The organism is Methanococcoides sp. NM1 (assembly GCF_900774285.1).
Classification (GTDB): Archaea; Halobacteriota; Methanosarcinia; order Methanosarcinales; family Methanosarcinaceae; genus Methanococcoides; species Methanococcoides vulcani.
This window is the reverse complement of the sequence record NZ_CAAGTW010000001.1, coordinates 115,120-172,790: the sequence shown is the minus strand read 5'-3', so window position 1 is coordinate 172,790 and position 57,671 is coordinate 115,120. Positions and strand designations below refer to the sequence as shown.

General features: G+C 45.5%; 59 protein-coding genes and 1 tRNA gene (2 of these 60 only partly in view). 29 read left to right on the top strand and 31 right to left on the bottom strand.

From position 1 onward, the window contains the following. Positions 1-939, top strand: the final stretch of a protein-coding gene (locus E7X56_RS00900; protein ID WP_135603936.1) for a hypothetical protein. 978 nt of this gene lie to the left of the window's left edge; 939 of the gene's 1,917 nt are visible here — the last part of the coding sequence; its start codon lies off the left edge, out of view; it ends in the stop codon at positions 937-939. A 60-nt stretch (positions 940-999) separates the two neighbouring features. On the opposite strand, the gene E7X56_RS00895 is transcribed toward E7X56_RS00900, so the two are convergent. Both E7X56_RS00895 and E7X56_RS00890 read right to left on the bottom strand, forming a co-directional pair. Next, complete coding sequence (locus E7X56_RS00895) at positions 1,000-2,175, bottom strand: glycosyltransferase (protein ID WP_135603933.1); 1,176 nt, start codon at positions 2,173-2,175, stop codon at positions 1,000-1,002. A gap of 247 nt (positions 2,176-2,422) precedes the next feature. Further along, positions 2,423-3,466: a DUF354 domain-containing protein gene (locus tag E7X56_RS00890; protein ID WP_135603931.1), complete on the bottom strand. Its 1,044-nt coding sequence runs from the start codon at positions 3,464-3,466 to the stop codon at positions 2,423-2,425. A 110-nt stretch (positions 3,467-3,576) separates the two neighbouring features. Between E7X56_RS00890 and E7X56_RS00885 the strand changes: the two genes are divergently transcribed. Continuing rightward, the gene (locus tag E7X56_RS00885; RefSeq protein ID WP_135603929.1) at positions 3,577-4,092 is read left to right on the top strand and encodes a metal-dependent hydrolase; all 516 of its coding nucleotides are present in this window, start codon (positions 3,577-3,579) and stop codon (positions 4,090-4,092) included. Positions 4,093-4,094: 2 nt separating this feature from the next. On the opposite strand, the gene E7X56_RS00880 is transcribed toward E7X56_RS00885, so the two are convergent. Next, positions 4,095-5,645: a glycosyltransferase family 2 protein gene (locus E7X56_RS00880; RefSeq protein WP_135603928.1), complete on the bottom strand. Its 1,551-nt coding sequence runs from the start codon at positions 5,643-5,645 to the stop codon at positions 4,095-4,097. Positions 5,646-5,987: 342 nt separating this feature from the next. On the opposite strand from E7X56_RS00880, the gene E7X56_RS00875 reads away from it, so the two are divergent. Next, positions 5,988-6,320 (top strand): hypothetical protein, encoded by a 333-nt coding sequence (locus E7X56_RS00875; RefSeq protein WP_135603926.1) that lies wholly within the window; start codon positions 5,988-5,990, stop codon positions 6,318-6,320. Then, a complete protein-coding gene (locus E7X56_RS00870; RefSeq protein ID WP_135603924.1) occupies positions 6,317-7,144 on the top strand; it encodes a TIM barrel protein in 828 nt (275 codons plus the stop codon). Before E7X56_RS00875 ends, E7X56_RS00870 begins: the two co-directional genes overlap by 4 nt. Positions 7,145-7,235: 91 nt before the next feature. Here E7X56_RS00870 and E7X56_RS11660 read toward each other — a convergent pair whose 3' ends face one another. Beyond that, positions 7,236-7,403, bottom strand: coding sequence for a hypothetical protein (locus E7X56_RS11660; RefSeq protein WP_167879406.1), 168 nt, complete (start codon positions 7,401-7,403; stop codon positions 7,236-7,238). Between the two features lie 167 nt (positions 7,404-7,570). Further along, a complete protein-coding gene (locus tag E7X56_RS00865) occupies positions 7,571-8,140 on the bottom strand; it encodes a GMP synthase subunit A (protein ID WP_135603922.1) in 570 nt (189 codons plus the stop codon). Between the two features lie 166 nt (positions 8,141-8,306). Between E7X56_RS00865 and E7X56_RS00860 the strand changes: the two genes are divergently transcribed. The 7 genes from E7X56_RS00860 to E7X56_RS00830 all read left to right on the top strand — a co-directional run bounded on the left by E7X56_RS00860 (position 8,307) and on the right by E7X56_RS00830 (position 15,017). Then, positions 8,307-9,125, top strand: a complete 819-nt coding sequence (locus tag E7X56_RS00860; RefSeq protein ID WP_135603919.1) for a 2-amino-3,7-dideoxy-D-threo-hept-6-ulosonate synthase — start codon at positions 8,307-8,309, stop codon at positions 9,123-9,125. Between the two features lie 174 nt (positions 9,126-9,299). After that, a complete protein-coding gene (gene iscB / locus E7X56_RS00855) occupies positions 9,300-10,628 on the top strand; it encodes an RNA-guided endonuclease IscB (protein WP_244603347.1) in 1,329 nt (442 codons plus the stop codon). Positions 10,629-10,665: 37 nt separating this feature from the next. Next, positions 10,666-11,808, top strand: coding sequence for a 3-dehydroquinate synthase II (locus tag E7X56_RS00850; protein WP_135603917.1), 1,143 nt, complete (start codon positions 10,666-10,668; stop codon positions 11,806-11,808). Positions 11,809-11,811: 3 nt separating this feature from the next. Further along, the gene (gene aroD / locus E7X56_RS00845; protein ID WP_135603915.1) at positions 11,812-12,513 is read left to right on the top strand and encodes a type I 3-dehydroquinate dehydratase; all 702 of its coding nucleotides are present in this window, start codon (positions 11,812-11,814) and stop codon (positions 12,511-12,513) included. Beyond that, the gene (locus E7X56_RS00840) at positions 12,510-13,316 is read left to right on the top strand and encodes a shikimate dehydrogenase (RefSeq protein WP_135603913.1); all 807 of its coding nucleotides are present in this window, start codon (positions 12,510-12,512) and stop codon (positions 13,314-13,316) included. Before aroD ends, E7X56_RS00840 begins: the two co-directional genes overlap by 4 nt. Before the next feature lie 2 nt (positions 13,317-13,318). Further along, complete coding sequence (locus E7X56_RS00835) at positions 13,319-14,644, top strand: prephenate dehydrogenase (RefSeq protein WP_135603911.1); 1,326 nt, start codon at positions 13,319-13,321, stop codon at positions 14,642-14,644. A 58-nt stretch (positions 14,645-14,702) separates the two neighbouring features. Further along, positions 14,703-15,017 carry a hypothetical protein gene (locus E7X56_RS00830; protein WP_244603346.1) on the top strand — a complete coding sequence of 105 codons (315 nt, stop codon included), beginning with the start codon at positions 14,703-14,705 and terminating at the stop codon, positions 15,015-15,017. Positions 15,018-15,088: 71 nt separating this feature from the next. Here the strand turns inward: E7X56_RS00830 and tpiA are convergent, their stop codons facing one another. Next, the gene (gene tpiA / locus E7X56_RS00825) at positions 15,089-15,754 is read right to left on the bottom strand and encodes a triose-phosphate isomerase (RefSeq protein ID WP_135603909.1); all 666 of its coding nucleotides are present in this window, start codon (positions 15,752-15,754) and stop codon (positions 15,089-15,091) included. 43 nt (positions 15,755-15,797) lie between these two features. Further along, entirely contained in the window at positions 15,798-16,988 is a 1,191-nt protein-coding gene (locus tag E7X56_RS00820) for a bifunctional 5,6,7,8-tetrahydromethanopterin hydro-lyase/3-hexulose-6-phosphate synthase (protein WP_091689372.1), read from the bottom strand. 125 nt (positions 16,989-17,113) lie between these two features. On the opposite strand from E7X56_RS00820, the gene E7X56_RS00815 reads away from it, so the two are divergent. Continuing rightward, positions 17,114-17,917: a hypothetical protein gene (locus E7X56_RS00815; RefSeq protein WP_135603907.1), complete on the top strand. Its 804-nt coding sequence runs from the start codon at positions 17,114-17,116 to the stop codon at positions 17,915-17,917. A gap of 1 nt (position 17,918) precedes the next feature. Here the strand turns inward: E7X56_RS00815 and E7X56_RS00810 are convergent, their stop codons facing one another. The 6 genes from E7X56_RS00810 to E7X56_RS00785 all read right to left on the bottom strand — a co-directional run bounded on the left by E7X56_RS00810 (position 17,919) and on the right by E7X56_RS00785 (position 24,670). Beyond that, positions 17,919-18,677 (bottom strand): ParA family protein, encoded by a 759-nt coding sequence (locus E7X56_RS00810; RefSeq protein WP_135603905.1) that lies wholly within the window; start codon positions 18,675-18,677, stop codon positions 17,919-17,921. 195 nt (positions 18,678-18,872) lie between these two features. Continuing rightward, positions 18,873-19,220, bottom strand: a complete 348-nt coding sequence (locus tag E7X56_RS00805) for a transcriptional regulator (RefSeq protein ID WP_135603903.1) — start codon at positions 19,218-19,220, stop codon at positions 18,873-18,875. 144 nt (positions 19,221-19,364) lie between these two features. Continuing rightward, positions 19,365-21,011: a tRNA uridine(34) 5-carboxymethylaminomethyl modification radical SAM/GNAT enzyme Elp3 gene (locus tag E7X56_RS00800; RefSeq protein ID WP_135603900.1), complete on the bottom strand. Its 1,647-nt coding sequence runs from the start codon at positions 21,009-21,011 to the stop codon at positions 19,365-19,367. 15 nt (positions 21,012-21,026) lie between these two features. Next, positions 21,027-22,055 carry an AAA family ATPase gene (locus tag E7X56_RS00795; RefSeq protein ID WP_371413329.1) on the bottom strand — a complete coding sequence of 343 codons (1,029 nt, stop codon included), beginning with the start codon at positions 22,053-22,055 and terminating at the stop codon, positions 21,027-21,029. A gap of 21 nt (positions 22,056-22,076) precedes the next feature. After that, the gene (locus tag E7X56_RS00790) at positions 22,077-23,771 is read right to left on the bottom strand and encodes a preprotein translocase subunit SecD (protein ID WP_135603898.1); all 1,695 of its coding nucleotides are present in this window, start codon (positions 23,769-23,771) and stop codon (positions 22,077-22,079) included. Continuing rightward, positions 23,768-24,670 (bottom strand): protein translocase subunit SecF, encoded by a 903-nt coding sequence (locus E7X56_RS00785; protein WP_135603896.1) that lies wholly within the window; start codon positions 24,668-24,670, stop codon positions 23,768-23,770. Before E7X56_RS00785 ends, E7X56_RS00790 begins: the two co-directional genes overlap by 4 nt. A gap of 106 nt (positions 24,671-24,776) precedes the next feature. Here E7X56_RS00785 and E7X56_RS00780 point away from each other — a divergent pair, with 106 nt between their 5' ends. Further along, positions 24,777-25,232 carry a cytidine/deoxycytidylate deaminase family protein gene (locus E7X56_RS00780; RefSeq protein WP_135603894.1) on the top strand — a complete coding sequence of 152 codons (456 nt, stop codon included), beginning with the start codon at positions 24,777-24,779 and terminating at the stop codon, positions 25,230-25,232. Here the strand turns inward: E7X56_RS00780 and E7X56_RS00775 are convergent. The 3 genes from E7X56_RS00775 to E7X56_RS00765 form a co-directional block, all read right to left on the bottom strand. Beyond that, positions 25,217-25,984 (bottom strand): coenzyme F420-0:L-glutamate ligase, encoded by a 768-nt coding sequence (locus E7X56_RS00775; RefSeq protein WP_371413328.1) that lies wholly within the window; start codon positions 25,982-25,984, stop codon positions 25,217-25,219. The two genes, E7X56_RS00780 and E7X56_RS00775, sit on opposite strands and share 16 nt — an antisense overlap. Before the next feature lie 167 nt (positions 25,985-26,151). Beyond that, positions 26,152-26,613, bottom strand: a complete 462-nt coding sequence (locus E7X56_RS00770) for an Hsp20/alpha crystallin family protein (RefSeq protein ID WP_135603890.1) — start codon at positions 26,611-26,613, stop codon at positions 26,152-26,154. An 89-nt stretch (positions 26,614-26,702) separates the two neighbouring features. Next, positions 26,703-27,908 (bottom strand): cofactor-independent phosphoglycerate mutase, encoded by a 1,206-nt coding sequence (locus E7X56_RS00765; RefSeq protein WP_135603888.1) that lies wholly within the window; start codon positions 27,906-27,908, stop codon positions 26,703-26,705. 120 nt (positions 27,909-28,028) lie between these two features. On the opposite strand from E7X56_RS00765, the gene E7X56_RS00760 reads away from it, so the two are divergent. The 4 genes from E7X56_RS00760 (at position 28,029) to E7X56_RS00745 (ending at position 32,075) form a co-directional block, all read left to right on the top strand. Then, the gene (locus E7X56_RS00760; protein WP_135603886.1) at positions 28,029-29,234 is read left to right on the top strand and encodes an S-layer protein domain-containing protein; all 1,206 of its coding nucleotides are present in this window, start codon (positions 28,029-28,031) and stop codon (positions 29,232-29,234) included. Between the two features lie 131 nt (positions 29,235-29,365). Then, on the top strand, positions 29,366-30,778 hold the full coding sequence (locus E7X56_RS00755; protein ID WP_135603884.1) for an aspartate kinase: 1,413 nt from the start codon (positions 29,366-29,368) through the stop codon (positions 30,776-30,778). Between the two features lie 15 nt (positions 30,779-30,793). After that, entirely contained in the window at positions 30,794-31,795 is a 1,002-nt protein-coding gene (gene purM / locus E7X56_RS00750) for a phosphoribosylformylglycinamidine cyclo-ligase (RefSeq protein WP_135603882.1), read from the top strand. Position 31,796: 1 nt separating this feature from the next. Then, positions 31,797-32,075, top strand: a complete 279-nt coding sequence (locus E7X56_RS00745) for a DUF1894 domain-containing protein (RefSeq protein WP_135603880.1) — start codon at positions 31,797-31,799, stop codon at positions 32,073-32,075. Here E7X56_RS00745 and E7X56_RS00740 read toward each other — a convergent pair whose 3' ends face one another. From E7X56_RS00740 to E7X56_RS00725, 4 genes are all read right to left on the bottom strand, one after another. Further along, positions 32,076-32,642: a hypothetical protein gene (locus tag E7X56_RS00740; protein ID WP_135603878.1), complete on the bottom strand. Its 567-nt coding sequence runs from the start codon at positions 32,640-32,642 to the stop codon at positions 32,076-32,078. A 215-nt stretch (positions 32,643-32,857) separates the two neighbouring features. Continuing rightward, positions 32,858-34,186, bottom strand: a complete 1,329-nt coding sequence (gene glnA, locus E7X56_RS00735; RefSeq protein ID WP_135603876.1) for a type I glutamate--ammonia ligase — start codon at positions 34,184-34,186, stop codon at positions 32,858-32,860. Between the two features lie 352 nt (positions 34,187-34,538). Next, positions 34,539-35,267, bottom strand: coding sequence for an NADPH-dependent F420 reductase (gene npdG, locus E7X56_RS00730; protein WP_135603874.1), 729 nt, complete (start codon positions 35,265-35,267; stop codon positions 34,539-34,541). Between the two features lie 134 nt (positions 35,268-35,401). Next, positions 35,402-36,649 carry a Glu/Leu/Phe/Val dehydrogenase gene (locus tag E7X56_RS00725; RefSeq protein WP_135603872.1) on the bottom strand — a complete coding sequence of 416 codons (1,248 nt, stop codon included), beginning with the start codon at positions 36,647-36,649 and terminating at the stop codon, positions 35,402-35,404. 718 nt (positions 36,650-37,367) lie between these two features. Here E7X56_RS00725 and E7X56_RS00720 point away from each other — a divergent pair. Genes E7X56_RS00720 through E7X56_RS00700 form a run of 5 tightly spaced genes read left to right on the top strand, consistent with a single transcriptional unit; the run spans position 37,368 to position 41,497 of the window. Then, on the top strand, positions 37,368-37,691 hold the full coding sequence (locus tag E7X56_RS00720) for a DUF167 domain-containing protein (RefSeq protein WP_135603869.1): 324 nt from the start codon (positions 37,368-37,370) through the stop codon (positions 37,689-37,691). Between the two features lie 59 nt (positions 37,692-37,750). Further along, entirely contained in the window at positions 37,751-38,374 is a 624-nt protein-coding gene (locus tag E7X56_RS00715) for a YIP1 family protein (protein ID WP_135603867.1), read from the top strand. A gap of 1 nt (position 38,375) precedes the next feature. After that, positions 38,376-39,650, top strand: coding sequence for a COG1361 S-layer family protein (locus E7X56_RS00710; protein WP_244603345.1), 1,275 nt, complete (start codon positions 38,376-38,378; stop codon positions 39,648-39,650). Further along, positions 39,634-40,347, top strand: coding sequence for an ABC transporter ATP-binding protein (locus E7X56_RS00705; protein WP_305791740.1), 714 nt, complete (start codon positions 39,634-39,636; stop codon positions 40,345-40,347). The genes E7X56_RS00710 and E7X56_RS00705 overlap by 17 nt, the downstream gene beginning before the upstream one ends. Beyond that, positions 40,334-41,497: an ABC transporter permease gene (locus E7X56_RS00700; protein ID WP_167879405.1), complete on the top strand. Its 1,164-nt coding sequence runs from the start codon at positions 40,334-40,336 to the stop codon at positions 41,495-41,497. Before E7X56_RS00705 ends, E7X56_RS00700 begins: the two co-directional genes overlap by 14 nt. Positions 41,498-41,585: 88 nt before the next feature. On the opposite strand, the gene E7X56_RS00695 is transcribed toward E7X56_RS00700, so the two are convergent. Then, on the bottom strand, positions 41,586-42,725 hold the full coding sequence (locus tag E7X56_RS00695) for a class II fructose-bisphosphate aldolase (protein ID WP_135603865.1): 1,140 nt from the start codon (positions 42,723-42,725) through the stop codon (positions 41,586-41,588). Positions 42,726-42,892: 167 nt separating this feature from the next. Here E7X56_RS00695 and E7X56_RS00690 point away from each other — a divergent pair, with 167 nt between their 5' ends. Then, positions 42,893-43,075 carry a hypothetical protein gene (locus E7X56_RS00690; RefSeq protein WP_091689327.1) on the top strand — a complete coding sequence of 61 codons (183 nt, stop codon included), beginning with the start codon at positions 42,893-42,895 and terminating at the stop codon, positions 43,073-43,075. A gap of 381 nt (positions 43,076-43,456) precedes the next feature. On the opposite strand, the gene E7X56_RS00685 is transcribed toward E7X56_RS00690, so the two are convergent. Then, positions 43,457-45,385 (bottom strand): hydantoinase/oxoprolinase family protein, encoded by a 1,929-nt coding sequence (locus E7X56_RS00685; protein WP_135603863.1) that lies wholly within the window; start codon positions 45,383-45,385, stop codon positions 43,457-43,459. Positions 45,386-45,920: 535 nt separating this feature from the next. Here E7X56_RS00685 and E7X56_RS00680 point away from each other — a divergent pair. Next, complete coding sequence (locus E7X56_RS00680; protein WP_135603861.1) at positions 45,921-46,154, top strand: hypothetical protein; 234 nt, start codon at positions 45,921-45,923, stop codon at positions 46,152-46,154. Positions 46,155-46,175: 21 nt separating this feature from the next. Here E7X56_RS00680 and E7X56_RS00675 read toward each other — a convergent pair whose 3' ends face one another. The 8 genes from E7X56_RS00675 to E7X56_RS00640 form a co-directional block, all read right to left on the bottom strand. Then, a complete protein-coding gene (locus E7X56_RS00675) occupies positions 46,176-47,294 on the bottom strand; it encodes an SO_0444 family Cu/Zn efflux transporter (RefSeq protein ID WP_135603858.1) in 1,119 nt (372 codons plus the stop codon). Continuing rightward, positions 47,291-47,647 (bottom strand): metalloregulator ArsR/SmtB family transcription factor, encoded by a 357-nt coding sequence (locus E7X56_RS00670; RefSeq protein WP_167879404.1) that lies wholly within the window; start codon positions 47,645-47,647, stop codon positions 47,291-47,293. The genes E7X56_RS00675 and E7X56_RS00670 overlap by 4 nt, the downstream gene beginning before the upstream one ends. Positions 47,648-47,665: 18 nt before the next feature. Next, a complete protein-coding gene (locus tag E7X56_RS00665; RefSeq protein WP_135603854.1) occupies positions 47,666-48,436 on the bottom strand; it encodes an energy-coupling factor transporter transmembrane protein EcfT in 771 nt (256 codons plus the stop codon). Then, complete coding sequence (locus E7X56_RS00660) at positions 48,436-49,260, bottom strand: ATP-binding cassette domain-containing protein (protein ID WP_167879403.1); 825 nt, start codon at positions 49,258-49,260, stop codon at positions 48,436-48,438. Before E7X56_RS00660 ends, E7X56_RS00665 begins: the two co-directional genes overlap by 1 nt. Further along, positions 49,245-50,054 carry an ATP-binding cassette domain-containing protein gene (locus E7X56_RS00655; RefSeq protein WP_135603853.1) on the bottom strand — a complete coding sequence of 270 codons (810 nt, stop codon included), beginning with the start codon at positions 50,052-50,054 and terminating at the stop codon, positions 49,245-49,247. The genes E7X56_RS00660 and E7X56_RS00655 overlap by 16 nt, the downstream gene beginning before the upstream one ends. 28 nt (positions 50,055-50,082) lie before the next feature. Beyond that, positions 50,083-50,640 carry a biotin transporter BioY gene (locus E7X56_RS00650; RefSeq protein WP_135603851.1) on the bottom strand — a complete coding sequence of 186 codons (558 nt, stop codon included), beginning with the start codon at positions 50,638-50,640 and terminating at the stop codon, positions 50,083-50,085. 179 nt (positions 50,641-50,819) lie between these two features. Further along, complete coding sequence (gene thsA / locus E7X56_RS00645; protein WP_371413327.1) at positions 50,820-52,469, bottom strand: thermosome subunit alpha; 1,650 nt, start codon at positions 52,467-52,469, stop codon at positions 50,820-50,822. A gap of 340 nt (positions 52,470-52,809) precedes the next feature. After that, positions 52,810-52,881, bottom strand: a tRNA-Arg gene (locus tag E7X56_RS00640). 136 nt (positions 52,882-53,017) lie between these two features. Between E7X56_RS00640 and E7X56_RS00635 the strand changes: the two genes are divergently transcribed. Both E7X56_RS00635 and E7X56_RS00630 read left to right on the top strand, forming a co-directional pair. Further along, positions 53,018-54,205 (top strand): redox-regulated ATPase YchF, encoded by a 1,188-nt coding sequence (locus E7X56_RS00635; RefSeq protein WP_135603849.1) that lies wholly within the window; start codon positions 53,018-53,020, stop codon positions 54,203-54,205. Between the two features lie 110 nt (positions 54,206-54,315). Beyond that, the gene (locus tag E7X56_RS00630; RefSeq protein ID WP_244603344.1) at positions 54,316-54,936 is read left to right on the top strand and encodes an undecaprenyl diphosphate synthase family protein; all 621 of its coding nucleotides are present in this window, start codon (positions 54,316-54,318) and stop codon (positions 54,934-54,936) included. On the opposite strand, the gene rimI is transcribed toward E7X56_RS00630, so the two are convergent. Further along, positions 54,937-55,362 (bottom strand): ribosomal protein S18-alanine N-acetyltransferase, encoded by a 426-nt coding sequence (rimI, locus tag E7X56_RS00625; RefSeq protein ID WP_135603843.1) that lies wholly within the window; start codon positions 55,360-55,362, stop codon positions 54,937-54,939. An 87-nt stretch (positions 55,363-55,449) separates the two neighbouring features. Between rimI and E7X56_RS00620 the strand changes: the two genes are divergently transcribed. The 3 genes from E7X56_RS00620 to E7X56_RS00610 form a co-directional block, all read left to right on the top strand. After that, positions 55,450-56,022, top strand: a complete 573-nt coding sequence (locus E7X56_RS00620; RefSeq protein ID WP_135603841.1) for a DUF5817 domain-containing protein — start codon at positions 55,450-55,452, stop codon at positions 56,020-56,022. Positions 56,023-56,171: 149 nt separating this feature from the next. Next, a complete protein-coding gene (locus E7X56_RS00615) occupies positions 56,172-57,464 on the top strand; it encodes an ATP-binding protein (protein ID WP_135603839.1) in 1,293 nt (430 codons plus the stop codon). 6 nt (positions 57,465-57,470) lie between these two features. Then, positions 57,471-57,671 carry the 5' portion of an MBL fold metallo-hydrolase gene (locus tag E7X56_RS00610; protein ID WP_135603837.1) on the top strand. 546 nt of this gene lie beyond the right edge of the window, so 201 of the gene's 747 nt are visible here — the first part of the coding sequence; the start codon lies at positions 57,471-57,473; the stop codon falls past the right edge of the window.

Sequence of the window (57,671 nt, the reverse complement as noted above, 5' to 3'; positions counted from 1 at the left end):
GAGCGAATTGCAGGTAATAAAAAATATTTAAGCACCAATTTTTTGTTATTGGTCAATGTCACATTTATTGGATACTGGTTTTATGGTGCCTATTTATTTACTCGAAGTTTGTTGCAATCGCATATAAGGCCAGAGCATTTCGAAACCCCGGTGGTGAAAGCTAGTGTTCAATCTGGTAACGAATGGTCATTCTTAGTTAACCACATTGACTCTTCGATCTTTTTATTTTTTGCTCTGATCGGTATCGGATATGTACTATGGAATGAAAATAGGAAATATGCTCGTGTATTTAGTTTATTTGCTTTATCCACACTCGTTCTATACACGCCAAACCCTATCCAATTGTTATGGCAATCTATGGTTTTGTTCAGGTTTGATAGATTTATGCTGATGCTTGCTCCCTTTATGTCGTTCGTGATGAGCGCGGGAATTTTTGCTTTTTTATATTATTTAATGTCTAAAAGTATCAAAATACGTTCTGCTTTTATGATAGTATTGGTTTTATTTAGCATATTTTCATTTTATTCCATAATATCAAATGCAAATGATTCTAATTATTTTGGATCGACCACAAATCGCAAGTATTTCATTGAGGAAGAATTGATAGGATATAACCATGTTTCCGGTCATGTTCCGTTTGGATCTACCCTACATTCAGATTATGAGACATCTAGATATTTTACACAACGAGAATTTAGAGAGTCAGATGCGCTGGAGCTTCCTTATTATAGGAGTTATATGATAAGCGCCTCCGAGGGTATCCCGGATTATGAAGGCTACATACTGATAAGAGAAAAGCAATTTTTAGATACAAAGCTGGTATTTGAAGGAGAGGATTATTTACCAACATCTGAAAATCAAATTCAACTGTACACTTACCTGCACAGGAACAACAAGATCTACTCAAATACTGCTGTGGATCTATACCATAATTCCTAAACTTGTGCCAAAGCTATTCGAATTTCCCCCATTGATGTGCTTTGGAAAAGAATTGGTTACTTAGCATAACACTTTTTTATACACTTCCAGGTTTTTCTTCATAATATTTTCCCATGTAAATTTCCTGGAATACAGCTTTATCTTGTCGTAGTCCCATACAATGCTTATTCCTGACAGGATCATTTCTGCCAGATCGTCGGGCTTTTCAGGCTCTATTAACAAACCATAATCTTCAGACATTATTATATCTGGAATTCCCCCCACTGTTGTTCCTATAAATGGTTTTCCACATCCCAAGCATTCGAACATGACTGTAGGATTTCCTTCATTCAAACTTGGTAACACAAAAACATCACAGGCATTCATCCAGAGCGGGATCTCATCATGTGGCTTTCCTCCAGCAAGTTTAACGTATTCCTCCAATCCCAGATCCCTGATCTGTTTGTCAAGTTTAGTTTCCAACTCTCCGGTACCAACTATAATGCAAAGAACGTCTTCCCTATGCTTTACAACCTGTACCATGGCATCAATTAGATCAATGTGACTTTTCACTTCCACCAGGTTCCCTACACTCAGAATGATCTTTTTATCAATGGGTAAATTCAGGATCTTTCTACATTCTTCAGGATCTCTGGGGTAGAATAGATCATTTCTAAATCCGTTTGGAATAATCTTGACTGGAGTACTCACATCTAGTTTTTTTATACACTCCAGATTGCTGTTACTTACGGTTACGATATAGTCTGCCGAATTGAGAACGTATTCGATATTATTTTTCCATTGATCGTCCTTAAAAGGAAGTTTGTAAATGTCATATCCATGCGCAGTAACTACAAACGGTACACCGTATTTTTCTTTTAATTTCGCACCTACATATCCAGCCGACCAGGTGAAATGCGAATGGACCAGATCAAATTTGATGCCGTTCCTCATTATTGCCTTATCCACAACTCTAAAATGTTTTTCTCCCAGTTTTTTGTACTGTGAATCCAATGGTGCATAAATGATTGGCGTGGGAAGTACATTAACATTTGATGGCTTATTCGAGAGGTTGATCTTATAATCTAACTTAAATCGATTTAATGCAGGAATTGGAATATATTTAGAGATCTCTGCAATTGGATTGGATCTGACAAATACATTTATGCTTCTAAAGTATTTTGAAAGTTGATCAGTGGAATCCTTTTGGAAACTGCTGTAAGAATGACATACGACCAACAATTTTTTTTGTTGCATTTGCAATTATACCACTCGTCCATTGCATGATCTTCATCATTAATATCAGATTCAAAACATAACTCTTTTTACAATATATTTCGAATAAGAACCTGGGAGATTAACTATTTTTGTAATGCCAAATAAGATTGTTCAATAGTAAACCATTTGTATTCATTCAGCTATTTTCGTGAATGTTCTTTATTTTAGTGACAAAATCAAATTTCTGAAGAGATTCAGCATTTCTCATAAATCCCATACAAATATGTCAACCTCTGAACTCCATATTATCGGAATAATTCTCTATATACCTGACCATAAATTTAGTTACATCAATTTTGTCGCGCAATAATTTTTCACGCTTCTTATTCCACTCCTCTTTGATGCTTGGATCCTGGATCAATTCAACTGCTTTATTCAGGGCTTTGTTAGAATCATTATAATTGAAAAGCAATCCATATTTCTCTTCAAGCTCAGTAAAATTACCCATCGTTCCAGCAAGGGATGAAACATAAATAGAAGGAATCCCCAGTATTGCACTTTCAACAGCAGTGGTTCCTCCATCTCCTACATACAAACTTGCATAATATAAGAGATCATGCAGTTTTTCTGGAGAAACTTTAATACGATTTTTTTTTAGTGCATCATCCAGCTCGCCTTCAGAAGTGATCAACACCCGACCATATTTTTCAAGTTTCTTCACAAATTCCATCTTATTTTGTATCCCATGATGACCGACATCATGACTTGCACCCCATGAGACAAAGCGTAAAATTATGAACGGATCACCCTTATTAAGTCCAAATTCATTTAGAACATCAGGGTCTGGTGTGAAATAATTAGGATGTAAGTATGCAAGCTCATGGTAGCCATTGTAACGTATTTGTTTTTTACCAATGTCTCTTTTAAAACATGAAGGAGTACAAACCACATCTGTAAAAGGATATGTAATTTTCTGAGCTAGTGCAGCATGTTCAGTATCGTTAAAAATAATAGAACTTTTTCTAAGCAAACGTGCAACATGAGCAACAGTCGGATTAAGAATCCCCATCAAAATATCGGGATTGAAATTCTTTGCAATTCGAAACAGTTTGTAGTCCCTAATGATAAATTCTTTGAACAGGTCGCCTTTACTATGGCCCATGGAACTTAGAACAATATGTTCAATACCATAAGCCTTTAAAAGAGCAAGTGTCACCTCTTTATCCCGTGCAGTAACCAATATATGATGCCCTTTTTGCTCAAGACACCTTATAGTATTTTTAAAAAAATGAACGTGAGCTGGATGTCCCATATCTATTAGAATTTTCATTTATTAACCTTTTAGCTTACATATTGATTATAATTTTATAATTGTATATTGATAGATGGAATGCCACAAAACAAAACCCCTTTAAAGCCACAATACGTGTACATTCTACAATGTTCATTCTCGGTCATCTCGGAGTCACACTCGGTATTTTCTTCATACTTGAGCACATTCTCCCACCACTCAAAGGCCGTCTTGACTACCGCTACATAGCCTTCGGAGCTCTTCTGCCAGACATTCTCGATAAGCTGATCGGCAGGGTGATCTTTGCCGAGACCATTGGAAATGGTCGTATTATTGGTCATACACTTGCGTTCTGTCTTGTTATCACTTTGCTGAGTTATTATCGCTACAGGTTGAGCAAAGATACGCATATATTCCAGATAACCGGTGCTTGTTTTTTTCATCTGCTTGAAGACCGCATGTGGACCGCACCTGAAACTCTTTTCTGGCCTGCACTTGGATGGGACTTCCCGGTGTGCCCCTATCCCGATAGCGTAATTGATTATTTCCTTAATATGATTATGAATTCCTATGTTCCATCTCTCTCCCTTGAGTTCATCGCCGAATCTATTGGAGGGTGTATCATAGTAGTGCTTGTAGTTGCAAAATACCTCAGGCATAGGTAAACTCATTTGGTCTCACCCTCTGCAAACCGTGAACCTGCGCCCCGCATGTCCTTGTCAGACTCCTGCATGTCGAACAGCATGGCGAACAGCAGGAACTGGGTACCTGATACAAGTATCAAAGCGTCCAGTAGTGGCAAGTTCGTAGATACTGACCACTGCATCAGCATGGCTATGAGTATTGCCATACCGAACAGCACACCTGCAGGAAGGAGGACCATGGAGAGGATGTAGAACAAGACGAGCGGATGGAAGCTGAGTATCATGTACTTCATCTTCAGCCTCCAGAGGAACTTCTTGAACAGCATGATCGACACCTTGCTCATGTACGGACCGTACTTGATCGTTGACTTCTCCTGTCCGTATCTGGCAGGCATGACCACGTCAAGGGTTCTGAAACCAAAGGTGTTCAACCTCACAAGCATGTGGTTGCAGTAACCGTAGTACGTGTAGATCTCATCCAGACCTATCTCTGCCAGTGCTTCCTTTGAGATAGCGGTATAGCCGTTCTGGGGATCCATGATATTCCAGTACCCGCTTCCAATCTTCGTGATGAACGTGAGCATCGAGTTACCTAACAGGCGCAATCCGCTCATGTCTTCACGGAACTCCGTACTGAACAGGCGGTTGCCTTTGGTATAATCTGCCCTGCCCTCGATTATGGGCATCAACAGCTTTGGCAGCTGGGCAGGGTTCATCTGATTATCCCCTGCCATGACCGCAACGACATCCATCTCTTCTTTCAGTGCCTGCTTGTAGCCATTGACAATTGTAGCACCCACACCTTTATTGGTCTCGTGCGTTATCACGAACACCCTCGGATCGTTCAGTGTCTCAATGACCTTTGCAGTATTATCAGTGCTCGCATCATTTATCACATAGATCCGGTCAACGTACTGGGGAATGCCCTCAACGGTAGTTTTTACAAGCTTCTCTTCATTATACGCAGGCACTACCACACCTATGCGTTTGCTTGCCAACAACTCTCTCTTGACCGGATCGATTATCTTAATAGGTACCTCATGCACCTTAAATCCGGATTTGATAGCATCATCGATCAACTCTGCTTCAATAGCATCGTCGGCCTTTGTGAACTTGAAAACATCGAGCGTCTTGGAAGAATACGCACGGAACCCACTGTACTTCATAAGATGATACTCGCTTGCAGCCCCCACATCCTCAAACGTAGAATCAAGGTCAATGTCCGATGAAGTAACATATGCACCGTTCACAACATCCGCATCCTCAGAAAGCACAGGATTCAATATTGCAGGGATATCATCAGGATTGTGAAAACCGTTCGCATAGATGGTCACAAGTACAGATGGGTTTAGTTTTTTCACTTCTTCAAAAGCTGTTGCCAATGCAGCAGCCTTGCCCAGATTATCCCCGTGCCTGATCACCTGTGCACCCATATTCTTAGCAATACAGGCTGTCGCATCGCTACTCCCATCATCAACAAGAACGACATGATCTACATAGAGCTTCGTTCTTTTAATGATATTCTTGATATAAACCTCGGCATTATATGCAGGAATGGCTGCCACCACAGTCATTGGCACACCTCATACTCAATTTAATAGTTACACATATGCACATCACCCACAACCTCCCAAAGTAAATATTGATAAATCATATTATATAAATGTGCATGATAACAGAATAAACTTTTTGGCAGAACTACAAAAAAAGGCAGCCTCAAGCCATCAATTATGAAATACAAGATACTCTAATTAGAAGTACACACATATACCAAACCAAGCGGAAGCAAACCTCATAATAAATAAGTTCGTATACACAACAATTAATTTAAGATTTTTTATAAAAACATACAAGCTATATTCATACATCCCCAAAAAAAGACATGATTTTATACCACCCCCACATAATCAAATCCCATGGGACGAGAATTTTCAGACAAGGACAAGGAGATCTTCAATAAGCTTGCACCGGAGAACGGCGGGACACATATGTCCGAGATGGGACATCCATATCCGTTCATACTGAGGCCGATATCCCATAAGATCGCAGAGGATTCAGATGACTTCAGGGAGAGACTCGAGAGGCTTGACGGGGAGGAACTGGACTACCTCGCAGGACTTGCAATGGAAGGCAAGGAAGACATCAGGTCCCTTGACCCTGAGGACGTCGATTCGTTCTTTGAACTGGTAACCGAGAAGGTATCGGAAGAGCGAGCTAAAGAACTCAGGATCCACTTGGGGATATTATGAAAGAACTGCTCTTCGGAACAGCAGGGACCCCCATCAGTGCAAAGAAGAGGGGCAGCGTCGAAGGGATACAACGTATCCGTGAGCTTGGCCTAGGGTGCATGGAGCTGGAATTCGTGCGCGGAGTGCGCATGAAGGAAGGCATGGCAGAGAAAGTCAGGGAAACAGCGGAAGCAGAGGATGTGGCACTCAGCGTGCACGCACCGTATTACATCAATCTCAACTCCGCAGAGGATGAGAAGATCGAGGCCAGTATCGAGCGCATCTACCAGTCAGCACGCATCGGTGCACTCTGCGGTGCATCATCCATTGTGTTCCATCCTGCTTACTACCTCAAGCAGAGCAGTGAGGAAGTGCTTGAAAGGGTTAGCGGGCTGCTTAGCAGGCTTGCATCACGGCTTGAGGACGAGGGCATCAACGCTGTGCTTCGCCCGGAGACCATCGGCAAACCGACGCAGTTCGGCAGCCTAGAGGAGACACTGATGATGGCGTCAGCCATCGAGGGAGTCATGCCCTGTATCGATTTTTCACATCTGCACGCACGAAGCAGCGGTGAGTATAACACACTGGAAGAGTTCCGGGACGTGCTCGTGAAGGTGGAGGAATACCTCGGGCGGGAAGGGGTTGAGGATATGCACTGCCACATTTCCGGCATTGCGTATGGGGATAAGGGGGAAAAGAACCACCTGGTGCTCCGGGAGTCGGATTATAATTATGCTGACCTGATGGCAGCGTTTCGGGAATTCGATGTGAAAGGGCTTGTGATATGCGAAAGTCCGAATCTCGAAGAGGATGCTTTGCTGCTGCAGGATACGTACAGAGGATGAATGACAGTATAGGGGCTGTGCATTGGCTGGATGGTAGCTCGAACGTGATGTCAAAGATCAAAGATCAAAAAAGAAAGAACTGAAGAAAGGATCATTCCTCTCTTCCCCTGGTCACCAGCAGTACCAATCCGATCACAACTGCAACAGGCAGTGCGATCGTTGGGAACTCAGGAGCCAGTTCCGGGAATTCACCGGAATCCGGAAATTCATCAGCAGCCTGATCTAAAGCTGCAGCCCCCACCACCATGGAAAGAACCATCAAGATACTCAAGAGTAGGACGGAGGACTTATTTACAGATCGCTTCATCATACCTCACCACCAACTATCTGATTCAGGATAGTCAATAGAATATATGTGAGGATAAGATAAGTACCTTACTCGATTTTTTATATCGTCGAAATATACTAATGCTACTTTTTAAAAAATTAATAGTTCTCACAAACTTCAAAGAAGTTCATGAAAAGTTCTTCACCCTTATCTGTGTGAGCAACCTCAGGATGCCACTGCACTCCGTAGATAGGCCTTTCGGGGTGGCGCATTGCCTCGATCTCACACACGTCCGAGCGTGCAAGGTGCAGGAACCCTTCCGGAAGGACAGTGACCTCATCAGCATGGGAAGCCCACACGGATGTCCTCGGGCCAAGCCCTTTCAGGATGTCGTCCTCTTCCAGTACCTCCACATCGATCTCTGCATAGCCGCCGTACTCGCCTGAACCAGTCTGGCCACCAAAGGTCTTAGCTATAAGCTGATGTCCCAGACAGATGCCCAGGATAGGCTTGTCGATGCTCTCGACATATTCCTGACATAGGCCAACACGGTCCATTGAAGGACCACCACTTAAGATGATACCGTCCGGCTCCTGCTCAAGGATGTCTTCCACAGAGGTCGTGTTCGCTACGATCTCCGTCTCCATATCGAGATCGCGTACGGTTCTGTGAATAAGGTGACAGAACTGGCCGTAATTATTGATAACAAGGATCTTTAACTCTCTCATGATGAAAATCACACCGGGTTGAGTCGATATTGCCAGTAATGATGAATCTATATATAAGACTATTCCAGATTTCAAAAAAGGAAATAACAAGATTTAAATAGTTGATTGTGCTACTATGTCACATACTAACACGATTTGGCAAAACCGCAATAATGAGAGTGATAAAATGGCTGAAATAGGTAAAAGGATTCGAATTGAAAGGATAATGCACAGGGAAAGCAGGAACATGCTCATCATTCCAATGGACCACGGAATTTCTGACGGGCCCATCAGGGGAGTAATAGACATTGCAGACTCCATCAACAAGGTCGCCGAAGGCGGTGCAGATGCAGTTCTCATGCAGAAAGGAATGATCTACCACGGCCACCGCGGATACGGTCATGACGTCGGGCTTATCGTCCACATGAGCGCCTCCACATCCCTTGGACCCGACCCCAACGACAAGGTTCTTGTCTGCAAGGTAGAGGAAGCCATGAAAATGGGTGCCGATGCCGTATCCATCCACGTGAACATAGGTTCTGATACCGAATCCGACCAGCTCAGGAAGCTCGGATATGTCGCAGAACAGTGTGACGAATGGGGAATTCCCCTCCTTTCCATGATGTACCCAAGAGGCAGGAAGATCACAGACCCGCACGATCCGGAAATGGTCGCACACGCAGCTAGGGTCGGTGCAGAACTTGGGGCAGACATCATCAAGACCGTCTACACCGGAGATGTTGACAGCTTCAGGGACGTTGTAAAGGGATGTCCCGTACCTCTTGTGATCGCAGGCGGACCTAAGACCGAGACCGACGAGCAGTTCCTTGAGATGATCAGCGGCGCCATGAAATCCGGAGCAAGGGGAGTTGCCATCGGCAGGAACGTGTTCCAGCATCCTGACCCCATAAAGATGACACAGGCCATCACACAGATCGTCCACAAAGGCCGCAATGTCGAGGAAGCACTACAAACACTTAAGTCAACTACCCCACCCTCCCGCTAACGCGGTTGAGGATGGAGCTTACCTGAAAAGATAAGTTCTGGTTGACCAGACCACTAACAGAGGAGAATTAAAGAATGTTAGTAAACGATAGGAAAGAAATAGGTACCATGGGACGCCACCTCAATTCCATGCACTACGAATGCCGGTTAAACAATCTAATAGGGTTATCAGATCGTGCTTGCATTGTTAAACCTTTCCATATCCGGTCGAGAGGAGGACGGATTCAGATGTTGGCTCCTGCAATATCTGATACGCATTACCCTGAAAACAGGAGGATATAACATTTTAAATGTTTACGTATTGAACAAGGACAAAAAACCTTTGATGCCGACCAGTCCAGTAATAGCAAGACTGTTGCTAAAAAATAAGAAGGCAAAGGTTGTCAGAAAAACACCATTCACAATCAAACTTCTGTACGAAACAACAGAGCACAAACAGCCTGTTATAGCAGGAATGGATACTGGTTCCAGAACAATCGGGTGTGCGGCAATTGCAAATGATGAAGTAATATATCAATCTGAAGTTCAACTTCGAACGGATATTTCTAAAAAGATGACACAGAGAGCATCATATCGCAGAACAAGAAGAAATCGGATAACACGATATAGACCTGCACGATTTGATAATCGTGGAAAGAAAGGTAAGATTGCACCATCTATCAAAAGTAAAGTGGATAGCCACCTGCGAGAAAAGAGATTTGTTGAAGCAATCGTACCAGTAACAAAATGGAAAGTCGAACTTGCATCATTTGATATTCATAAGATAGTTAATCCTGAAATTAAAGGTAAACAATACCAGGAAGGTAACCAGAAAGGGTTCTATAACGTTAAAGCCTATGTGTTAGACAGAGATAACTATACATGTCAGCATTGTAAAGGCAAGTCGAAAGATAAACATTTGGAATGTCATCATATAATTTTTCAATCAAATGGTGGTTCCGATGCTCTGGAAAACATGATTGTTCTATGCAACACATGCCACAAAGAACTACATGATGGAAAATTCAGTATTAATGAACAGGTATCCAGAACAAAGTATGCAACTGAGATTGGAATTATCAAGTCTCAACTTGGAAGATTTGATTGGCAATTTGAATCTACTTTCGGTTATGAAACCAAATACAAACGCGAAAAAGTTATGGAATTGCCAAAAACACATTATAACGATGCGATTGCAATCTGTTGTAAAGAGGATCAAAACATCAATCTTGCTGACACTGTTTATTTCAAAAAACATGTCAGTAAAGGTGATTATCAACAGACAAAAGGTAAGAGGTCTGAAAAGAAGATACCAACCGGTAAATTGTTCGGACTTAGAAAATTCGATCTGATCAAAACAATGAAAGGTATTGGTTTTGTCAAAGGAAAAAGATCATCAGGATATTTTGCGATTTGTGATATTTTCAACAAAACAATTCACAATAGCGTAGGAGTGAAAACCAAATGCACAAGAATACAGGCAAGAACAACTACATTGGTTCAACCACAGATGCTAACGATATGATGCATCTCCCCCTTAGCTTTCACAGGAGACATCTGTGATGAAAGGCAAGACAATTTGGATCAAGGCTGACAAAGGCGACTGGGAAGATCACAAGGACAGGATAACCACCGGACTGGAATCCGGTGTTAACTATGTGCTGGTAAACGCTGACGAAGTGGAAAAAGTGAGAGAACTTGGCGACATTAAGGTCGCAGCCTTTGCCAATGATGACAGGTCAGGCGCTGACGTCGTTGTCGTCGGAAAAGGCGGGGAAGGCGACGGTACAAAGCCATTGTCCCCTGACCCCGTCGGATCCCTTGACATTAGCACGGCCATCCGCTTAAAGGAAAAAGGCCTCACCGTAGGTGCATATGTAGTAATACAGAACAAGGCCTACGAAGAATTTGCAGCACAGATAGGAAAGGAATGTGATTTCCTGATCATCGTCGGTACCGACTGGAAGGTCATCCCTCTTGAGAACCTCATCGCAGGTCTCCAGGACAGCAATGTGAAGATCATTGCAGGTGTCCGCGATGCCGGAGAAGCAAAGCTCGCCCTTGAGACCATGGAGCACGGCTCTGACGGTGTCCTGCTTGACACTGAGGACCCCAACGCTATCAAGTCCACCGTTGCAGTAGGCGAGAGCTCAGGTGTGGAAGCACTGGAACTCGTACCTGCAAAGGTCACAAAGGTCGAACCCCTGGGAATGGGAGACCGCGTCTGTGTCGATACCTGTAACATGATGACACGCGGTGAAGGAATGCTCGTAGGTTCCCAGGCAAGCGGTATGTTCCTTGTTCACTCCGAATCCGAGGAAAGCCCGTACGTGGCGTCCAGGCCGTTCAGGGTCAACGCAGGAGCAGTCCATGCCTACGTGAAGGTCGGCGACAAGACCAGGTACCTCTCCGAACTGAAATCCGGTGATGACGTCACCATTGTTGATGCACAGGGCAACCAGCGTGCAGGCATCGTCGGCAGGGTCAAGATAGAAAGACGTCCACTAATGCTTGTTGAAGCAGAGGTAGAGGGCAACATCATTAAGAACATACTCCAGAATGCCGAGACCATCAAACTCGTAGACACCAAAGGGGAACCCATATCCATTGCCGAGCTTAAGCCCGGAGATGAGATACTGGTCAACTACGAGGGAGGCGCACGCCACTTCGGCATGAAGGTAGAAGAAACCATCATCGAGAAATGAGACATGGTCAGCATAGGTAATTTCGATCTGGATAAGAGGGCAGCCCTTGTTGCAGCTATCAACGAGGACCCTCTTATACAGGCAAAGGCCGCTGCATACCTGGGAGCAGACATCCTTGAGATCAGGCTTGACCTGCTCGGGATAAATACCCCTGGAGAAGTAACAGATATCCTCAAAAAACTTCGATCTGATACAGGACTTCCATGTATTGCAACCAATAGGTTACAAACTGAAGGAGGAAACTGGGAAGGCTCAGAAGATGACAGAATAAATTTACTTGAAGAGATCCTGCCCCTCACAGACGCAATCGATGTAGAGCTCAGTGCAGACCCGCAGCTTCGTGACAGGCTTGTAAAAAAGGCAAAGGAAGCGGGCAAAGCTGTCATCATATCATCCCATGATTTTGAGAGCACGCCTGACAAAGCCACCATAAGGGATATCCTTGAACGTTCAAAACAGGCAGGAGCTGATATTGCAAAGCTTGCAGTGATGCCAAACAGCATGCAGGACATCTTGAATCTGCTAGAGGTCACATTAAATGAGGATAACGTCTGCACCATCGCAATGGGCCAGCTTGGAAAGCACAGCCGGATCGTCGGGCCATGCTACGGTTCAAAACTGACCTACGCCAGCATATCAAGCGCCATAGCCCCCGGACAGTTGAAGGTACACGAACTTAAAAAAGCACTGGAGATGCTTCAATGAAACAGGTATTCGGAGTTCTGGGAGACCCGATCGCCCATTCACTCTCACCCATCATGCAGAATGCAGCCTTCGAAGCACTTGGAATGAACTGCACATTCCATGCATTCAGAGTAAAGCAGCAGGACCTTGGCGATGCGTTAAAAGGTGCAAAGGCCATGGGATTTGGAGGACTGAACCTCACGGTCCCGCTAAAAGAGACTGCCATCGGACTTATCGAGACCGACCCACTGGCTGCAAGGATAGGAGCAGTCAATACCATCGACTTCAGGGACGGTATCAAAGGATACAACACCGACGGTATCGGCGCACAGAAGACACTGGAAGATGCCGGGGTCGATATTCAGGACAAGAATGTACTGATACTCGGTGCCGGAGGCGCTGCCAGGGCAATAGCATTCACATTCACAGAAGCCGGTGCAAAGGTTAACATTGCCAACAGGACCCCTGAAAGGGCCATGACCCTTGCAGCAGAGGTCGGCAAAGTTAACGGCTTCGGGCTGGACGTACTGGACAAATACCTGGAGGACACAGATATACTAATCAACACTACAACAGTGGGAATGGAACCCTGCATAGGCGATACCATCGTCACCGCCGACCAGATGCATTCCGATCTCACCGTTTTTGACGTCGTTTACAATCCATTGAAGACAAGATTGCTTCAGGAAGCCGAAGCTGCCGGAGCAAAACCGGTCACAGGCATTATGATGCTGGTCTACCAGGGTGCAGAAGCATTCCGCATCTGGACCGGCGTGGAACCTCCTGTGGAAGTAATGAAAAAGGCCGTAATGGAGGCCCTGTAATTATGAAGATGCTCATAATCGGCGGTACCGGAGGAATGGGACAGTGGTTCACAAGGTTCTTCCTCAGGCACGGTTATGAGGTGATCGTATGGGGAAGCAGCGGCAAGACCGAGGTCGCAGACCAGATGGGAGTGGAATTCGCCACCGACCTTGACAGGGAGATCCGGGAAGCCGATGTAGTGATCATTACAGTCCCCATAGACATCACTGCAAGGGTAATCAAGGAGACCGCTCCGAAAATGAAGCAGGGAAGCCTGATAATGGACCTTACATCCATCAAGGTGGAACCCGTCAATGCAATGAGAGAATACGCACCTGAAGGCGTGGAGATCCTGGGAACACACCCCATGTTCGGTCCCTCGATCCCAACATTACAGGGACAGATAGTCATAATAAGCCCCACAAAAGGACGTTGTGACAAATGGTTCCCGATCATGCACGACCTCTTCGAAGAAAGCGGTGCACATATTGAGATCATCGACCCGCAGGAGCACGATCAATTCGTCTCCGTTGTCCAGGGTCTGACACATTTTGCATACATCACCATCGGGACCACGTTCAAAAGCCTTGATTTCGACGTGAGCAAGTCACGCCGTTTCATGAGCCCGGTATATGAGATCATGGTGGACTTCGTGGGCAGGATACTGGGACAGAACCCATACCTGTACGCCCATATCCAGATGAAGAACGACCAGGTGCTCAAGGTTCATGAGGCATTCATCAACGAATGCAATCTGCTCTCGGATATCGTCCGGGAAGAGGACACCGAAGCTTTCTGTAAAAAGATGACCGAAGCAGCTGCCCATTTCAAGGACACTGCATCTGCACTTCACAGGTCTGATAAGCTGATCAATGCAAAAATAGCTGAATTCGAGGAAATGATAGCATCCGTCGGAAGAGAAAGAGGATTTCTGCACAACTACTCCGGTGTAACACATGTGGGCATCATCGAAAAGGTCACACCCCGGACAGTAACGCTGTCAAAGGGAGACAGGACCGTATCTCTGAGGACAGAGAATATCAGGTTGCTTAACGATGCAGAGCTGAAAAAATGGAAGATCGATAACCTCGCACATCCTATCAGAGATATCTCGGCCCTGATACCTGCCGGGGCGGATCCACTGACCATTGAGAAGGTCATCGTCTGCGATGAAAGGATAGTTTCTGTCAGTATTATTGATACATACACAGGCATATCCGATGACAGGCTTAGTGTCACATACCGCATTACCATACTCGGGGACCTGCCTGCTGCAGAGGTGCAGGAAGACATCGAAAAACTGTTTGTTGGGCTTGGTTGCGGAATAAGGGGCCAGAATCCCATCTGATATTTATGCAATGAGAACAAATTTAATATTCCGTTTAAACACAGATCGTGGTGATCTTTTGAAAAAGACTGAAAATCTGCAGACTGCCAGTATGCTTCCCGGAGGTATCGAAAAATACCTTAGGTTCTACAAGATGGGACTTTTGATCATCTCCATTTTCGGGATATATCTGGGAATTTCGGGCCTCTACCTTATTATTGTGGAGCACAATTACATATCAGGCATCTCGCTGTTCCTGGCAGCACTCCTGTTATCACCACCACCCATAGGAATATCCAACATGGTTGCACAAAACCTTCACTTGGAACTTACCATGGGAATAAAAGTAGGATTCTCATCCATGCTGTTGCTTATCGCATGGTATTTCCTATAAAAAATAATAAATTTAAAAAAGGATGCCATAAGGCATCACTTCCTTCTTTTAGTATAACTTCTATTAAAGGATCAGATCAGGCTTACCAGATCCTCAAGCGCTGCCTTTGGATCTTTGGCCTTGACAATACCGGATGCAAGGAGCACTCCAACAGAACCAAGTTCCATTGCAGCCTTAAGGTCCTCTCCTTTTGAGATACCTGCACCGCAGAGCACCTTCACACCAGGATCGATGCGCTCAACGGCAGTAACTGAACCCCTTACGACCTCAGGATCTGCTTTTGAAACAGGAATGCCTGAACCGATAAGTTCCGGTGGCTCCACTGCAACAAAGTCGGGTTTCAGTGCTGCTGCTGCTGCTGTTGTAGCGATGTTATTGGTACACACTATCGTGCGAAGACCCTCTCCTTTTGCAGCGGTAACGGATGCCTCGATGTCCGCAAGGTTCAGGCGGCGCTCGGAGTGATTGATAAGTGTACCCACTGCACCGGCATCCCTGACAGATCTGGCAAACACATGACCTGTGAAACTTCCGGCACCGACACCATCAAGATGTTGTGAGTAAACCGGGACATCCACCCGGGATGCAACCCTGTAGACATCGCACAGCTGTGGTGCCACTGCGATCTCGATCCCACTTTCCTCGCCTACGGCCCTGCAGGCCTCAGCGATCCTGACAGCACCTTCCCCGGTACCTTCAAGATAGGTCTTCAGATTCAATACGATCAATGGTTTCATACATACCCCTCCATAAAAAAGGGAACGTGCGAAGATCGCACGCTTAGAAATCGGTCATTACCCTGAACTGGTCGATCTCTGGCTTGTTCAGGCCTTCGATGAACTGGTCAGCTGCCTGCTTGACATCCTTGGAGTTGGTGATAGCCCTTCCGACAACGAGGATATCAGCTCCTGCACCAAGTGCATCAGGGATAGTTTCAACACGTACACCGCCTGCAACTGCCACAAGGATCTTCTTGTTGCGCTTCTCGCCAACTGCCTTGATACCATCAATGCTACCCCATGCGTGAGCAGTTTCCTCGATATCGATAGCACGGTGAAGCTCGACCACATCAGGAAGCTCATCCAGCTGTTCAAGTACAGCTACCGGATCTGGCTGGTTCAGTGTGTCCATGACAGCATATATACCGGTCTTGTGTGCCTCTGCAATAGCCTTGTTGAGCGTTGCAATAGGTGCAAGTGCGGAAACGACAATAGCATCTGCGGTTGCATCTGCCACCATACGTGCCTCAAGGTTACCTGTATCAAGTGTCTTAAGGTCAGCAACGATGAACGCATCAGGTTTGATCTCACGCAGCTTGCTGATAACATCCACACCATAGCGCTTGATAAGAGGTGTACCTGCTTCCAGGATCAGGTGGTCGCTCTTTGGAAGCTGCTTGACAACATTGGTGATAGCACCGATGTTCGGGTTATCAAGTGCAACCTGCAGGTATGGAGCATCCCAGAGCCTTGAGACCTTGAATCCCATGATAGCGTGTGCGGACTTGTCCTTCTCCTCGAGCACAGTGTCGATATCCGGGAAATTGTCCAGTGCGCGCTTAAGAGCAAGTTTTGTAGCACCATAGTTGTACCTGAAGATACGGTTGTAGTCAACAGCCTGTGGGTGGATGAATACGCTTGCGATGATCACAAGGTCCTCTACCTGTTCTGTCGGGACAATTCCTTCTTCCACAGCATCAGCGACCGCCTTAGCAACAGCTGCCTGGGCAGGACCGAATATCTGTGCGGCCTGGTCCATGTTCTTCACTGTCACTTTTGGAACGATCAGTGTAGATGGCTTTGTGGGTAAGTTCGGGCGGATGACGGAAAGAAGAGGAGTGTGCCCTGCTGAAAGCTGGGTCATGCCTGTTGCAAATGCCTGTCCAACAGGTCCCTCCTTGTCCCCGATCATAAGATCGACGTGTGCGAGTTCTGGTTCCTCGCCGATTAATGCTTCTCCAATAAACATCATAGTTATCAATCCGCTAAATTGCCATGACTATATATATCATTTCTGATGAGAATAATGGTGCCACCTGCAAAAAAAAGCAGATGATTCCTTAAAGTATTATATAATAATGGAAACAATAGAATATTGTGATCATTGACATATACAACCAGCTTATCAAAAAAAGGAACCTTACAGCATTGTATATTCTTTCCGCTATAATAATAACATACTTTGCAAGCTGGTTTCCTGATTTCGAGAACCTCATCGGCATAGAGGGAGCAAGGATAAGTTCGGTAGTATCTTTCGGTGCATTGAATGGGATGCTCCTTGGTCCGTTCTGGGGTGCGATCGTATCCTTTACCAGTGTTATGGGGCACACCTTAGTAAGAGGAGGAGGTAGCCCGGACACATTCCATCTGCTTACCCCTTTCTTTGTAGCAATGTCCTCTGCAGTAGCCGGTCTTTGTATCACAAAGAAAGAAAAAGCTGCAATGGCAGTCTTTGGAATTCTTATACTGCTCTGGTATATCACGCCCACAGGAAGAACAATATATTACTACCCATGGTTCCATGTGATCACACTTGGCGCCTTCCTCGTATTTAACTACAAATTGAAGGATAGGGAAGGAAACCTGTTCAAATTTACATTCCTGCTTCTTGCAGCACTTATGGCAATCCTGGCAGACCATCTTGCAGGTAGCATAAGCGCAGCAATTCTTTTTGACCTACCGCCTCAGATGTTTGCATCGGTCATCACTATTTACCCCATTGAAAGGATAACACTTGCGTTTGCAGCAGCGTCGATCATATTTATATTGATAGTGACACTTCAGAACACGCTCATGGAATCGGACACATTCCATGATAAAATGAAAGAGGCAAAGAAGGAAGATATCCTCGACTATGTAAATGATATAAAGGACATACTTGAAAAAGATGATAATAAGTAACTCACTTATTGGAAAGACAATCTTCGATAGTCCTGACTACTGTGAAAACAGCTTTTGAGAAAGGATGTTCCGGATCAGCGACTGTCAGCACTTCTGAATCACTCCTGGTAGCAATATCACAAAGGCAAGGTATTGATGCTACAACAGGAATATCCGGATCGACCAAACCGGCTATTGCGATCGGCTTATTATCATGGCACTTATTCATAATGACACCGTAATCCTTACCAAGCGGAATATAAATACCATCAATGATCTGCTCCATATAGTTATGGTGAGATCTGGCAGGTTTGGTCACCATTATAACATAATCAGCTGCAGCTATTGCATTAACCGATGTGAAATCCACACCCGGACCGGTATCGATGATAAGCACATCTATGCCGGAGGAGAACAATTTCTTCTTTACACCCATTATATTTTGTAGAGCTTTTGATTGCCATTTGCGATCCTTACCCGACATTTCACGAACTGCATCGATATCAGGGTTGCAATATCCCACATATAACTTGCCAGGAGCTACTGTGTCATCAGCAACCTCAACGATCGCATCCATGATGTCGTATTTGCCCTCAAGGACATCGTTCAGCCATCGATCAGAATCAGGGAACATGTAATTAAAAAGACTTGGAGCCTTAAAATCAGCATCGAGAAGGCATACGCTCTTCCCGGTAGATGTATATGCAAATGCAAGATTGATAGAAAAGGAGGTCTTACCAGACCCGCCTTTTGCTGAGTGCACCGCGATACTTATTCCCATTCATACTCCTTTTGATTATATGTTATTCCTTATGAGATAGGACGATAAACTTCTATATAATAGTATTTCACAGAATATTTGCGTTGAAATCAAGTATACTTTACATATTCTATTTTGAGATATTTGTTGATCAACGATGTACAGAAATATACACCATATATAGCTTATATAAGATTCAAGTAAAGATAAGGCCTATTACTTGCCAAGACCTTCCCCTATACTAAAGTAAACTTTTCTGCCTGAACGCCCCTTTACAACATGTCCCATCCTCACAAGCTGGTTCAGGTAATTGCTCTCCACAGCACGTTCCTTATGGGTCTTCTCTGCAAGGTCTTCAGCGGTTGCTGACCCCAGCTCGAAAAGCGCTGTTGCTGTAGCACGCAGATGATCGGGTAGTGTGAGCAGTGTCATCACATCCAGTACATCAAAGATACCTTCATCCGACTCTTTCGCAGATGTACCCTGCATCAGGATACGATCCAGTTTCCCGCTGATCTCCTTCAAAAGATTAACGATCTCTTCATTGGAATCATCAATTGTCATTCTGGTCTCCCCGAGTATTTTTTACAAAATTCTCGATCGAACATCATAATAGTAGATTTATAGGGAATACATCCAACTATACTATAAATGTATTGAAGAGATACAGTAATACAGCAACTTGCCTTAGGATCTGCCAGATAAAGATCAAAGTTTTTTTGACATATAGACACCATCGCGAGAGTATCCGAATTTGCGGTAGTACTCCCTCACACCTATCCCGCTGATGATGGATATCTTTGAATACCCTGCCTCTGAAGCCATTTTCTCCGCATTCCCCAGAAGTTCCGCACCATACCCACGATGCTGCCAGTCGGTCCTGCTTGCATCCCTGCCCACCGGCACCATGGAGCCATAAACATGCAACTCCCTCACAAGGGCAGCATCCTGTAACTCCGCCCTGTGCGGAGAGTTAGGAAAACGCAACCTCAGGAAACCTATCAGGATATCGTTCGTCATATCTTCAAATGAGAGGAAATATTCCTTCCCTCCACAGGAGTCGTAGGTCTCTACTGTGAGCTCAATGCTTTCCGGATCCGGTTCATTGCCCTTGAGGACATTGTGACCGACCTCTCTGCATCGGATACACCTGCACCTGCCACCCCTTGATTCAAGCCTCTCCTTTGCAAGCTGGCGGATATTGCTCTTTCTGACCCCTGCAAGGATCTGCGGGGAAGGAATGTCCCTCTGTATGCGCTGCAACCTCACCCATTTAGGAAGTATGGACTTGATATCTGCAAGCAACTCCGTGGCAGCCTCGTCATCCAGTGCCTCATAGTCACCCCTTAACCACATCTCGTGAAGCTGTGTGCCCTCTGTGACAAGAGTGGGGTATATCTTCAGGTAGTCAGGCATGAACCTGCTGTCCGTAAAAAGCTTCTTAAAACCCCGAAGGTCCCTTGCAGAATCCATTCCGGGAAGATGTGGCATCATATGGAAACCAACTTTAAGCGCACTGTCCCTGAGGATCCGGTTGGACTCCACAGTCTCCTGCACCGTATGCCCCCGCCTCATCCTCTCAAGCACGAAATCATATACGCTCTGGACACCGATCTCGACCTTTGTGGCACCCAGTGCCAGCATACGGTCCACGTGTCCGACATCCGTCCAGTCCGGACGCGTCTCAAAAGTGATGCCCGTGTTCCTTATGGCTGCAGTCTCATTGGCCTTCTGCACATCCTCCACCGTCACATAAGGATGGGATGTACCGATAAACTGCACATCATCGCGCCACTCGGTTCCGGAAAAATCGTTCATTGCCTCAAGGCAGCGCTTTGTGAACCATTCCTGATAATCGATGGCCCGGGCAGAAAAAGTACCACCCATGACGATAAGCTCTGCTTTGTCCACCTCATGCCCGATCTGCTTTAGCTGGGACAGGCGACCTGAGACTATCCGATAGGGATCATACTCATACTGCATGGCCCGCATTGTAGCCGGCTCCCTTCCCATATAGCTCTGCGGAGAATTAAACGTAGAATTAGGACCTCCCGGACACGGAACACATACACCATGAGGACAGGCACAGGGAGAGGTCATTGCAGCAATCACCGCAACACCTGAGATCGTACGGACCGGTTTGCGGCGAAGGGAATCACGCACCTTTTTTTGTTCCTCTTCAGTCCCCACCATTATTAGATCCGGGTTCTTTGGAAGTGTGGAAAGCCTGAACTCCTTGCTGACAGCTTTTTTTGCCTCATTGAGCTGGAGATTACCAGATACCTTACCCTCAAGTACCATATCCAGCAACTTTCGGCATGCAGCCCTGAAATTCTTATCAGCTTCAGACGTCATCGTAAATACCCGAGATCAGTAGAGTTCCGTAACAAGCGATTCCAGATGGATCCTTGCATTCGCACTGTCGATGATCATTGCATCTGCATCAGCTATCCTGTAGACCGCTTTTGCGATCTCGTCTTCGGTACGGTCCGATCTCACAACTACCGAATGTAACTGCTGCAGGACCTCATCGCCGGTGAAACCTTCCTCAATGAGAAGAGTGTCGATCAGCTTCCTCGCTTTCAAGAACTCGTGCCCAATGGCTGCAGCATGAAGTTCAGTCACGTTGTCAGACACTTCGCAGAGGGATTCCTCGTAGAGCAGGTCACCTGTGATCTTTGCATCCGGATTGTTCATATTAGCAAATTGAAGTGTCAGCAGAGCCCTTGAAACATTGCCTCCGGCATAGTACATAAGAGCATCAAGGCCATCTTCATAAATAGAAATGCCCTCTTGCTCTGCAATTGAGACAATATATGGCCTTAGCAGATCATCCGGAACATAAGTGAAGAAAAGCTCCAGTCCCCTTGAACGCAGGGGTGAGATCAGCTTGGAAGGCTGGGTAGTGGACAGGATGAACCTGCAGGTGCGGGTATACTTCTCCATCATACGACGCAGGGCATGCTGTGCACTGGTATCCAGTGACTCAACATTATCGATGAAGATGATCTTGAAATCCGCATCAATTGAACCCATTCCGGCAAACTCATTTATCACTGTCTTGAAGATAGAGATGACACTTGAGTAGATCTTCTTCGGATCATCCGTCCCTATAATATGGGTAAAACGTTTATCACGAACAAGATAGCGTTTCCCCTGATCAAAGAAATCTGATGCATTGAAGTATGTGAAATTGCTCTCATAGCCCTCCCCGTACAGTTCACGTGCCAGGGCAAAAGCAGTTGAGGACTTACCGGAGTTCACCGGACCGTGGAACACAAGATGGGGCAGGTTGCCTGAATGGACAAGCTTGTCAAGGGCATTGAGGGAATTCTCATTGCCCAGGATATCCTTAAGCATCTCTGGCCGGTATTTCACAGTCCACATATCCTTCATCATTAACACCTCTTAAGGAACAGATCACTGCGCTTCATCAAGCACTACCTTTATGACCTTACCATATACCGGCCTTGCGATGAGCACACCGATTAGCACACCGATGATGGTGGTAATGGCAAATCCTTTGAGTGCACCGAATCCCATCACGACCAGTGGTGACATTGCAATGGTAGTTGTCGCAGCAGCTGCGAAGATTATACCAAATGCTTTTGCGATCCTCTCAAGATATACTTTTGTGGAAGGTAGTTTTCCTTCGTATAACACCTCATCAGTAATGATCACAAGGTGGTCAATACCGGTACCTATCGCAGCAATAATACCTGCGATCGCCGGCAGGTCAAGTTGCCAGTTGATCGTTGCTGCAACTCCAAGGATCATGATAAGTTCACAGATGGATGTTCCCACCATTGGAAGCAGGATCTCTTTCTTGCCGTATCGTCTGAACACGACCAAAGCCACTGCAAGAAGTGAAAAAAGACCGGCAAACAAAGCCTGTTTCTTGAACTGTGCACCCAAAGCTGCGTCCACCTGTCCGGACCCCATGAGAACCACGTTCACAGGTAACGCACCTGCACGCAGGTGTATCTGGAGTTGTTCCGCCTCTGACTTGCTGTCCTCATCAGGACCACTTGAAGCTTCCCATGAGTAGATTGGGACCTCTGTGAGCCTTGTAGCTGCTGAATAACTTAACGGGGCTCCATATATCTCGTTGTCATCAAGATACATGTAGAGCCAGTGTGAGTTCGGATCGTTGGTTGCGCCGGTCTCGATAGCGATCTTCTGCAAGGCGAGAGCACCTTCTTCGTTAAGAGTGAAAGGTGTATGCCACTGCCCGTCGTGGAAGGTCACAACACCGACCTTCTCGATCCCATCACCATAGAGCACATGAGCGGTCTCATTGTCCTGTGTCTGCACCCGTATCTCGAACTTACCAGGTCTTTCAACGATCTCCTTTGCCGTTGTAAGATCAGTTCCTGCAAAGTCAATAAGGATGTAATCCTCACCCACAGTACGTACAGGTATATCCTTAAGACCAAGTGAGTTCAGCTTATCGCTGAGAATATCACGGGTCATATCACGGGTCTCGGTCCTTACACCGTCACGATATATCGGAGTGCCATCTGATTCTGTCAGAATGGACCCACCTACTGCATCCATCAGGACCTGAAGGTCCTCCTGTGAGATCCCTTTACGTATCTCGTACTCAACGGAATCGACAAGTGAAAGAGGAATTACCTCAGCATCAACCGAATTGGAAAGATACTTGGTGATAAGCGTCTGCTTGTTAGTATAAAGAATGATCTCGGAAGTGTTCCCTGAATAACTAACATCGGATTCACCGATGCCTGCAAGGTCCATCTGGAGATCTGAAACATATGCATCAGTTGTAAAGACAACAGTCGTACCAACGGAAGAATAACCGCTTCCCGTATGCCCCGTAACACTTTTCACATCAATGGATGATCCGATGACAGGTTCAATAATGGCAGGCACCGTCTGTGAAATATCAGCATCTAACTGGGCCACAGCACCCTGCAGTCTTATCTGGAGCCATGAACCACCTTCAAGGTCAAGTCCATAATTAAGATCGGTGGTAGCACCCTCTTCAGAGGAGTACCACGGATGAATCATGACGACTGAGAACAAAACTGCTGCTACCAGTAACCATACACGAAGGTCGCTTTTGAGGCCTTTGTTCACTTCTTCTTCCCTCATGCCCTTCGCCCCCTTGGGTTGCTGCGGTTCACATGCCATCTCAATATACCTGTGTTAAGCAGCCAGGTGTTCATGATATCGGCCACCAGACCGAATATCAGCACAATGGAGATATCGGAAAGCAGGTTGACCTGGGAAGCGGACGATGTCACAAGGTAGGAGAATGTGGATACAATGTACATCACCACAAGAGCTGCAAGTGTTGTGGTGGTCATGGTAAGACCTGTATGCATTGCACGCCCGATGTTCTCATGGACAGTACCTCTTCTCTTCAGCACACGTGTTGTCAGCAGTATGTCACTGTCAACTGAATAACCAATGAGCATCAACAGAGCTGCCACGGTGCCCAGGGAAAGTTCAATTCCTGCTATGTTCATGAAACCGATAGCAATAGCAATATCAGAGACTGCAGAAAGCACTACTGCAATGGATGGGACAGCGGTCCTGAAGATCAGGAACACGACTATAGCCATTCCGATGAATGAAAGTACCATTGCTTTCAATGCCTGTGATTGAAGCTCTTTTCCGTATAATGCACCGATCTGCTTGATCTCAACGTTCGAATACTTTGAAGTTATATCCTTTTCGAGTTCTTTCTGATCTTCATTGTCCATGGGACCAAACTGCAGGATCGCACGATCTCCTGCCTTACGGGCATCATCCAATGAATAATCGGAATATGCCTGCTCAAGAACACCTGCAGTTTCCTGCGTCTCGAACGCTATCATAGTACCACCCTCAAACTCAAGTCCGAGCTTCACAGGTGCACCTGTACTTGAAAATACGACCAGTGACACTAAAAGAGAGAGTGCCAGAACTATGAGGGGAATGGTGATAAGCTGCTTGTCATCACGCCCCCTTATGAATGAATCAAGATATTCTGTTAGAATGGATCCCATTTTTTGATACTCCGTTATCAGAAAAGATGTCAACTATCAATATCTGGTTTATGTCCAATTCATACACTACAACTTATATATACTACTTGCTGTTTTCTTTTCATATATGACTGAAAGACCATCAATTGATGAATATTTCCTGGAGATCGCTGAGGTGGTCGCAAAGCGTTCCACCTGCCTGAGGAACAAGGTAGGAGCTGTCATTGTCCGTGATAAAAGGATACTTTCAACCGGTTACAACGGTGCTCCCAGCAACATGGAACACTGCCTTGAGATTGGTTGTATGAGGCAGCAGAACAATATTGCATCCGGGACCAGGCATGAAAAATGCCGTGCAGTGCACGCAGAGCAAAATGCTATCATACAGGCAGCACTTCATGGGGTCGGCATCGGAGGAGCAACTGTCTACTGCACACACCAGCCCTGCATACTGTGCGCAAAAATGATAATAAATTCCAACATCAAGCGAGTTGTCTTCAGCACACAATACCCCGACACCGACACCCCGGAGTTCTTCGCTGCTGCCGGTGTTGAAATGGTGAACCTTCAGTCAGAGGACTGACGAAGGCACCTCAACCCTTTTCTGATTATATCCTCATTATCAGGACGGTACATTTCCTTCACACTGACATCGTCCCTTGTATGAAGGTCAAAACCACGTACTATCACCACAGGATTCCCCCCTGCAGCTTCGCCCATCAACAGGTTCGCAGCCGATGCGATCTCATCTGCAACCGCTTCCTCGGTGATCTCAAGCTCATTTCCGAAGAGGTCCTTCTCCCCTCGCCAGTCCAGGATAGGGTGCATCCGGTAGACACCCACTGCAACGCCGGTCTGTCCGATCTTGAAAGCCCTTCCGTTCGTATCCGTGATGATCACACTGACATCCTTGCCACACCGATCGGCTATTCTCTCACCTATGGTCTTTGCTGAACCATCGGGATCATGTGGAAGTTCCAGAAAGTAATTATCCTCCACATTGGAATCATCAATGCCGGCATTGATGCTCACATGTCCGTTGAGGTTCTCCACAAGCAACAAAGGACATTCCACGAGTTCTTCCACACTCCTGTCGAGGACCACCTGTACAAGTGCAGGATCTTTACCTATCCTCTTTGCAATGCTTATGGCACGTTCGGATGGCACCACATCACTTTTCAGTACCATTGCCCCTTCGGCCTTTGCCACAATAGTGGAAGCGATCACCACAGCATCGTGGTCCTCAAGTTCCGTGCACTCGCATATCATAGACGCCAGGTCATCTCCTTTTTTGATAAGCGGCAAACCATCTACGGTAAACAGTTCCATCCTCAATATGACACCTCGGAAGGTGAAATGGCATCAAAAATAAATAATACTATCCATATAGACAAACTCGCGGCGATGATGAGAGTTACCCCGACCGAGCAAAATATGACGAAAAACTCTGACTGATGCCGCAAACAAACCAATGCTCGGGATTAAAAAAAAAGAATGATCGATCACTCGATCATGATCTTCGGCTTTTCTTCGATCTTTGCCTTTGGAAGTGTGATCGTCAGCACACCATTCTCAAGTTTTGCCTTTGCACCATCATCAGTAACGTTCGATGGAAGAACAGCAGATCTTGAGAAGCGACTATAGGTACGCTCCCTCTGAGTGTAACCTTCGTCCTCAGACTCACTTTCCTTTCTGCATTCTGCGCTGATCTCAATGATGTTGTCTTTCACACTTACATCGATATCTTTCTTGTCGACACCCGGCAGGTCTGTAGTAACGATGACATTGTCGTCCTCTTCCCTGATATCCATCAAGGGAGCGATCGATCTTCCCTCTGGCCAGCCTCCGAACGGGGAAACCTCCCTGAATAACTGGTTGAGATGTTCCTGTGTCTGTCTTATCCCTTCAAATGGATCCCAGCGGGATAATCCAGAGGGACCCCTACGCGTTAAACCGAATTTCATATATTCCACTCCTTAAAATTTAAGCAATAGAATGTATGACAAATAAAGTTAAAAAGTAACGATATCAAAAACAGAGGAAAGCAGGAGAATTATACCTGCTTTGCTTTATCGATCAGCATCTGGACGATATCGCATCCCCGGACAACACCAAGGGAACCTTCTTTCATGGAATCCTCGTCGAATGCTTCCACACTGTCAACCTCGTTCTCCAGAGTTGAATAAATGAGGAACGGGACCGGATCGGATGTATGCGTCCTGAGCACGATCGGTGTCGGATGGTCCGGAAGCACGACTATCATGTGATCCTCATCATCCTCTTTTGCAGCACGCAGAACGGTGCCCACTACCTTTTCATCGAAATCTTCGATGGCCTGCATCTTGGCATTCAGGTCACCCATGTGACCTGCTTCATCGGGAGCTTCAACATGAACCACAACAAGGTCCCTCTCCTTCAGGGATTCCATTGCATATTCCGCCTTACCCACATAATTGGTGTCAAGATATCCGGTTGCACCCGGAACTTCGATAATGTCAAGACCGGCATATATGCCAAGACCCTTTATCAGGTCCACAGCCGAGATAACAGAACCTGTGAGTCCGTAGAGCTCATCAAATGTGCGGAAGGAGGGTGCATATCCCTGTCCCCAGAACCAGATGGCGTTTGCAGGATTCTTGCCTTCTTTTATTCTCTTTTCATTGACAGGATGGCACTCAAGTATTGGCATCGACTCTTCTATCAGCCTGCACAGGACATCACTGCCTTCGCCCTTTGGCATATGATCATTCCTTTCCCCGCCTATCATATCATGAGGTGGAGTACAGTCTGCTTTAGCACCAAGATCATTGGACGCAACAAGCAGATGCCTGTAACTTATACCCGGATAGAATCTCAGCTCATCGGTCCCAAGCTCACGGTCAATGGTTTCCATAAGCTCCCGGGCCTCTTCGCTTGTGATGTGACCTGCACTATGGTCTGCAATATTACCATCATCTATTGTGATAAGGTTGCACCTGAATGCAACATCGTTCTTCTCCAGCGGAATACCCATACTGGCAGCCTCAAGCGGAGCACGACCTGAATAATAGACATCCGGATCATAACCCATAACTGACATGTTAGCAACATCACTCCCCGGAGGCAGGCCTTCGGGAACATTGATAGCAAGTCCGGCCAGACCGTTCCTGGTCATATAGTCCATGTTCGGAGTATTGGCCTTCTGAAGAACCGTCTTACCGCCCAGCTCTTCCAGGGAAAAATCTGCCATTCCGTCGCCGATGAGAATAATATATTTCAATGATACACCTCTTTTTGTATAATAAACATGGAACCTTCAAATGAAGGTATCGACAAAACTATAAAGACAATATGCTCATTTCAACAATGTTTAAATGTGCTTCGTGAATGGTGAGGTTTAATGAAATATATATATTTTGTACTTCTAGCAATATTTGTCATGCTGTTTGCAGCAACACCGGCAGCATCCCTTGATCCGAGCGAACCGATAATACATTACTCGGATAGTGTGGTGGAAAGGGATACAAAGCTCTCGTTAGCCCAGGGATACACACTCCACATCGTTGACATCAATGAGGACAACGGGGATGTCTGGGTAGAGATACGCCACAATGGGAAACTGGTCGAGGATGGAGAAGGATCTGGAAAGGAAAATGATCCTTTTGAATACATACTGACCATCGAAGCAGAGGATGACGACGATGAGGATGAGGAATACCTGATCTTCCGCGTTACACCAAAAGAACTTGTTACAAGTGGTACGGACACAGCTACAAGGATAAGGATCGAGCAGTTTCGGGACCCCACCAGGGACACGAAGGATTTCCTCATGTATGACATCTCGGATTCAGTGAACGTAGGCGAGGAAATGGATCTGGAAGAAGGTTATACCCTGTCAGCATCCGACCTTGATGTGGATGAAGAGACCATCACAGTGACATTGAAAAAGAACGAACATGTGGTGAAAGAAGTAAAGGAAATGGAGCCAGGAGACATTTTCAGTTACTATAAGAACGTAAACGGGGAAGTCCGTACGATCTTCATTGCAACTGTTTATGACTTCTTTGAAAGCAGTGAATCACATATACTATTCCTGAAGGAGATGTCACAAAGGGAAGATGTGAACGTTGAGAGTACTGTTGAGATCAGGGTCGAAGGAGTTAAAGAAAGCATTATCAGGGATGGTGAAAAGGCAATCATATCCTATGAGCTTGAAAATGATGCATCCAAGGTAACGATATCTCTTGATGATAAAATTATAGACGTCCGCAATGACGTGGATGCAGGAACCTACCCGACACTTACCGAAGAGCTGGACAGGGGAACGCATGATGTGATCATCGAAACCGTGTCAATAGACGGAAGTGTATCTTCAAAAGAGACATCGTTCACAGTTGACGGAGCGAGTTCGATAGGAGATAGTGTTCCTGGGGATAGCATATCTGTACCGGACCAGATAGAGGACATCATTCAGGATGGAGAAAATGTCACCGGCGATGTTTCCGATTCAGCTGGAGACATAACAAAGTCCACGGCATTCACCTATATTGTAGTTGCCGCCCTTCTTGCACTTACCGCATTCTTCTTCAAGAGAGAGTTTAGCTGATCAACTCTTTCTTTTAATTTTCAAAAGGAAAAAAATAGATACGTTGGTTCCATCGTTCATAATCTTTATATTACACTGCCGTGTTTATAGCCACATTCCAAATCAAGCCTAATACAGAACGTGATCAGACTATGAGATATGTAATGAAATTTGGCGGTACATCCATTGCTGATGGGAAGAAGATACGTCATGTTGCACAGCTTTTGATCGGCTACAGGGATGCCGGGGATCAGGTAGTTGCTATAACTTCGGCCCTTGGAGGTGTTACTGACGGGCTGCTCACCAACGCAGCTGAAGCATCACAAAAAGGAAAGGTCTCCCGGATAAAGGAGTTCATGACAGACCTTGCCAAAAAACACTATGATGCTATCGGCTATGCAATTGATGATGAGAGGATCGCCGACGATGTCATCGAGACCATCGACAGCCGCATAGATGAACTTGAAAAAGCACTTATCGGCATCTGCTATCTCGGTGAGCTGACACCACGTTCCATTGATTACATCTCATCCTACGGAGAGCGCCTGGCAGTGCCGATCATCAGTGGAGCTATACGCTCACTTGGAACGGACTCAATGCCATTTACCGGCGGAGAGGCAGGTATTGTCACAACAAGTGATTACGGAAATGCCCAGCCACTTGAGAAAAGCTATGATCAGGTGGAGAACAATATATCGGCTCTTGTGGAAACCTCGATCCCCGTGATAACCGGTTTCATTGCAGAGGATAAGAAAGGTATTATCACAACCCTTGGACGCGGCGGTTCTGACTTTACCGCATCTCTTGTGGGTGCTGCTATCCGGGCAGATGAGATCTGGCTCTGGAAAGAAGTACACGGCATTATGACCACTGATCCGAAGATAGTTCCTGAAGCATCACCCATTCCGCAGATATCTTACATCGAAGCAATGGAATTGTCATATTTCGGTGCCAAGGTACTTCACCCACGTGCCATCGAACCTGCCATAAAGCATGGTATACCGGTTCGTGTTAAGAATACTTTTGATATAGAATATCCAGGCACACTTATCGTCGCAGACCAGACCCGGAAGGCAGATGTGGTAAAAGCAGTGACGCTTATCAGGAAAGTGGCTGCCGTCAACATATCAGGAGCCGGGATGGTAGGAGCCATCGGTACAGCAGCAAGGATATTTTCCGCACTTGCAAAAGCCGGTGTCAATATAATTATGATCAGCCAGAGCTCATCCGAAGCCAACATGTCCCTTGTTGTTGAGGAAGCTCACCTTAAGAAAGCTGTGAAAGCATTAAGGTCCGAGTTCAACAAAGGTGTTGTAGGGGAAGTGGCCTACGACAAAAATGTCTGTGTGGTCGCTGTGGTAGGTGCCGGAATGGACGGCATACCAGGCGTCGCAGGAAAAGTATTTGGAGCCCTCGGAAAGGGAAAGATCAACGTAATAATGATCAGCCAGGGTTCATCCCAGCACAACATCTCCTTCGCGATCAGTGAAAAGGATGCAGAGGAGGCAGTAAGAGTACTGCACCAGGAATTCGGTCTCGGATCAAAGAAACAATCCGGACAGTAAAGGAGGCCTTTAAAGTTGAGTGATAAACATCTTACATACGCAGATTCCGGAGTGGACATCGAGAAAGAGGAATCCACCATCAAAGCACTGACAAGTGGAATGACATACAGACGCGAGGGCCTTGGAGCTCCGCTCACCGATATTGGCCATTATGCAGGACTCATCGAGTTCGGAGAGTATGCACTGGCAATGGCCACTGATGGCGTCGGTTCAAAGGTGCTAATTGCAAATGAGATGAAGCGCTGGAACACAGTTGGTATCGACTGTATCGCCATGAACGTGAACGACCTGCTGGCCATAGGTGCAGAACCGATCAGTTTCGTGGATTACCTTGCACTTGAAGAGCATACTGACGAGTTCGCACGCCAGATCGGCGAAGGACTTACCAGGGGTGCAGAAATATCAAAGATGACCATCGTCGGTGGGGAAACAGCAACCCTCCCGGAGATCATAAATGGCTTCGACCTTGCAGGAACCTGTCTTGGAATGGTAAAGAAAGATGAGATCATCACCGGTGAAAAAGTGCAGCTTGGTGATGTCCTGGTAGGCATCCCAAGTAGCGGCGTTCACAGCAATGGTTACACCCTTGTCAGGAATATAGTCGATCGCTCAGAACACTCATACCATGATAAGTTCCCCTACAACCCTGAGACCACCATTGGTGACGAGCTGCTGATACCAACTCGCATTTACATGGAAGTCCTCGATGTAATAAAAAAATGTGACGTTCACGGACTTGCACATATTACTGGAAGCGGACTCCTGAAGCTCAAAAGGGTTACCGATCTTGGATTTGATTTTACGGACCCGATCGAGCCAAGTGACATATTTAAGTTCCTTCAGGAAGAGGGTAATGTTGACGAGCTTGAAATGTACCGTACCTTCAACATGGGAATGGGCTTTTTGATAGTTCTTCCGGAAGAAGATGCTAAGAAGGCTGCAGAGATGACAGGCGGAAAGATCGTCGGAAAGATCGTCGAAAGCGGTATTCGTGTTGAAGAACTTGAGATAATTTAACATGGCATGTATAAACGATATACCCTATGAGATACTCCTGAAAGGAGCAACACCACAGCAATGTGAGGACTTCGTCCGGAAAGAATGTGATGAGGTCTATCACGTTAAAGGTGGTTACAAGATACGGGGAGTACTCCTCCGTGGCGGGAATTCCATCCCCATAGGAGTCAAAGGTAACGACCTCATATTCCAGTTCATAAAACCCTGCAGCGGTATTTTCATCCTGAGAATTCCGGATGCACAGGATGAGATCGAAAAGATACGCAATCCAATGAAATGATCAGATCTTTGATATTCTGGCATTGTCCATGACGCAACCGAGGAAACCCGGGGAAGGGAACTCGTGAACTGTCGTGGCAATTATCAGTCCAGCTCCTATATTTTTTACCACCATTACAGCCTGGTCATCATCATTCCTTAAGATGACATTCCCGTCTGTCGCAGAGAAGTAGCCATCACATTCCACAGCCATACCGGGATCATTGACAATGCACTGTGCCCCATGCTCACCCACCCTGTGAAGATGTGTTTCCCCGTGTTTTTCTATGTATGTAAGCTGCATCGGTAACCAGCTGTGATCATATTTTGTGACAAGTGCTCCAAAGACTACAAGTACACCACCGGCACTTACGAACTTCTCAAATGCCTTGCTGTTCCTTTCAATGCCCGGAAGTATCTTTGTATATGCTGAATTGGCAAACCCCGTCGGCACGATGACACATTTACATGCAGGAAGAAAAGGCGTACCAATGGCTGTGGAAAGGACACGCTGGCATTTCAGACCATTTTCCTCAAACAGTTTTTCAAAAAGCAACGGATTATCCCAGATCAGCATCACATCTGTCATGAGAGGAACTAAACATTAAAGGCTCTTAAATTTTCCCACACCATCGGAAAAAGCAGCTTCAAAATTAAGTTTGTAAGAATTCGCCAGATACATCAGGAGAGGGGAGTAATAATAAAATATTACATCTTATTCTGGAAATAATGGGTCCAATAATGAAAATAAGCAAAAGAAAAGGAACCGAAAATAAAAAGAGAAGAATGAGAGTTAAAGTACTCTCATATAGTGTTAAGATACCTTTCGACTTCCCAGTCGTGTACCTGAATACGATATGCATCCCAGTCAGCCCTTGCAAGCCTGAGGACGTTCTCGTGGACGTGCTCACCAAGAGCCTCATGCAGTAAATCGTTCTCAGCAAGGTAGTTTGCAGAATCTTTCAGGGTTGGTGGAAGCATATCGATCCCAAGATCACTTAAGCCTTTGTCGGAAAGTTCGAAGATGTTCTCTTCCCGGGACTCTCCCGGATCGATCTTGTTCCTGATACCATCCAAACCTGCTGCAAGTACAGCAGCGAAGGTAAGGTATGGATTACAGGATGGGTCAGGACTTCTAAGCTCCACACGAGTACCCTTGCCCCTTGCAGCAGGGATACGGATAAGTGAGCTTCTGTTGGCACCGGACCATGCAATGTATACCGGAGCCTCATAGCCTGGCACGAGACGCTTGTAGGAGTTAACAAGTGGATTGCAAATAGCTGTAATGGCCTTTACGTGTTTGAGGAGCCCGCCAATAAAGTAGCGTGCATCGTCACTGATCTGCATGTCCCCATCAGGATCGTAGAACGCATTATCCCCATCCTTTGAAAGGGAAAGGTTCACATGCATACCGGAACCGTTCTCACCAAAAATAGGCTTTGGCATGAAAGTTGCATGTAATCCGTTGAGCTTTGCAATGGTACGGGTAACATACTTGAAGGTCATGACATTGTCAGCAGTGGCAAGTGCATCGCCATACTTGAAATCGATCTCATGCTGACCAAAAGCGACCTCGTGGTGAGATGCCTCGATATCAAACCCGAGCTCCATGAGTGTCAGTACAATATCACGGCGTATATCCTCTGCAAGATCAGCAGGTGCGAACTCAAAGTACCTGCCATAATCATGAGGTACTGTGGTTGCTTTTCCATTCTCTTTTTCGAACAGGAAGAACTCAAGTTCAGGACCTACATTAAGTGTAAAGCCCATATCTTCAGCTTCCTTCATAACTTTTTTGAGAACAAAACGGGGATCGCCTGCAAAAGGAGTTCCATCAGGCAGATAGATATCACACACCATCCTTGCAACAACGCCCTTGGACTGGTTCCATGGAAGTATCGCAAATGAGGAGACATCCGGTTTCAGGACCATGTCCGATTCATTGATACGGACAAAGCCTTCAATAGATGAGCCATCAAATGATATTCCCGCACTAAGAGCTTTTTCTACCTGTGTTACCGGGATCTCAACGTCTTTCACGACACCCTGGATGTCCGTGAACTGCAACCTGATAAACTTAACATTGTTTGCCTCAATGGCCTTGAGTACATCTTCTTTAGTATTGATATTCATTGCATCGCCCACATCAATGGATTGATTTGTACCTAATTACTTTACAGATATATATGATATTATTGTTTAAAACCTACCTTTCATATATCATGTTTTTGGTAAAAATTGGCAACTACTTTGATATAAAAATTGATGCATCCTTTGATAATAGACCTGTAAAAGGATAAGGTAAAGGAAGGAAACTGGAGATCCCTGTTTGAGGGGATATTTCTTGAAATCCAAATTATATTGACGGACGGAATCTTTCAGTTTCCCTTATCAGAAGCCAACCTATAATTGGAGGGAGTAGGATATATAGTCACTGGTGAAAAGCTATCAGCTTTTGCACCCTGACCACTGTTTTAGGATCATTTTAAACAAAGCGGATACCTACATCATGCATCTTGTTGCGTATGGCAATGTTTATCACCAGAGGAGTCAGTGACTCCACCATGCCAGATGTCTCAATAGGACCAGTATCAAGAGGACGCATGTTTGGTATATCCCTTACAAGATCGAAGACTATTTTCTTGGAGTGCATGCAGTTTCCACAGACCGCTATATCATAATCAAGATCAAGGTCAAGATCTGCAAGCTTCTTTGCAGGAACATTGTGGAAAGCCGACACCAGCTCGATGTTTTCTGGCAAGAGACGGACCATCTCCTCGGCCGCACTACCTGCTTCAGGAGTCGTATAACAGAAATAATCGGCATTGTATTTTGAATCCTTAGCGTCAATGGTCACAGGGATATTGTCACTACCAGCCTGCCGGATATAACAGCGGTCTTTCTCCATAGGCACTACCACAGAAACTACGATCTGATCCTTCAGAACAGGAGTTATCAGCTCAACGACAGATGGGAGCTGTTCATAGCGTATTGCAAATAGAATGATATCTGCACCCTCTGCTGCTGCCTTGTTGTCCGTTCCATTGATAGTGGCATCAATGCCTCTTTCACGCAGGATACGAGTATATTCAGCTGCTACGTCCATGGCTTTTTCTGCACTTCTGGAGCCCACTATCACATCATGTTTCTGACCCCAGCGTAAAGCAAATCCTTTACCAATATTACCAGTTCCACCAAGTATTGCGATCTTCATAACAATCCCATTAATCTTCCAAGTTAGTTATATCTGTTTTGACAAGCAGAAAAGCAATACGGGCTAAAAAGGGAAGGGAGAAAACCCATGTCCCTTCAAAACCCAAGAGGTATTTTTGAATTCTTAAGCAATACTTAGAACCATCCGCGGTCTGCCATTGATTCAACAACACGGTTGATAGCGACGACGTATGCAGCGGTCCTCATGTTGATGTTGTATTCTCTGGAAGCCTCGAGGACAGCATGGTATGCGTTTGTCATCTTAGCATCAAGACGGTTGTAGACACGCTCTTCGCTCCAGCGGTACATGTAGAAGTTCTGGACCATTTCGAAGTAGGACACAGTAACTCCACCACCATTACAAAGGAAGTCTGGGATAAGGTGTACACCTTTCTGGAAAAGGATCTCATCAGCTTCAGGTGTTGTTGGACCGTTTGCAAGCTCAGCGACGATCTTTGCTTTGATCTTGTCTGCGTTCTCTTCTGTTATGACGTGCTCGAGAGCTGCTGGGATAAGTACATCGACATCAAGCTCAAGGAGGTCTTCGTTGGAGATCGGCTCTGTTCCTGCGAGGCCGACAACTGAACCGGTTTCCATCTTGTGTGCCTGTGCTGCTTCTGCACTGAGGCCGTTCATGTTCACAACACCGCCCCTGCTGTCACTGACAGCAACGACCTTGCATCCAAAGAGCTCTTCACAGAGAGCAGCTGCGAAGTAACCTGCGTTACCGTATCCCTGAATAGCTACGGTTGCGTCTTTGAGGTCAAGACCGATATCTACTGCTGCTTCACGGACAGTGTAGAGACCACCACGAGCTGTTGCGTCGCCACGACCGAGTGAACCACCGATGCTGAGTGGCTTACCGGTGATGACACCAGCCTGGTTCTTACCGGAGAACTTGGAGAACTCGTCCATCATCCATGCCATCATCTGTGGGTTGGTGTAGACATCAGGTGCAGGTACATCTTTGTCAGGACCTACGATCATTGAAATGCTTGAAATGTACTTCCTTGAAAGGCGCTCGAGTTCACCAGCGGACATTTCCTTAGGGTTGCAGATAACTCCTCCCTTACCTCCACCGAGTGGGATGTCCATAACTGCACATTTCCAGGTCATCCATGCTGCAAGTGCCTTGACTGTGTCAACGGTCTCTTCCGGGTGGAAGCGGATACCACCTTTGGTTGGACCCCTTGCATCATTGTACTGTACCCTGAATCCCTGGAATACCTTGATGGAACCATCGTCCATGCGGACAGGAAGGGACACGTGCATCTCCCTCATTGGGTTTCTAAGGATCTCGTGGATACCTTCATCCATCTCAAGGATGTCTGCGCATTTCTTTAACTGCTTTCTTGAATTTTCAAATGGGTTCTGTTCTGCCATGTGATTTACCTCGCATTTAATTTTAGATAATAATTCTATTTTTAAAAAGACCATGGGAAATATATAGCCTTTTTTGTTAACAATTTTTAATGATCATCTCATTGGTAGTTATAAAGATGTTATCACCAGTGTGACGACTAGGCTAGCTATTACCGATAGGTAGTATATAATAATGACGGTTTCCAATACATTGAAATTAATTAAGATAAGAGCCAAAAACGAGAAGAAGCGACCTCTTATTCAGAAACCGCCTCTGCAAAATCCCCACCAATTCCTTCCGAATTCTACATTTTTTTCTTCGATCTTTCCGATAACTTTTTTAAGGTCATAATTTGAGAGTATAAATTCTACTGACAGATCAACAGTATATATCAACGCACAACTGCCCCCTCAGAACAGCATCCCGTGGTTGCCCGAAGGATCCGGGATCAAGTATAAAGATCAAAACAAAATTGCTAGATGGCACGTTATCTTTATATTACACTACCATGTAGTACCCTTGGCGCATTGTAAGGTCCTTGCACGAGAATATGGCAGAGCCTTTCGGTGAATGTACAGACAACCTCAATGCGGCACATACGATAATGCGACATACGCCTGACACGAGGGAAACCGGAAGGGACAGCGGGGATCCCAATAGGATGATCTTTCGGAGTTAGTGGGCCGGGCTACAGCATTATCGACATCTTCTCAATCATATCAGATAAAGGTCACAGACATGTCTTTTAAAAATGCGCTAAAGGATAAAGGAGATGGCATAACCATCGATCTGGAAGTGACACCGGGCTCAAAAAAAGTCAGTTTCCCCGGAGGTTACAACCAGTGGCGCCAACGCATAGAGATAAAGCTCAGATCCGCTGCCCAGAAAGGTAAGGCTAACGATGAACTTATAGAAAGCCTTGCAGACTTTTTTACAGTAAATACTTCCAGTGTCAGTATAAGGTCAGGTGCAAGAAGTACAAAAAAGACAATTGAGATAGACGGTCTTGATTATGGTAAAGCAGTCAGGATGCTTGGGAATGCTTTTGTAGATATATATTGAAACTTGTCGAAAAAAAGAAACCATTACAAATATATACTATGTTCCGTACATAAATAAGAATGACACTAACTCAAGTTCTTACAAACCCAAACGGCTTTTTTGAAGAGAAGATGAAAAACGAAGTGGAAATGAAAACCCCGCTTCTGATCGTACTTCTCATTGCAGTTCTAGGCGCGATAAACGCTGTAATAATGACACAGAAGATCATGGAGACCCTTCCCCCTGAGGCAGCAGCATTTGCAAGCATAGGGGCAATTGCCGGTGCAATAGGTGCATTCATTGCTGCGATAATCATGTGGGTCATCTATTCAGGAGTATTCTATGCGATCTCATCCATCCTGGGCGGAGAGGGAACGTTCAAACGTGTACTCGAAGTTGTTGCCTACGGATTCATCCCATCCATTGCAAGCGGCATCATAGGCATCATCGTAATGGCAACATCGTTCTCATTTGAGAACTTTGACATGCAGAACCCGGAACTTCTGGAGCAGGCAATGCTTAATGATCCTACAATGAAAATGTCAGTGATAGTCGGGATCCTTTTCACACTATGGAGTGCTAACATCTGGATATTCGGACTTGTCCATGCAAGACACATGACCGTGAAGAACGCAGCAATATCCATACTGGTGCCTGTAGGACTTTACATATTATACACTGCAAGCAAGTTCATAGGTGCATAAAGTGACACTAAAGGCCATTATAAGCATAACACTAATACTGCTCCTGGCACTTACGGTTCCTGCAGCAGCTGATACAGATATCAGGCCAACCGTGGTCGTGGACTATTCCATGGAGCCTGCAGTCCTCATGCCCGGGGATACCGGCACCATCACCATATCCATAGAGAATATGGCAGGAGGAGAAGTGTATGTCCAGGAGGATGACAAGACATTCGATATGAACGCTTACATTGCAAGTATAACGCTTGGCGGTAACAATGATATCGACATCCTCAACAATGAATACACGGACATCGGCCTGCTGGGACCGCGGGATACCATCAAACTGGCATTCAACATACGTGCAAAGGAAAACGCAGAGGATGGCGTCCATTTCCTGAACATGGAACTTGTGGGCGGCAGTGACATGTACGATCTCAACTACAACATCCCGGTCAAGATCGATGGCAGGAACTTAAAGCTTATAATGGCAACAATGCCAACAACGGTGATGAACGAGATCTCAACGATAGAACTTGACATCATCAATACACGACCAAATGATGTAAACAATGTCATAATCAAACCCGAAGGGGAAAATGTCTCATTCAACCCCACAGAAATTTTCGTTGGGAACATAGCTGCAGGCAACAAATCCACAGTGGCAATCACACTCAACACCATGACATCTTCAGGCGGACCAAAGAACATTTCATTCACAGCCTCATTTTTCAATGGCGATAACTACCATGTTTCCGGAAATGAAGAGACAGAGATAAACGTGGTAAGCCAGCCATCACTGATCTTCACCAGCATAGAAGTGACAAAGATCGGGAACAGGTATTCATTTATTGGTGACATCAATAATTTCGGCACGACCGATGCAAAGAACGTACTGGTATCTGTTGTCGAATCCGAAGATATCACACCCATGCAGCCTTACGCGAACTACTTCGTAGGCACACTTGAGGCAGATGATTTCAGCAGTTTCGAACTATCTGCACGCATCCTGTCCTCTGACGTAAAAGAGATACCCATCCTTATTGAATTCCGTGACACTGACAACGTATATTCATCTGTGACAGGCTATATTGACCTTGAAAGTACTTCAGTACCGGAAGGCGGGGATAAGGAAACACCCATATGGATGTGGGGGATCATCGCGATCATAACCATAGCAATTGCCGGAATTATCGTCTATAGCTGGAAGAACAGGAAGACAGCAGAAGTGGAAGAACCTGAAGACCTGGATGAAGAAGAATTAGATGATGCCGAAGCTGATGAAGTCGAAGACTGATGAGGAACCTATGTCCGATCCGATAGTCCAGTTACAGAATGTCAGGAAAACCTATACCCTCGGAGCAAGTGAGATACATGCACTCAATGGAGTCAGCATATCCATTGAAAGAGGAGATTTTGTCACGATAATGGGAGCATCCGGTTCAGGAAAGTCCACCCTTCTCAATATGGTAGGCTGCCTTGACACGCCCACATCAGGTAAAGTGAAGATCAATGGAACGGATATAACTAAACTTGATGATGACAGGCTTACAACTATCCGCAGGGACAATATCGGATTCATTTTCCAGCAGTTCAACCTGATACCCACCCTGACTGCAATTGAGAATGTAGAGATGCCTATGATATTCAGCAGGGTCCCACAAAATTTGCGAAAAGAACGGGCCATGCGCACACTGGAACAGGCAAAACTTGAGGCCGAATATGCATCTCATCGCCCGAACGAGCTATCAGGAGGACAGCAACAGAGAGTTGCCATTGCACGTGCCCTTGCAAATGAACCTCCGATCCTTCTTGCAGATGAACCCACCGGAAACCTTGATTCAAAGACCGGGAAGAGCATCATGGAACTGCTGGTCCGGCTAAATGAAGAGGGCACGACCTTGATAGTCGTCACCCACGACCAGAAACTTACTGAATATTCCAATAAGACCATCGTGCTAGTGGACGGGGAGGTCTCCAATGATATCTATTGAAGATATCCAAAGCAACATGTACCTGCAACTTGCAAGGAGAAACCTCAAGCGCCAGACCTTCCGAACGGTCCTTGCAGCCATAGGTATAATCATCGGGGTCATTGCCATCTCATCCATGGGGATCCTTGGGAACAGCCTGAAAATGTCGGTCACCGATTCATTCGGGGACATAGGGGACAAACTTCTCATATATCCTGCACCCGGAGAGGACGGCGTGACAGAAAAGCAGATCCAGCAGATGAAAAAGGTAGACGGCATAGATGCCATAATTCCTGCCTATTCGACAGGGGACCGGGTCGAATACAAGAATAGCTATACCTTTGGGTCCATCTATAGCATCGAACGAGAGGATCTGGAAAAGCTGGCAGAGGTGGAAGACGGGCAGTTCTTCAAATCCGGCTCAACCGATTGTGTGATCGGATCCTCCATTGCTGACAACCTTGAACTGAGGGTTGGAAGCAAGATCGAGATAGGAGATTCAAGGCTCAGGGTAGTAGGGATCCTGAAAGAGCGCGGGATGGGATTCGATATCGATGCAGACACAGGCGTGTTCACATCGGCACAGATGTATGAGAAGATGTACCATGGCGAGGGGGATGAATATGATTTCGCCATCGTCCGGGCAGAGGAACTTGACAAGGTGGACGACATAAAAGAAGATATTGAGAAGCTCCTGAACAAGAGAGAAGAGGTAATAACCGTTTTCGCAACCAATATCATCCTCGAAAGCATCAATGAAGCCTTCAAGTCCATTTCCCTTTTCCTCATGGGGATCGGTTCGATCTCTCTGCTGGTAGCAGGGGTCAGCATATTGAACGTCATGCTCATGTCCACAATGGAACGCACCAAAGAGATCGGTGTGATGAAAGCAGTCGGTGCCTCGCGGAAGGATGTACTCACAATGTTCCTTCTGGAAGCCCTGCTTCTGGGAGTTGTTGCAAGTCTTATCGGAGGTTTGTTCACCATCGGAGCAGGCTACCTTATACTTTCACTGGTAGTAAAGAATACATCATACCTGTTCTCACTGGCAACCCTGATCTACATATTTGAAGGGATACTGTTCGGTGTTGCTACAAGCCTTATTGGAGGGATGTACCCTGCATGGAAGGCATCGAATATGAGACCTCTTGATGCATTGAGGTATGAGTGAGAGCACAGAGAAAAATATGGAAATCCCATTCATAGGGATCAGAAAAAAGATTATGCCGGCTTGCAAAAAAAACCGGCAATTAAAGACCTTAATTAAGTGAGTCCCTGACGGCCTGGGCTGTACCCTGACCTTTGAATGCCTTTATGAACAAAAGGGTCTCAGCATAGCACATTGCATCGATAGCAGCTTTTGTGTCATCACCCACAGAGTATATCCTGTCAAAGAATTGCTTGACTGCAAACTTGCTGAACTTGCCGAATATCTCGTTGTCGCCCTTGCCCGGAGCTTTCTCTTTGTATGTGGAGATAGTCCAGTTCCTGATATCGTTGAAGAGTTCAGGCTCATAGACCTTGAAGATATCCCAGACAATGTTCTGGTAGAAAGTTGCCACATTTCCTTTGACAATGTCGCCGTGAGGGAAGCGGTTGTGGATAAGATCACGAGGTGTTCCGGTGATACCGTGCTGTGCGATCCTCACATCCAGACCATTGTCCTTCAATGCCTGTGCCACTGCAACTGTCTGGTCGATGTCGATGGATACCTGTTCAATAAGATTTCCGTTGGAATCATAGGTGTTACCGTGTGCGCTTCCGTTGGCAATGGCCAAAAAGTGAGGGAACACACCATTCTCGTTCAACGCCTTGATGAATGTGACTGCCTCTTCCGGACTTGTAAGCACCCTTCCATGATCATCTTCCCTGCCGATCTCACCGACCTCTACTTCAAGACCATATTCCTTGTTCCCCATGTTCTCCTTGATATGAAGACCGATCTTTGTAGTGGCATCGATATTGTCAGCAAGCTCTTCACGCAGGTTACCACCCTGGAAGTTGAACAGGTGGGATGCGTCAATGGCAAAGGATGTGAATCCTGCATCGATCTGCCCGCTAACAAGGGCCTTTGTAGACTCAATGTCCTCATCAGTCCCTTTCTTGATACCTATGTGATCAGCATGCAAAGCCCACATGTCAAAACCGACTTCCTTTGCTGCTTCTCTTGCCATCCTTGAAAGGTCAGATGGCTTCAAACCGGAATATCCGCCTTCCAGATTACACTCGGACCTTGCAAGCTCGAAGATGAGCGGTGCATCCATATCCTTAGCAGCACGCATGATGCCGTTCATGACAAGTGCTATCCTCGGATTAGCGGTTATTATGATAGTGTCCTTGTCAAGCAGGCTCTTAAACATTAATGAACTTGGTATTGGCTCAAAATTATTATTGGTCATATTGTCACCTTCAAATTTCTTTCAGCTATTTTTGATACTTAATAGACGTTTCAATTCATAATCATTTCTATTCGAAAATGTAAGCACCCAGATATGAAATGAAAACACCAAAAACAATAAATACACAACATCCAATGAGTTTAAGATAAAATAAGGGGGCTAAGCCAATGAAACATCTCCTGGAACTGGAAAATAAACTTTCAAATATGACAACTGATGAAATTTACAACTACGCAAAAGATAACTACCCGGAAGAACCGAACATGTGGATGGGAAAGAAAAAACTGGTCGTTCGCAGGATAGTCAATTATGAAAGGAACAAAATGAACATTGAGGAAACTACAGAATAAAATAAGCTCTGCTCTTTTTGAGATAGCATACCTTCTTCAAAGGACATTTTTGTAATATTCAGGAACCAGAGATAGTCTGAAGCAGCCTGACTATTACAACTTCATAGATCAATATACCCAGCATCACACATGCCAGCATAGAGATCAGCCCTACTGTTACAGGTGATCCTGTCATCTTTATTTTTCTCGTAACACACTTTCATCCAGCATACACCCCACACTGCACAGAAGAAATTACCATATAAAATTTGAACTAACAGCTATTTTAATTTTAATAAGAGAGTGGAAAATTAAACCATTTGACGAAAACTAAGAAAACAGAACAAAAGAAAAAATAGAAGACAAAAATGGGAAGAAAAAGGAGAATTTTTGCCTTTTTTATCACTCCTCTTCCACAAGACTGGCACCAACACCCATCACACGTATTCTTGTCTCAAGTGGGTGGTCCCAGCCATCAGGAATTATCTCTTCCTTCTCCACGTCGACCTTTACATGTTCGGGGTCCAGACCTGCATCGGCCATATACTGTATGATCATTTCCTTTCCTGTTGTCGTGGCATATTCAAGTGCTTCTTCATACTCATAGAAATTCATTCGTCCTTTCTCAGAGAAAACATAGAATTCCCAATCCGGTGCTGCCATTGAAACAGGCCTGACAAGGAAATCCACCCTGCGGATACCTTTTGCTGCCAGCGCACCTGCTGCATTGCCGACATTCGAGAATTCAGGGACCACTATATCTGCATCAAGTATTTCTTTGAGGTTTTCAAGATATGCCACCACAGGACCGCCTATCAGGACTACCGGCATCTCGACCTTGAACTTTGTCGGGGACTCGATGTCAAAGATCTTACGGATCTCGTTCTTGGGTATACCCTCCAGGAAGAAGGACATGAGATCAGATGCCATGTTCTTGGCAAATTCCTGTTTTACAAAAGCAGCAAACTCCTGAGCATCCCTCTTGCACAGAGAACCGAGGTACTTTGCGCCTATTTGCGCTGCCTCGACAGTGTGCTCTTCATAATCACCAAGCACGTGCAGGGCGTCCGTGGGTGTGAAACCGATGGTCTGTATCAGGCGTTTCTGAAGCAGAAGATCGATATGTTTGGCTGAAGGATACTTTTTCAGACGATACTTGATCTCCCTTAATGATGTAGGGGTTTCGGATATTGCGCCAAGTACCTCTTTTTCCATGTCGGTTATGTCGATCGGGTCGTATCCAGTCCTGATGAAGAACTTGGTTGGCTGGAAATTCTTACCTATCAATCCTTTAGAAGGCATTGGGTTCGTCTGAAGCTGATCGAGAAATCCGGGGTAAATATCTGCGGCACGACAAAGTGGGATCACCCTTCTTGGCCCGATGTTGACGTGATTGTCCTTGACCCATACATCACTGTCCCCTCCCATTGCAGAGGTCTCCATCTTGATGGCTTTGACCCTTGTCTTCCAGCCGCCTACAACAGCACCTGACTCACTCATGTCCGGAACACCGTCATTTATGACAGAAATATCAGTACTCGTTCCACCTACATCGATCACAGCACAGGTATCATTACCGGTCAGGAAAGATGCACCTACCAGACTGCCCGCAGGACCTGAGAAGATAGACTCGATCGGCTTTTCAAGAGCACTTCTGATACCAATGACAGAACCATCACATTTGAGCATGAAAACATTTGCATCCACACCTTTGGAAACAATATACTGTTCCACAGTAGACATAAAATTCTCAGTGATAGGAATAAGCTGGGCATTAAAGAATGCAGTAACTGCCCTTTCGAAAGCTCCAAGGTCCTGTGAAAGCTCATGAGCACATACAACAGGAAGCCCGGTAGCTTCCTTGACGATCTCTTTTACCCTCAGTTCATGGTCATGATTACGAATACTGAAATAAGAAGAAACCGCAAATGCTGCAACACGGTCTTTGATCCCTGCTGCAAAGACCCTTACAGCCTCCTCATCCAGAGGTGCTGTCTCTATCCCATTATAATTGTGACCACCCGTTACCTGAACAAAATGTTCAGTTGGCAGATCCTTATTTATTTCATAGTTTCCAACAAGGATCAGACCTACAGGAAAACCCGTACCTTCCAGAATACTATTAGTGGAAAGTGTGGTTGAAACGGATACGACCTTCACGTCCTTGAGATATTCATGATCGATCCCATCGATCGCATTCCTTATGCCCCCCAGTGGATCAGGATATGTTGTAAGCGCTTTGTTCGAAGCAATGATAACCTCATCCGAATCCCTCAGAAGTACAGCGTCTGTGTAAGTTCCACCTGCGTCTATACCAAGACTGTATTTCATCCAAAAACAACTCCTTTATCTCATGAAATGAACAATTTGAATAATGGCCTTTCAAGATGGCCTATAACTAATCGATTAAAAAGGTAACCTATACATAAAGATATCGTATTTATTTATCGCCGTTAACTTCTAAAAACCGCACCAGTCGGCACGTCCATAATATAAATAATAAGAAAAAAAGGCAAGAATTGATTGAAACTTTCCATATATAAGAGTAACAGATCGGATTGGAATTAGAAAGAACACGATGATCCAACAAATTGTTATCTTCAAATTTTAATATATTAGGATCATCCATTCTCAATTCTGTAATTTCAAGGGTCTTAAAATTGAGAACGAACAGAGAATTTGTGGCCCCCTGAACCTGACTCATCATATTTAGAAATATATAGCCCATCCTGAGAATTTCTCAATAAGATAACTATAAGAATGGAAATCTAAATATATTAATTGCTAATCGTGAGTTATATATATCAATAACAACATAGTCGAACTTGAAGATATATCGTCAAGATGTTAGTTGGAAGTGACTCGAATGAAAAAACATGATTTCTCATGGAAGAACAACGAAATAAAGTACCCTGAAAGTTTCGGGAAAATTGTTGCCATCCCAATATCTGAAGAAAAAGAGGATGCTGCCGATGATCACACAATGGTAAATAACCATATGATGCTCGACGATGAAGAGATAGGTGATGTTATCATCGATGCTTTCAAAGAGCGTATGCGAACCATGTTATCTGATCACAGACACGATCAGAACCATTGAACACCAGATAACAGCATAGCATTAATTTTCAACACACCCATTTCTACTGTACATGCCGTATATTAACAATGGTAGTAGCAATACTGCAAAAATGTTTTTCACTTCTTGAGGCATGATCTCACTGGCACTTCCTGCTATTGAAAGAGCATCGATACCTAGATTCGAGTAGATCTGATCGAGAACAAGCCCACTGATAACTGCACACAGTGCTATCGATGCAAGATAGACTACAGTGGTCCTTTTACCAAGGAATTTCAAGACCATAGTGATCGTGGCTGCGTTAGTAGCAGGTCCTACAAGCAGGAATACGAATGCAGCACCGGGACTCATCCCTTTTAAGATAAGAACCGCTGCAAGTGGAGTGGAAGCAGTTGCACAGATGTAAAGTGGTATTCCCACAACAAGAGCAAGCAACATGGATCCAATTCCACCACCAAGATAGCTGCCTACCATGTTCGCTGGTACGAAAAAAGAGATAATACCTGCAATTACGACCCCAACAATAAGCCAGAAACCGATCTCGCCAAGTAATTCAATGTAAGCGTACTTTATGCCAGACCTCACTTTCTGCACAAAGTTTTCAGCTTCGCCTTCATGGCTACCACATGAACTGCAGCCACAGGCATCTGGCGTAGCGGAGGTCATTGGAAGCACTGTTAATTGTACCGTTTTTTTAGATACCGGAACAGGACCTTCCTTTGAAGAGTTCAGTATATTCTCGGTCACACCTGCAACAACAGCAGTAGCAAATGTTGCCACCGGCCTGAAGACGGTCATTATAGGATCAAGAAGGGCATAGGTTATAGCAATGGAATCCACCCCGGTCTGGGGGGTCGAGATAAGGAATGACAGGGTTGCACCTTTTGTAGCACCTCTTTTTCTGAGAGATAGTGCAGCAGGAACGACCCCGCAGGAGCATAGTGGCAGAGGCACACCTAAAATGGATGCGTTGAGAACAGACCTGAACTTTCCTGCAGAACTGCCCAGATATTGCATTACTTTATCATCTGGAACGAAAACATGCAAAAGACCCGCTATACCAAAACCCAGCAACAGGTAGGGAGCAGCTTCTGCAAAGATATGCCATGACTCGATCAGTATACCTGAGAATGCTTCTGCAACAGAATCAGCAAAGCTCACAATGCACACCTCATGACATGCTTGCGGGACAGCTCAAGGAGGATTTTCACGTGCTCATCAGCAACTGAATAGACAACAAAACGGCCCTTCTTTTTGGTCCTGACAAGGTCAAGCTGGCGAAGGGTGCGAAGATTATGTGATATCGCTGACTGGCTCATTCCAAGAGCGAATTCAAGCTCACATACGAACATCTCTTTTTCCAGAAGAAGATACATGATCTTCAGGCGCGGTCCCGATTGAAGTGCATGGAAGATATTGGATATCCTCACTATTGCATCTTCTTCAGGCAGGTTGGATGCAAGAGAGCTGATAGCTTCCTTATCTACCAGCTCACATATATGGCCACGTTCCATGAATATATGAACATGTGCTCATGTATATATTATTAGCGCTGTGCCAAGAACTACGAAGATACAGACAAAACGGTCAGATGCTACCATTTTCATCTCAAAGAGTGACGTGCGATAATTTCCCTGATAACAACGGGACTCCATCGAAAGTGCAACATCATCAGCCATACGCATGGACCCTCTTAAAGCAGGTATTGCCAGGGACAGCATCCCGGATATGGGATGATGCCCGTACTTCAAGCCGCGGGACATCTGGGCATCCTTGATCTGCCTCACATACCACAGCAGATGTGGAACAAAATGAATTGCCAATGACATCATTGTCGCTACTTCAAAGGACGTAGTCCCTAATTTCCCTAAGGGAAGAGGACGAAGCAAGTGCTCGATCCCACTGGTTATCAAAGCCGGTCTTGTGGTGGAAGTTAGCAGGGAACCAAAAAGGATCAACAGGACGAAACGACCGGTGACAACTGTTCCCTTTTCAAGGCCTTCGTATGTTGGTGAAAAAGCAAGAGAAAAGATCGGACTTCCATCTGTGAAGAACAGATGGATAAGAAAAATGAAACAAAAGAATATAACCATTGGACGAAGGGATCGTATAGCTACGGACATGCTCACGCATGCCATGTTTGTTAGCATCCCAAAAAGAACTGCCAGAACAAACAGATGTGACAGCACGGAAATATTGAATATCAGGATGCTCAGACACATCACAGAAATTATCTTCGCCCGTGGGTCCATGTTGTGAAGAAAAGAGTTTCCCCTCACATAGGAAAAAAGCGGTTCTGCCATCAGGGGACACCCCTTTTTTCTGACCAGGCAGCATAAATCTCCTCAAATGCGTGATCCACAGAAAATATATCATCCTTCACATCAATGCCGGATCTCTTCAGTCCCCTCATAAGTTCTGTGACCTGTGGGACCGGCGAAGGCATTGATGCAAGATATTCCGAAGGTGTTCCTTCAAATGCAATTTTTCCATTGTCCAGATAGATCAACCTGTCCACAACATCAAGCACGTCTTCCAGTTGATGAGACACAAGTACAATTCCGACACCATTATTTTTCAGAGAATCCAGTATCCTGAATAGATTAGCTTTCCCACTGCTGCTTAAGCCTGAAGTAGGCTCGTCCAGAACAATATAATCCGGAAATGAGGATAAGACACCTGCAAGAGCGACAAGGCGCATCTCACCACCACTCAAACTGAAAGGTGATCTTTCAAGTATTTCCTCAGCAAGACCGACCTCCCTTATCGCTTCATGAACACAACTATCAAGTTCATCCCCACTTACCCCGAAATTCGTCGGACCATATGCAATATCTTCAAAGACGGTACTGCAGAACAATTGCTTTGAAGGGTGCTGGAAGAGAATGCCTACTTTTTTACACACTTCTTTTTTAGAAGAAGGCAAACCATCAACAGTAACATTTCCGGAATCCGGCACAAGGAGACCATTTAGATGCTTTATCAACGTGGTCTTACCGCATCCGACCTTGCCAACAATTCCCACGGACTCGCTGCTATCAATTGAAAATGTGATATCTTTGAGGAACTTAACCTCATTTTTTTCTTTTCCGTAAGAAAAGCACAGGCCCTTCACATCGATCGACATAGCCCCTCCATTAGAGCATTAACATTTACAGGCAGCACACCCTTATCCAGTATTCCGGAATCCTGAAGCCTGAACACAAGTTCCATGAGCGGAGGGATGCTGTGTCCGGAATTATGAAGTTCACGGAAGACATCCGCCGGAGACCCATCAATGGTAACAGACCCACCCTCCATTACAATGACACGATCTGAAACAAGAGCCTCTTCCATGTGGTGGGTCACATAGACAATGGTCTTTCCCATCCTGTTAAGCCTCAGTACAATTTCCAGTACATGGGACCGGGAATCCTGGTCCAGCATTGATGTGACCTCATCGAACACAAGATATTCAGCTTTCATGGCCAGTACACCGGCAAGTGCTGTCTTTTGCAACTGTCCACCACTGAGGTTCATCAGCAGGTGTTCTTCAGACCCCTCCAGACCAACATCAAGGATAGAAGCGGATACACGACTACGGATCTCTTCACGCTTAAGTGCCAGGTTCTCCGGACCGAACGCAACGTCCTCTTCAACAGTAGCGCCCACAGCCTGGGAATGAGGGTCCTGGAAAACCATTCCGACCATCTGGCGGATCTCCCAAAGGTTTTCAGGATCGAACGTATCCATTCCGCATACTGAAACAGTGCCATCTGAAGGTGTAAGAAGTCCGTTCATGTGACGGACAAGAGTAGACTTTCCACTACCATTGTCACCTATTATCGTAGTGAACGTCCCCTTTTCTATCTGGAGGTCGATCCCGTCAAGTACCGGGTGACCATCCGGATAGCTGTAGCTTACACCTTCGAACCTTATCATGATTTAGTGAGTTATTGAGTTTTTTTTATTAAATCTTATAACTGGTAGCAATATAAGCAGCCACTGCTATTTTTACAAGAGCGCCACCAATGAAAGGAAGAAAACCTACAGTTATCGCCTGCATGAAGGACATATCTGCTACGAGCATTAGATGTGTCAGACCAAAAGCATAGATCACAATTGACCCCATGAGAACATAGATCGCATTGAACAGAACCTTTTCCGTCCTGTTCTTTTCGAAAAGGAAACCTACAACAAATGCTGCTGCGATAAAACCAATGATATATCCGCCTGTAGGACCCAGGATCACACCGATCCCTGAAGCGCCACCTGAGAATACCGGAAGACCGGCAATTCCGAGCAGGGTGTAAACTATCATACTTATTGCACCCCATTTGCTTCCAAGCATTGCACCTGCCAGCAGGACGAACACAACCTGAAGGGTGAATGGGATCGGACCAAGCGGGATAGTGATGTAGGCCCCGATGGCAGTCAATGCAGCAAATAGAGATGCATATACCATTTTTCTGATATCACTGGAGGGACGAGACGATGTGATAGAAGTATTAGTATCGCTGTTAACCATGTTTTCTTAACTGGTTGACAGTGGATAAATACTTTCCCCTTACAAAGCAAACCTTTCAGATAAACAACCTGACAAACAAAGAAGAACAGTAGTAAAAGAGAGCAGTACTACGAGAAGATCAATAATAAAAAGAGAACTGTGTCGGGAAACCCGACACGAGTAGTAAGGTTTGACTGAAATTAGAACCCGGCGTCCATGTCCAGGTCAACATCAGGCATACCAGGTGTTGGGCCTGCTGATCCACCACTTGATGCTACTAGATCATCGATCCTCAGGATCATGACAGTAGCTTCGGTTGCAGCGTTGATAGCCTGTGTCTTGATACGCAGTGGTTCAATTACATCGTTTTCCCACATATCGACAACATCCCCGGTGTAAATATTAAGACCTGCGTTCTTGTTGCCCTGCTCGTGCTGGGAACGGAGTTCCACCATTATGTCGATCGGGTCAAGACCTGCGTTCTCTGCAAGTGTCTGTGGGATGATCTCAAGAGCTTCAGCAAATTTGCTGACTGCAAGCTGCTCCCTTCCCTTAAGAGTGGATGCGTACTCATTGAGTCTTAATGAAAGTTCGACCTCAGGTGAGCTTCCGCCTACTACGACCTTGCCATCCTCAATAACAACTCCAACTACACGAATAGCATCGTTCATTGCGTGCTCAAGTTCAGCTACCACATGATCGGTTCCGCCGTGGAGGAGGACTGTTACTGCCTTGGTGTTCTGGCATCCGGTCACATAGGTCATCTTTGCGCCTCGGACCTCCTTTTCCTCTACAAGATCTGCAGTTCCTGTGTCTTCGGGTGTGACCTCGTCGAGGTCCTGGATGAGTGTACCACCGGTAACCTTGCTGAGCCTCTTAAGGTCGCTCTTCTTTACCCTTCTGACAGCGTAAATTCCAGCTTTTTCGATGTAGTACTGTGCCATATCATCGATACCTTTCTGGCAGAATACGACATTTGCACCACTGCTGATTACCTTCTCAGCCATCTCTCTCATCATTTTCTCTTCCTGGTCCAGGAACATCTGCATCTGGTCAGGTGAGGTGATCTTGATCTCTGCATCCATTTCGGTCTTTCTGAACTCGATAGGACAGGTTACGAGAAGGATCTTTGCATTCTCTACCTTTTCAGGCATGTTTGGATGTGAGCGCTCCTTGTCAATAACAAGACCAGAGACAAGATTGGAATCAGTGATACTTCCGCCTGCACGCTTTTCAACCTTGATGTTATCGGTGTCGACTACTAAAGCACCATCTTCCCCTTCGACTACGCTTGTAACTGCATCAACGGTAAGCTTGGAGAGTTTTTCCTTGTATGACTCAGCGCCCTTGCCTGTAATAGCAGTTGCTGCGATCTTCATGAGAGCTGCTGTGTCTTCAGGAGTTACGTCAATTGTGATGGTCTCAAGGATCTCACGGCATTTCTTTGCAGCATGCCTGTAACCCTCAGATATAATAGTTGGGTGAACGCCTTTGTCAATAAGCTCTTCTGCCTTTGAGAGCAGCTCACCTGAAAGGATAGCTGCGGTAGTTGTTCCGTCCCCTACTTCGTCATCCTGTGTCTTTGCGACCTCGACGATCATCTTAGCTGCCGGGTGCTGAATGTCCATTTCCTTCAGAATGGTAGCTCCATCGTTGGTTATGACGATGTCTCCCATAGAGTCCACAAGCATCTTGTCCATTCCCTTTGGACCAAGTGTTGTACGAACTGAATTTGCAACGGCCTTTCCTGCAAGGATATTAATACTCTGAGCATCCTTGCCGCGGATACTCTGACTTCCATTTGGTAAGATATTTAGCCCTCCTAAATAGCATTGATAAATTAATTTCAATTATTTTGAAATACAGATTGGATTTACACAAATATTACACATTATGTGCTCAATCCGTTCGTTCTAAATGAATGAACTTCTATATAAGGATAACCAATGGTTGAAGTCGAACTTCTAATATAAAATGAGCTTGAGAATGCCAACAATCAACACTTATCCCAACAGTTGTAATAACAGACCATATGGAATAAGATAAAAGTAGACTGAACAAAAGTACCATTCCGACTAAATGTACTCTTAGATCATAAATTATAATCGAAAATCTCATAAAAAGAACCCCACAAAGGTTATTTAAGATCTAACCTTTGCGAAGTGTTCGGGTGTTAAACCCTAAGTAGTACGTCCCGACCGAGAATTGAACTCGGGTCTAAGGCTCCGCAAGCCCCAAGGATATCCTCTACCCTACCGAGACACATTGGACAGACTCCTAATAACTTACTGCAATATAAATATTACTGGTCAGGAGAATATTTCAGTTGATCTATATCATGTCAAATGGAAACTCATCATGAATAAAAGTTAAATGCTTCAAGGATGATGTGTAAAGCATGTCAATGACCATAGGCCTTGCAGGAAAACCAAATGCAGGAAAATCAACTTTTTTCAAGGCAGCTACCCTCGCAGATGTGGAGATCGCGAACTATCCGTTCACCACGATCAATGCGAACAGAGGTGTAACATACGTAAGGGTGGAATGCCCATGTACGCAGAAAGATAAGCGCTGTGGCAACTGCCAGGATGGGATCAGGTTCGTGCCCATCGAAATTATCGATGTGGCCGGCCTTGTGCCTGATGCACACATGGGCCGTGGTCTTGGGAATGCGTTCCTTGATGAGCTCAGGCAGGCACAGGCGATAATTCATGTAATTGATGCATCCGGGGCCACGGATATAGAAGGAAATCCTGTGGATGTCGGGGATCACGACCCTCTTGAGGATGTGGATTTCCTGAACCATGAGATCACCATGTGGATGACTGGCATTCTCAAACGCAACTGGGAAAAGCTGTCACGCAAGATCAAAGCAGAAGGTCTCAAGATGTCAGAGGTCATATCCGATCAGCTAATGGGTGCCGGAGTTAATGAATCACAGGCACACGAAGCACTTCTTTGCTGTGACATGCCATGCGAATGCACACAATGGACAGACGAGGACATGATCAGACTTTGTGATGCCATCCGTGCCATCAGCAAGCCTACAATGATAGCTGCCAACAAGATCGATATAGCACCGGAAGAGAACCTCAGGAACTTCAATGATCTCGACCTTATAGTAGTGCCCACCAGCGCTGCTGCAGAGCTTGCATTAAGGTCAGCTGCAAAGAATGAGATCATAAACTATCTCCCGGGGGATGAGGACTTCGAGATAATCTCCGAGGACATAAACGATGCACAGAAAAAAGGCCTGAACAGCCTCAAGGACCTCATGAGCATGATGGGAACCGGTGGCGGCGGGATACAGGAGTGCATCAACAGGGCGGTATTTGACCTTCTCGACCTGATAGTGGTATATCCGGTAGAGGATGAAGGAAAATGGTCTGACAAGAACGACAGGATGTTGCCTGACGCGTTCCTCATGAAGAAAGGATCCACAGCCCACGACCTTGCCTACCGCGTACATAGTGATATCGGCGACAGGTTCCTTTATGCAGTAGACGGGAAAACAAAAATGAGGCTTGGAGAAAAACACGAGCTTGAAAATGGCGATGTTATCAAGATAGTCTCTACAGCCAAGTGATCACCTATAATTATCATTGAACATTAAACATTAAACATCATTTCCAAAAACAAATAAACAAGATGGCGTTTATGATAAGAACCCTATATGAAAAATATCTGCTCGGCCAGGTGAACAATTCACCAGAGCAGATACCAGAACATATAACAATAATACTCTCTGAATCCGACCTGTTTGATGCGAAAGGGGAAGATAAGTTCAGGTCCTTTATAAGCTGGTGCAAAAAGCTGGGCATCGCTACCATCAGTGCTTACGTCGATGTACTGGATACAAAAGAAGAGCTTCAGTTCGAGATGACATCCATGCTTACGACAGGCATGCAGGAGATGCTGAGATCATTTCCCGAGGATGTGGGATTTTTCATATACGATGAAAACGGAAACATCAAAGAGAAACGTGAAGGAACTTCGCTCACAGTTCACCTTTCAGTAGGATTTGGAGGAAGAGCGGAGATCACAAAAGCCATCAATTCGATCCTTTCAGATGTGAAGGATGGAAAGATACAACCAGAAGAGATCGATGAGAGTGTTATTGAGTCACATCTGCTGGTCCAGGAAGAGCCTGACATGATCATACGTGCCGGTGGCAAGCACCTATCCGATTTCCTGCTCTGGCAATCCGCATATTCGGAGCTCTATTTCACAGATGTCAACTGGCACGACCTCAGGAAAATAGACCTATTGAGAATTATACGGGATTTCCAGAAGAGGCACCGGCGCTTCGGGAAATGATCAACGCCCCAGATCCAGCTCCATTACAATGGCATTGTCATCCGGATAGTAATTGAGAATGCTCCCCGTCACCTCAAACCCGTTCGAAAGATAGAATTCCCGGGCATTCTTGTTCTTTTCTCTTACCTCCAGACGGATGAGAGAATACGAATTCTGCTTTGCAAGAATTACACATCCTTCAAGAAGAGCCGTTGCCACCCCCATTCTTCGATACTTCGGATGGGTTGCAATACTTGCCAGATGTGCAACCCTTTTAATGACCACAAGAACAGCATAGCCAAGAATAACACCATCAGACTCTATGACAATAAACCCGGGGTAATCCGCGTAGGAACGGAACACGCGTGAAGACCAGGGAACATCAAAGGAAAGATTCTCGATCTCTACGATCGAAGGAATATCCGATCCTGTAGCTACCCGTATCATGTGATGGAGTTATGACATCATCGGTGATAAATTGAAGGCTATGCCCTTGCAGGGTGCCATACTTATACGAGACAGTACAACCAGTCAATGATGCCAGTTTATTCGGTCATAGTGTGTCCAAAATGCAGGAGATCTGCACAGTTGATAGAACAGAAAGGTGCAAAGACCACGAAGTGCCAGCGATGCGGAGCTACATTGCAGACAAGGAAATTGAGGATATTCCACACAACGGATATCCTTGAAGATGCCATTGCAGTACGCACAAAGCTACAGGCGAAAATACTGGGAAGAGAATATGACACAATATCAGACAAATCCACGTTCTCAACTTTTACATCGAACTCCACAGAAGAGGACACTAACTTAAAGTTCCAGACCAAAAGCCATCAAGCTACACTCAAACCTACCCCAAGCAAGCATCCCACACACATACCCGCCACAAACAAGCCTGCTGCACATATACCTAAAAAGAAGGATCCAGCAAAGACCATATTATCGATCCTTGAAAAAGCACGGAGTGAAATGCAGATAACTGAACTTCACGACCATGCGCTCAGGCAGGACCTTAGGGAGGAGATCTTTGAGAGAACGCTGGAAAAGCTGCTCCAAAAAGGAGACATCTATTTTCCGAAAAAAGGATATGTTCGAATGGTCCCATGAAAATGAATTAAGGGATCATAACATTCAATCGGATACAAACACATAAATTATATCTAAAAGAACCACATAATCGTATGGTTCACTGACCTGCTCAGGAACATGAGCATACAAATTATTCATCAAATTATTCCCATTATACAGGTAAGAACATGTCCGACACGACAACCCTTGACATTGTAGAACTTCTATTGACAGCAGAAATATACAACAAGTATCCGGAAATGGATGTTAATGATCTTCCGAAGAACATCAGGAAGAACTACTGGAGCCGTACGCAAAAAGGTGTCCCAAAACCCATCAGCGTTTCCCGATCGGACATAAAGAGGCTCTTTGGGATCGAGGAGATAAAAGGACAGGTATTCGCTCTTCCTTTTTTAGATATCGATGAACTCACCTCAAAGATCAGGTTCACATCCTTTGATGTTGCTGCTGACTGGTTCCAGAAGCAGGAGACTGCTTCTGAAAGGATCGATCAAAATCCGGCACTGGCATACTATTTTGAGGAAAAGAAGAAGGTAGCTGGTGCCAGCTATGAGAAAGCACGTGCTGCAACAAGACCTAAAGAGGTCGACAGGGAATGGATCGAATCACTTATAAGTGAAATATCCGAAGAGGAAACTGGAGAGGACATGCTCAAACTGGTGCACATTATGGCTCCGGAGGACATTGTCCAGCCCATGAAATCCCTTGTTCTTTCAGAAGAGCAGAAAGAAGAGGTCGAAAAAATAGTAAAGGCCATTGAGTACAGGGATTACCTCAAACGCATCGGCCTGTACGACATCGGAAAGATACTCCTTGTGGGACCACCTGGAACAGGTAAGACCTCTGTGGCAAAAGCCATGTCAGAGCGCCTTTCCATACCATTTGTGGAAGTCAAGCTTTCCATGATAACAGACCAGTATCTTGGTGAAACAGCTAAGAACATAGACAGGGTGTTCGCACTTGCCAAGCGCCTGAGCCCATGCATACTCTTCATCGATGAATTCGATTTCGTCGCCAAGACAAGGGCATCAGATGAACATGCAGCTTTAAAGAGAGCAGTAAATACCCTTCTCAAGGCCATTGACGAGATAAGCCTGACCAATGATGGCGTCCTTTTGATAGCCGCTACGAACCATCCCAGGATGCTGGACTCTGCTGCATGGAGAAGGTTCGACGAGATCATGGACTTCCCGCTTCCTGATGAGAGAATGAGGAAAGATATCCTTGATATTGTCACCATGCAAATAGAAGGTGACTTCAACACTGAAGGAATTGCACCTCTCACCGAAGGATATTCAGGTTCAGACCTGCGTATGGTCATCCGCGAAAGTGTGCTCAATGCACTGGTCGAGGAGCGCACCAGCATTACTCAGCAGGACCTCATTGATGCAGTGAACAGGTTCAACAAGCGTGCTCACATAAAATCCGATGAATATGTTGTCAATACCGGGGGTTTCTAAAACCCCATGAAAATAACGCTCCTTGGAACAGGTGACGCACCCGGCACCCCCATCATCGGCTGTGATTGCCGGACATGCATGGATGCCCGCAACGGAGGTAAAAGCAACCGAACACGTTTTTCAGTCCTTGTGGAATCCGACGAAGGCAGAGTGCTCATTGACACAAGCCCGGACATGAGACAACAGATGCTCAATAAAGGGATCCGC

Coding starts and splice junctions, on each gene's coding strand:
- E7X56_RS00810 (WP_135603905.1), bottom strand. CDS start 18,677: ATGGGAATAAGTATCGCGGTGCACTCAGCAAAAGGCGGGTCTGGTAAG.
- E7X56_RS00890 (WP_135603931.1), bottom strand. CDS start 3,466: ATGAAAATTCTAATAGATATGGGACATCCAGCTCACGTTCATTTTTTT.
- E7X56_RS00745 (WP_135603880.1), top strand. CDS start 31,797: ATGGCATGTATAAACGATATACCCTATGAGATACTCCTGAAAGGAGCA.
- E7X56_RS00725 (WP_135603872.1), bottom strand. CDS start 36,649: ATGGCAGAACAGAACCCATTTGAAAATTCAAGAAAGCAGTTAAAGAAA.
- E7X56_RS00620 (WP_135603841.1), top strand. CDS start 55,450: ATGATGCCAGTTTATTCGGTCATAGTGTGTCCAAAATGCAGGAGATCT.
- E7X56_RS00895 (WP_135603933.1), bottom strand. CDS start 2,175: ATGCAACAAAAAAAATTGTTGGTCGTATGTCATTCTTACAGCAGTTTC.
- E7X56_RS00850 (WP_135603917.1), top strand. CDS start 10,666: ATGAAAGGCAAGACAATTTGGATCAAGGCTGACAAAGGCGACTGGGAA.
- E7X56_RS11660 (WP_167879406.1), bottom strand. CDS start 7,403: ATGGTTCTTTCCATGGTGGTGGGGGCTGCAGCTTTAGATCAGGCTGCT.
- E7X56_RS00680 (WP_135603861.1), top strand. CDS start 45,921: ATGAAAAAACATGATTTCTCATGGAAGAACAACGAAATAAAGTACCCT.
- E7X56_RS00840 (WP_135603913.1), top strand. CDS start 12,510: ATGAAACAGGTATTCGGAGTTCTGGGAGACCCGATCGCCCATTCACTC.
- E7X56_RS00690 (WP_091689327.1), top strand. CDS start 42,893: ATGAAACATCTCCTGGAACTGGAAAATAAACTTTCAAATATGACAACT.
- E7X56_RS00665 (WP_135603854.1), bottom strand. CDS start 48,436: ATGGCAGAACCGCTTTTTTCCTATGTGAGGGGAAACTCTTTTCTTCAC.
- E7X56_RS00635 (WP_135603849.1), top strand. CDS start 53,018: ATGTCAATGACCATAGGCCTTGCAGGAAAACCAAATGCAGGAAAATCA.
- E7X56_RS00670 (WP_167879404.1), bottom strand. CDS start 47,647: ATGGAACGTGGCCATATATGTGAGCTGGTAGATAAGGAAGCTATCAGC.
- tpiA (WP_135603909.1), bottom strand. CDS start 15,754: ATGAAACCATTGATCGTATTGAATCTGAAGACCTATCTTGAAGGTACC.
- E7X56_RS00615 (WP_135603839.1), top strand. CDS start 56,172: ATGTCCGACACGACAACCCTTGACATTGTAGAACTTCTATTGACAGCA.
- E7X56_RS00760 (WP_135603886.1), top strand. CDS start 28,029: ATGAAATATATATATTTTGTACTTCTAGCAATATTTGTCATGCTGTTT.
- E7X56_RS00880 (WP_135603928.1), bottom strand. CDS start 5,645: ATGACTGTGGTGGCAGCCATTCCTGCATATAATGCCGAGGTTTATATC.
- E7X56_RS00805 (WP_135603903.1), bottom strand. CDS start 19,220: ATGACAATTGATGATTCCAATGAAGAGATCGTTAATCTTTTGAAGGAG.
- E7X56_RS00780 (WP_135603894.1), top strand. CDS start 24,777: ATGACTGAAAGACCATCAATTGATGAATATTTCCTGGAGATCGCTGAG.
- E7X56_RS00660 (WP_167879403.1), bottom strand. CDS start 49,260: ATGTCGATCGATGTGAAGGGCCTGTGCTTTTCTTACGGAAAAGAAAAA.
- E7X56_RS00715 (WP_135603867.1), top strand. CDS start 37,751: ATGACACTAACTCAAGTTCTTACAAACCCAAACGGCTTTTTTGAAGAG.
- E7X56_RS00695 (WP_135603865.1), bottom strand. CDS start 42,725: ATGACCAATAATAATTTTGAGCCAATACCAAGTTCATTAATGTTTAAG.
- E7X56_RS00860 (WP_135603919.1), top strand. CDS start 8,307: ATGGCTGAAATAGGTAAAAGGATTCGAATTGAAAGGATAATGCACAGG.
- E7X56_RS00885 (WP_135603929.1), top strand. CDS start 3,577: ATGTTCATTCTCGGTCATCTCGGAGTCACACTCGGTATTTTCTTCATA.
- E7X56_RS00685 (WP_135603863.1), bottom strand. CDS start 45,385: ATGAAATACAGTCTTGGTATAGACGCAGGTGGAACTTACACAGACGCT.
- E7X56_RS00820 (WP_091689372.1), bottom strand. CDS start 16,988: ATGATGTTTATTGGAGAAGCATTAATCGGCGAGGAACCAGAACTCGCA.
- rimI (WP_135603843.1), bottom strand. CDS start 55,362: ATGATACGGGTAGCTACAGGATCGGATATTCCTTCGATCGTAGAGATC.
- aroD (WP_135603915.1), top strand. CDS start 11,812: ATGGTCAGCATAGGTAATTTCGATCTGGATAAGAGGGCAGCCCTTGTT.
- E7X56_RS00755 (WP_135603884.1), top strand. CDS start 29,366: ATGAGATATGTAATGAAATTTGGCGGTACATCCATTGCTGATGGGAAG.
- E7X56_RS00790 (WP_135603898.1), bottom strand. CDS start 23,771: ATGAGGGAAGAAGAAGTGAACAAAGGCCTCAAAAGCGACCTTCGTGTA.
- npdG (WP_135603874.1), bottom strand. CDS start 35,267: ATGAAGATCGCAATACTTGGTGGAACTGGTAATATTGGTAAAGGATTT.
- glnA (WP_135603876.1), bottom strand. CDS start 34,186: ATGAATATCAATACTAAAGAAGATGTACTCAAGGCCATTGAGGCAAAC.
- E7X56_RS00655 (WP_135603853.1), bottom strand. CDS start 50,054: ATGATAAGGTTCGAAGGTGTAAGCTACAGCTATCCGGATGGTCACCCG.
- E7X56_RS00720 (WP_135603869.1), top strand. CDS start 37,368: ATGTCTTTTAAAAATGCGCTAAAGGATAAAGGAGATGGCATAACCATC.
- E7X56_RS00835 (WP_135603911.1), top strand. CDS start 13,319: ATGAAGATGCTCATAATCGGCGGTACCGGAGGAATGGGACAGTGGTTC.
- E7X56_RS00705 (WP_305791740.1), top strand. CDS start 39,634: ATGAAGTCGAAGACTGATGAGGAACCTATGTCCGATCCGATAGTCCAG.
- E7X56_RS00650 (WP_135603851.1), bottom strand. CDS start 50,640: ATGGTTAACAGCGATACTAATACTTCTATCACATCGTCTCGTCCCTCC.
- E7X56_RS00875 (WP_135603926.1), top strand. CDS start 5,988: ATGGGACGAGAATTTTCAGACAAGGACAAGGAGATCTTCAATAAGCTT.
- E7X56_RS00700 (WP_167879405.1), top strand. CDS start 40,334: ATGATATCTATTGAAGATATCCAAAGCAACATGTACCTGCAACTTGCA.
- E7X56_RS00865 (WP_135603922.1), bottom strand. CDS start 8,140: ATGAGAGAGTTAAAGATCCTTGTTATCAATAATTACGGCCAGTTCTGT.
- E7X56_RS00795 (WP_371413329.1), bottom strand. CDS start 22,055: ATGATGAAGGATATGTGGACTGTGAAATACCGGCCAGAGATGCTTAAG.
- E7X56_RS00740 (WP_135603878.1), bottom strand. CDS start 32,642: ATGACAGATGTGATGCTGATCTGGGATAATCCGTTGCTTTTTGAAAAA.
- E7X56_RS00785 (WP_135603896.1), bottom strand. CDS start 24,670: ATGGGATCCATTCTAACAGAATATCTTGATTCATTCATAAGGGGGCGT.
- E7X56_RS00870 (WP_135603924.1), top strand. CDS start 6,317: ATGAAAGAACTGCTCTTCGGAACAGCAGGGACCCCCATCAGTGCAAAG.
- E7X56_RS00800 (WP_135603900.1), bottom strand. CDS start 21,011: ATGACGTCTGAAGCTGATAAGAATTTCAGGGCTGCATGCCGAAAGTTG.
- E7X56_RS00770 (WP_135603890.1), bottom strand. CDS start 26,613: ATGAAATTCGGTTTAACGCGTAGGGGTCCCTCTGGATTATCCCGCTGG.